41 protein-coding genes and 5 pseudogenes (1 of these 46 running past the window's edge) are annotated in these 57,671 nt (G+C 71.5%); 24 read left to right on the plus strand and 22 right to left on the minus strand.

The window, feature by feature from the left end; genetic code table 11:
• Positions 1 to 79: 79 nt before the first annotated feature.
• Positions 80 to 2,546 (minus strand): annotated as a pseudogene (gene uvrA, locus AB0L59_RS34435) (excinuclease ABC subunit UvrA).
• Between the two features lie 542 nt (positions 2,547 to 3,088).
• Between uvrA and AB0L59_RS34440 the strand changes: the two are divergent.
• The 3 genes from AB0L59_RS34440 (at position 3,089) to AB0L59_RS34450 (ending at position 8,172) form a co-directional block, all read left to right on the plus strand.
• Positions 3,089 to 4,207, plus strand: coding sequence for a hypothetical protein (locus AB0L59_RS34440; protein ID WP_365590598.1), 1,119 nt, complete (start codon positions 3,089 to 3,091; stop codon positions 4,205 to 4,207).
• A 296-nt stretch (positions 4,208 to 4,503) separates the two neighbouring features.
• Positions 4,504 to 5,679: a glutathione-independent formaldehyde dehydrogenase gene (locus AB0L59_RS34445; RefSeq protein WP_365590599.1), complete on the plus strand. Its 1,176-nt coding sequence runs from the start codon at positions 4,504 to 4,506 to the stop codon at positions 5,677 to 5,679.
• A 315-nt stretch (positions 5,680 to 5,994) separates the two neighbouring features.
• Entirely contained in the window at positions 5,995 to 8,172 is a 2,178-nt protein-coding gene (locus AB0L59_RS34450; protein WP_365590654.1) for an FUSC family protein, read from the plus strand.
• A gap of 117 nt (positions 8,173 to 8,289) precedes the next feature.
• On the opposite strand, the pseudogene AB0L59_RS34455 reads toward AB0L59_RS34450, so the two are convergent.
• Together AB0L59_RS34455 and AB0L59_RS34460 are read right to left on the minus strand one after the other, a co-directional pair.
• A pseudogene (locus tag AB0L59_RS34455) lies at positions 8,290 to 8,460 on the minus strand (phosphate-starvation-inducible PsiE family protein); the annotation flags it as partial.
• 767 nt (positions 8,461 to 9,227) lie between these two features.
• Positions 9,228 to 9,758, minus strand: a complete 531-nt coding sequence (locus AB0L59_RS34460; RefSeq protein WP_365590655.1) for a TerD family protein — start codon at positions 9,756 to 9,758, stop codon at positions 9,228 to 9,230.
• A 241-nt stretch (positions 9,759 to 9,999) separates the two neighbouring features.
• Between AB0L59_RS34460 and AB0L59_RS34465 the strand changes: the two genes are divergently transcribed.
• Positions 10,000 to 10,797: a DUF2993 domain-containing protein gene (locus AB0L59_RS34465; RefSeq protein ID WP_365590600.1), complete on the plus strand. Its 798-nt coding sequence runs from the start codon at positions 10,000 to 10,002 to the stop codon at positions 10,795 to 10,797.
• A gap of 289 nt (positions 10,798 to 11,086) precedes the next feature.
• Entirely contained in the window at positions 11,087 to 11,353 is a 267-nt protein-coding gene (locus AB0L59_RS34470; protein WP_365590601.1) for a hypothetical protein, read from the plus strand.
• Between the two features lie 930 nt (positions 11,354 to 12,283).
• On the opposite strand, the gene putP is transcribed toward AB0L59_RS34470, so the two are convergent.
• Positions 12,284 to 15,868: a sodium/proline symporter PutP gene (gene putP, locus AB0L59_RS34475; protein ID WP_365590602.1), complete on the minus strand. Its 3,585-nt coding sequence runs from the start codon at positions 15,866 to 15,868 to the stop codon at positions 12,284 to 12,286.
• Positions 15,869 to 17,224: 1,356 nt separating this feature from the next.
• Between putP and katG the strand changes: the two genes are divergently transcribed.
• Together katG and AB0L59_RS34485 are read left to right on the plus strand one after the other, a co-directional pair.
• Positions 17,225 to 19,417 (plus strand): catalase/peroxidase HPI, encoded by a 2,193-nt coding sequence (katG, locus tag AB0L59_RS34480; RefSeq protein ID WP_365590603.1) that lies wholly within the window; start codon positions 17,225 to 17,227, stop codon positions 19,415 to 19,417.
• A gap of 528 nt (positions 19,418 to 19,945) precedes the next feature.
• Positions 19,946 to 21,916, plus strand: a complete 1,971-nt coding sequence (locus AB0L59_RS34485; RefSeq protein WP_365590604.1) for a potassium transporter Kup — start codon at positions 19,946 to 19,948, stop codon at positions 21,914 to 21,916.
• Between the two features lie 462 nt (positions 21,917 to 22,378).
• On the opposite strand, the gene AB0L59_RS34490 is transcribed toward AB0L59_RS34485, so the two are convergent.
• The 3 genes from AB0L59_RS34490 to AB0L59_RS34500 all read right to left on the minus strand — a co-directional run bounded on the left by AB0L59_RS34490 (position 22,379) and on the right by AB0L59_RS34500 (position 26,688).
• Positions 22,379 to 22,621 carry a DUF5302 domain-containing protein gene (locus AB0L59_RS34490; RefSeq protein WP_365590605.1) on the minus strand — a complete coding sequence of 81 codons (243 nt, stop codon included), beginning with the start codon at positions 22,619 to 22,621 and terminating at the stop codon, positions 22,379 to 22,381.
• 210 nt (positions 22,622 to 22,831) lie between these two features.
• Positions 22,832 to 24,247, minus strand: coding sequence for a DEAD/DEAH box helicase (locus tag AB0L59_RS34495; protein ID WP_365590606.1), 1,416 nt, complete (start codon positions 24,245 to 24,247; stop codon positions 22,832 to 22,834).
• 371 nt (positions 24,248 to 24,618) lie between these two features.
• Positions 24,619 to 26,688, minus strand: coding sequence for a SpoIIE family protein phosphatase (locus AB0L59_RS34500; RefSeq protein ID WP_365590607.1), 2,070 nt, complete (start codon positions 26,686 to 26,688; stop codon positions 24,619 to 24,621).
• A gap of 268 nt (positions 26,689 to 26,956) precedes the next feature.
• Between AB0L59_RS34500 and AB0L59_RS34505 the strand changes: the two genes are divergently transcribed.
• The 4 genes from AB0L59_RS34505 to AB0L59_RS34520 all read left to right on the plus strand — a co-directional run bounded on the left by AB0L59_RS34505 (position 26,957) and on the right by AB0L59_RS34520 (position 29,794).
• Positions 26,957 to 27,313, plus strand: a complete 357-nt coding sequence (locus AB0L59_RS34505; protein WP_365590608.1) for a PRC-barrel domain-containing protein — start codon at positions 26,957 to 26,959, stop codon at positions 27,311 to 27,313.
• Between the two features lie 23 nt (positions 27,314 to 27,336).
• The gene (locus tag AB0L59_RS34510) at positions 27,337 to 27,507 is read left to right on the plus strand and encodes a hypothetical protein (protein ID WP_365590609.1); all 171 of its coding nucleotides are present in this window, start codon (positions 27,337 to 27,339) and stop codon (positions 27,505 to 27,507) included.
• Positions 27,508 to 27,706: 199 nt separating this feature from the next.
• A complete protein-coding gene (locus AB0L59_RS34515) occupies positions 27,707 to 28,819 on the plus strand; it encodes an aminotransferase class V-fold PLP-dependent enzyme (protein ID WP_365590610.1) in 1,113 nt (370 codons plus the stop codon).
• A gap of 129 nt (positions 28,820 to 28,948) precedes the next feature.
• Positions 28,949 to 29,794, plus strand: coding sequence for a DUF1206 domain-containing protein (locus tag AB0L59_RS34520; RefSeq protein WP_365590611.1), 846 nt, complete (start codon positions 28,949 to 28,951; stop codon positions 29,792 to 29,794).
• A gap of 163 nt (positions 29,795 to 29,957) precedes the next feature.
• On the opposite strand, the gene AB0L59_RS34525 is transcribed toward AB0L59_RS34520, so the two are convergent.
• The 3 genes and pseudogenes from AB0L59_RS34525 to AB0L59_RS34535 all read right to left on the minus strand — a co-directional run.
• The gene (locus AB0L59_RS34525) at positions 29,958 to 30,782 is read right to left on the minus strand and encodes a cytochrome c oxidase assembly protein (RefSeq protein WP_365590612.1); all 825 of its coding nucleotides are present in this window, start codon (positions 30,780 to 30,782) and stop codon (positions 29,958 to 29,960) included.
• Positions 30,783 to 30,790: 8 nt separating this feature from the next.
• Complete coding sequence (locus AB0L59_RS34530; protein ID WP_365590613.1) at positions 30,791 to 31,357, minus strand: DUF2243 domain-containing protein; 567 nt, start codon at positions 31,355 to 31,357, stop codon at positions 30,791 to 30,793.
• 385 nt (positions 31,358 to 31,742) lie between these two features.
• Positions 31,743 to 31,970 (minus strand): annotated as a pseudogene (locus AB0L59_RS34535) (FAD-binding domain-containing protein); the annotation flags it as partial.
• Between AB0L59_RS34535 and AB0L59_RS34540 the strand changes: the two are divergent.
• Positions 31,965 to 32,653: pseudogene (locus AB0L59_RS34540) on the plus strand (B12-binding domain-containing protein); the annotation flags it as partial. The pseudogenes AB0L59_RS34535 and AB0L59_RS34540 overlap by 6 nt on opposite strands.
• A gap of 305 nt (positions 32,654 to 32,958) precedes the next feature.
• Here the strand turns inward: AB0L59_RS34540 and AB0L59_RS34545 are convergent.
• Positions 32,959 to 33,324: a helix-turn-helix domain-containing protein gene (locus AB0L59_RS34545; protein WP_365590614.1), complete on the minus strand. Its 366-nt coding sequence runs from the start codon at positions 33,322 to 33,324 to the stop codon at positions 32,959 to 32,961.
• Between the two features lie 268 nt (positions 33,325 to 33,592).
• Here AB0L59_RS34545 and AB0L59_RS34550 point away from each other — a divergent pair, with 268 nt between their 5' ends.
• Positions 33,593 to 34,066 carry an STAS domain-containing protein gene (locus AB0L59_RS34550; RefSeq protein ID WP_365590615.1) on the plus strand — a complete coding sequence of 158 codons (474 nt, stop codon included), beginning with the start codon at positions 33,593 to 33,595 and terminating at the stop codon, positions 34,064 to 34,066.
• A 388-nt stretch (positions 34,067 to 34,454) separates the two neighbouring features.
• On the opposite strand, the gene AB0L59_RS34555 is transcribed toward AB0L59_RS34550, so the two are convergent.
• The gene (locus tag AB0L59_RS34555; RefSeq protein ID WP_365590616.1) at positions 34,455 to 35,627 is read right to left on the minus strand and encodes a PP2C family protein-serine/threonine phosphatase; all 1,173 of its coding nucleotides are present in this window, start codon (positions 35,625 to 35,627) and stop codon (positions 34,455 to 34,457) included.
• 154 nt (positions 35,628 to 35,781) lie between these two features.
• On the opposite strand from AB0L59_RS34555, the gene AB0L59_RS34560 reads away from it, so the two are divergent.
• Complete coding sequence (locus AB0L59_RS34560; RefSeq protein WP_365590617.1) at positions 35,782 to 36,267, plus strand: MarR family transcriptional regulator; 486 nt, start codon at positions 35,782 to 35,784, stop codon at positions 36,265 to 36,267.
• 307 nt (positions 36,268 to 36,574) lie between these two features.
• Here AB0L59_RS34560 and AB0L59_RS34565 read toward each other — a convergent pair whose 3' ends face one another.
• The 8 genes and pseudogenes from AB0L59_RS34565 to AB0L59_RS34600 all read right to left on the minus strand — a co-directional run bounded on the left by AB0L59_RS34565 (position 36,575) and on the right by AB0L59_RS34600 (position 43,668).
• A complete protein-coding gene (locus AB0L59_RS34565) occupies positions 36,575 to 36,907 on the minus strand; it encodes an STAS domain-containing protein (RefSeq protein WP_365590618.1) in 333 nt (110 codons plus the stop codon).
• 151 nt (positions 36,908 to 37,058) lie between these two features.
• Positions 37,059 to 37,911: pseudogene (locus AB0L59_RS34570) on the minus strand (B12-binding domain-containing protein); the annotation flags it as partial.
• Complete coding sequence (locus AB0L59_RS34575; protein WP_365590619.1) at positions 37,908 to 39,494, minus strand: PP2C family protein-serine/threonine phosphatase; 1,587 nt, start codon at positions 39,492 to 39,494, stop codon at positions 37,908 to 37,910. The gene AB0L59_RS34575 and the pseudogene AB0L59_RS34570, both read right to left, overlap by 4 nt.
• A gap of 377 nt (positions 39,495 to 39,871) precedes the next feature.
• On the minus strand, positions 39,872 to 40,333 hold the full coding sequence (locus AB0L59_RS34580; protein WP_365590620.1) for an ATP-binding protein: 462 nt from the start codon (positions 40,331 to 40,333) through the stop codon (positions 39,872 to 39,874).
• A gap of 50 nt (positions 40,334 to 40,383) precedes the next feature.
• A complete protein-coding gene (locus AB0L59_RS34585) occupies positions 40,384 to 41,226 on the minus strand; it encodes an RNA polymerase sigma factor SigF (protein WP_365590621.1) in 843 nt (280 codons plus the stop codon).
• A gap of 143 nt (positions 41,227 to 41,369) precedes the next feature.
• Entirely contained in the window at positions 41,370 to 41,732 is a 363-nt protein-coding gene (locus AB0L59_RS34590) for an STAS domain-containing protein (protein WP_365590622.1), read from the minus strand.
• 279 nt (positions 41,733 to 42,011) lie between these two features.
• Positions 42,012 to 42,833 carry a sterol desaturase family protein gene (locus tag AB0L59_RS34595; protein ID WP_365590623.1) on the minus strand — a complete coding sequence of 274 codons (822 nt, stop codon included), beginning with the start codon at positions 42,831 to 42,833 and terminating at the stop codon, positions 42,012 to 42,014.
• 13 nt (positions 42,834 to 42,846) lie between these two features.
• Positions 42,847 to 43,668, minus strand: coding sequence for a GntR family transcriptional regulator (locus AB0L59_RS34600; protein WP_365590624.1), 822 nt, complete (start codon positions 43,666 to 43,668; stop codon positions 42,847 to 42,849).
• Between the two features lie 144 nt (positions 43,669 to 43,812).
• On the opposite strand from AB0L59_RS34600, the gene AB0L59_RS34605 reads away from it, so the two are divergent.
• Positions 43,813 to 44,406 (plus strand): cation transporter, encoded by a 594-nt coding sequence (locus tag AB0L59_RS34605; RefSeq protein ID WP_365590625.1) that lies wholly within the window; start codon positions 43,813 to 43,815, stop codon positions 44,404 to 44,406.
• A gap of 140 nt (positions 44,407 to 44,546) precedes the next feature.
• Here AB0L59_RS34605 and AB0L59_RS34610 read toward each other — a convergent pair whose 3' ends face one another.
• A complete protein-coding gene (locus AB0L59_RS34610; protein WP_365590626.1) occupies positions 44,547 to 45,374 on the minus strand; it encodes a ZIP family metal transporter in 828 nt (275 codons plus the stop codon).
• 473 nt (positions 45,375 to 45,847) lie between these two features.
• Entirely contained in the window at positions 45,848 to 46,402 is a 555-nt protein-coding gene (locus tag AB0L59_RS34615) for a DoxX family protein (RefSeq protein ID WP_365590627.1), read from the minus strand.
• A 421-nt stretch (positions 46,403 to 46,823) separates the two neighbouring features.
• Here AB0L59_RS34615 and AB0L59_RS34620 point away from each other — a divergent pair, with 421 nt between their 5' ends.
• The 9 genes from AB0L59_RS34620 to AB0L59_RS34660 all read left to right on the plus strand — a co-directional run.
• Positions 46,824 to 49,490 (plus strand): SpoIIE family protein phosphatase, encoded by a 2,667-nt coding sequence (locus AB0L59_RS34620; RefSeq protein ID WP_365590656.1) that lies wholly within the window; start codon positions 46,824 to 46,826, stop codon positions 49,488 to 49,490.
• 125 nt (positions 49,491 to 49,615) lie between these two features.
• The gene (locus AB0L59_RS34625) at positions 49,616 to 50,755 is read left to right on the plus strand and encodes an extracellular solute-binding protein (protein WP_365590628.1); all 1,140 of its coding nucleotides are present in this window, start codon (positions 49,616 to 49,618) and stop codon (positions 50,753 to 50,755) included.
• A 283-nt stretch (positions 50,756 to 51,038) separates the two neighbouring features.
• Positions 51,039 to 51,248 (plus strand): ferredoxin, encoded by a 210-nt coding sequence (locus AB0L59_RS34630; RefSeq protein ID WP_365590657.1) that lies wholly within the window; start codon positions 51,039 to 51,041, stop codon positions 51,246 to 51,248.
• Complete coding sequence (locus AB0L59_RS34635) at positions 51,238 to 52,593, plus strand: FAD-dependent oxidoreductase (protein WP_365590629.1); 1,356 nt, start codon at positions 51,238 to 51,240, stop codon at positions 52,591 to 52,593. Before AB0L59_RS34630 ends, AB0L59_RS34635 begins: the two co-directional genes overlap by 11 nt.
• Before the next feature lie 31 nt (positions 52,594 to 52,624).
• Positions 52,625 to 53,821 (plus strand): cytochrome P450, encoded by a 1,197-nt coding sequence (locus AB0L59_RS34640; RefSeq protein WP_365590630.1) that lies wholly within the window; start codon positions 52,625 to 52,627, stop codon positions 53,819 to 53,821.
• Positions 53,822 to 54,791: 970 nt separating this feature from the next.
• Positions 54,792 to 55,100, plus strand: a complete 309-nt coding sequence (locus tag AB0L59_RS34645; RefSeq protein ID WP_365590631.1) for a helix-turn-helix transcriptional regulator — start codon at positions 54,792 to 54,794, stop codon at positions 55,098 to 55,100.
• A gap of 304 nt (positions 55,101 to 55,404) precedes the next feature.
• Positions 55,405 to 55,968: a winged helix-turn-helix domain-containing protein gene (locus tag AB0L59_RS34650; RefSeq protein WP_365590632.1), complete on the plus strand. Its 564-nt coding sequence runs from the start codon at positions 55,405 to 55,407 to the stop codon at positions 55,966 to 55,968.
• Between the two features lie 19 nt (positions 55,969 to 55,987).
• A complete protein-coding gene (locus tag AB0L59_RS34655; RefSeq protein WP_365590633.1) occupies positions 55,988 to 57,217 on the plus strand; it encodes an acyl-CoA dehydrogenase family protein in 1,230 nt (409 codons plus the stop codon).
• Between the two features lie 194 nt (positions 57,218 to 57,411).
• A protein-coding gene (locus tag AB0L59_RS34660; protein WP_365590634.1) for an Rrf2 family transcriptional regulator crosses the window boundary here: on the plus strand, positions 57,412 to 57,671 show its 5' portion. Its footprint extends 199 nt past the window's final position; 260 of the gene's 459 nt are visible here — the first part of the coding sequence; it begins with the start codon at positions 57,412 to 57,414; its stop codon lies off the right edge, out of view.

Below are 57,671 nucleotides of genomic sequence, written 5' to 3' on the forward strand. Positions count from 1 at the left end.
CAAGCCGGAACGCAGCACGGCGCCGCGCGCGACCCTGCGCCCCGAACACGGCTGACCGGTGGTCAACCTCTCGCCGGTGTCAGGAGCGCGCGAGCCGGGCCGCGAGATAGGGCGCGGTGGCGCTGCCGCGGGCCCTAGCCACCTTGGCCGGCGGGCCCGCCGCGACCACCCGCCCGCCCGCGTCGCCGCCGCCCGGGCCGAGATCGATGACCCAGTCGGCGGTGGCGATCGTGTCCAGGTCGTGCTCGACGAGGACGACCGTGTTGCCGGCGTCGACGAGCCGGTGCAGCTGTCGCAGCAGCAGCGCGATGTCCGAGGGGTGCAGCCCCGCCGTCGGCTCGTCGAGCAGGTAGAGCGCGTGTCCGCGACGGGCTCGCTGCAGTTCGGTGGCCAGTTTGATGCGTTGCGCCTCACCGCCGCTGAGTTCCGTCGCGGGCTGGCCCAGCCGCAGGTATCCCAGTCCCACCTCGCGCAGCGTCTCCAGACTGCGGGAGGCGGCCGGGACGGCGGAGAGGAACTCGGCGGCGGCGTCGACGGACAGCGCCAGCACTTCCGCGATGTTCTTGCCGCGGTAGGTGACCTCCAGCGTTTCGGCGTTGTACCGGGCGCCTTCGCAGGTCGGGCACGGCGCGTAGGTGCCGGGCAGGAACAGCAGTTCCACCGCGACGAATCCTTCGCCCTGGCAGGTCTCGCACCGGCCTTCGGGCACGTTGAAGGAGAACCGCCCGGCCGAGTAGCCGCGCGCCCTGGCTTCGTCCGTCGCCGCGTACAGCTTGCGCACCGTGTCGAACATCCCGGTGTACGTGGCCAGGTTGGACCGGGGAGTTCGGCCGATGGGCCGTTGGTCGACCCGGACCAGCCGGTCGAACGACTCGATCCCCGACGCGTCCTGGACGTCGACCTCCAGCTGCCTCGTCGGGCTCCTCGGGTACGAGTCCGAGGTGGCCGCGGACGACCTCGGCGAGCACCTGCGTCACCAGCGTCGACTTTCCGGAGCCGGACACGCCCGTCACCGCCGTCAGCACGCACAGCGGTACGTCGACGGAGACGTCGTGCAGATTGTGGCGGGAGACCCCGCGCAGGTGCAGCCAGCCGTGCGGGGTGCGCGGGCGGTGATCGAGCGGCTGGGCGCGCCCGAACAGGTACCGGCTCGTGGCCGACTCCCCGACCCGCTCAAGACCGGCGACCGGGCCGCTGTACAGCACGCGTCCGCCGCCCTCGCCCGCACCGGGGCCGATGTCGACGACCCAGTCCGCCCGCCGTACGACGTCCATGTCGTGCTCCACGACGAACAGCGAGTTGCCCGCCGCCTTGAGGCGGTCCAGCACGTCCAGCAGCGGTTCCGCGTCAGCCGGGTGCAGGCCCGCGGAGGGTTCGTCGAGGACGTAGACGACGCCGAACAGCCCCGAGCGCAGCTGGGTGGCGATCCGCAGGCGCTGCGCCTCGCCGGGCGACAGGGTCGTCGAGCGGCGCCCGAGGCTGAGGTATCCGAGGCCCAGGTCGAGCAGTACGTCGACCCGCGCGACCAGATCGCCGCAGATCCGGACCGCGACCTCGGTCGTCTCCCCGGATCGTGCGGTCGCCGTGGTGGCGTCGGCCTCGGACCGCCCCGCGACGGGCCGCAGCAGCGCCACGACCCCGTTGAGCGGCATCGCGTTGATCTCGGCGATGGAACGTCCGGCGAAGGTCACGGCGAGCGCCTCGGGTCGCAGTCCGCTGCCGCGACAGGCGGGGCAGGGCACACTCCTGACGAACCGGAGCGCCCGTTCGTGCATCTTCTCGCTCTTGGAGTCGGCGAGGACGTGCATGACGTGCTTGCGGGCGCTCCAGAACTTGCCCTGGTAGCCGTAGTCGACGCGGTCCTCCTCCGGCTCGATGTACACGGAGGGCTGCTCGTCCGTGTACAGCAGCCAGTCCCGGTCCTTCTTCCTGAGCCTGCGCCACTGCCGGTCGATGTCGATCCCCAGGCCGCTCACGACACTGCGCAGGTTGGCGCCCTGCCAGGCGCCCGGCCAGGCGGCGATCGCCCCCTCGCGGATGCTCAGCGAGGGGTCCGGGACGAGCAGGTCCTCGGCGACGTCGTGCACGACTCCCAGTCCGTGGCACTCCGGGCAGGCGCCGGCCGCGGTGTTGGGTGAGAACGACTCGGCGTCCAGCCGGGCGGCTCCGGGCGGATAGGTGCCGGCGCGGGAGTACAGCATGCGCAGCAGATTGGACAGCGTGGTGATGGTGCCGACCGTCGAGCGCGAGCTGGGCGACCCGCGTCGCTGCTGCAGGGCCACGGCCGGTGGCAGTCCGGTGATCTCCTGCACGTGCGGTGCGCCGACCTGTTGCAACAGCCTTCGGGCGTACGGTGCCACGGACTCGAAGTAGCGCCGCTGGGCCTCCGCGTAGAGCGTGCCGAACGCGAGCGAGGACTTGCCCGAACCGGAGACGCCTGTGAAGGCGACCATCGCGTCCCGCGGAACGTCGACATCGATGTTCCGCAGGTTGTTCTCACCGGCGCCCCGGACATGCACGAAGGGGTCGGTCGCGTCCCTGTTCACCGTTACTGATTACCTGATCACGCCGGGAACCGCGCGACAGGCGCCGTCACCGGGCCCCGCTCCCAGGGAACATTAAAGAGTGCTTCACCGTTGACTGGTACGTGGGCGTGAAGGGAACTGTGTCCCCGGGCCTCACCCTTTGCCCATGAGGACGATCGTTCGGCTGAAGCCTCATGGAGCCCCCGCCGCGAGGCGACCGCCCTTCGCGCCCACTCTCGATCGGCCCTGGCTGGGATCCCCCGAACCAGTCGGGGCCTTCGCCTGCCCCCTGCCTGCGCACTTCCGGGCAGGACACCGAAGCGGGGTGTCCGGTGGCGCGGCGTGCGGTGCCGACCGGGGTGGCGCGGAACTGGTGTTCACCGTGGCGCACGCAACCGTGTGGCCCGGTGGTGGGGCAGGTCCTGCACGGGAGAGCACGAGGAGAGCTGACCGTACCGCCTGCCACCTGCTGGCGGGGGCCAGCGTGTCACGCGGCGTCGGCGTTGCCTCGGGGGCACCCTGTGGGCACGGGCGATCACGGGGGCAGCCGACGAGAAGGAGTCATGCGGGTGTCGTCTCAGCGCGTTACGGTCGTGGCTCTCCTGGCGGATCCGGACGCGCCCACGGAGATCGCGCAGCGCATGGCCCGGATGCTTCCTGATCGGCTCGCCGACAGGTCAGGCCAGGGACGACGGTTCGACGTCGAGGTGGTCAGTGAGCCCTTCACTGCAGGGACCGAGGACCTGTCCACATTGACGCGCCGGATCATGGACCGCAGAAGCGAGGGGAACTGGGACATCGTCGTGGCCCTCACCGACCTTCCGCTGCACTCACATGGGCGCAAACTCGTGGTGGATCTGAGTCACGAACACGGCCTGGCGCTGCTGTCTCTCCCCACGCTGGGGGGCTTCCGGCTGCAGACCAGGGCCCGGCAGGCCGTGGAAGAAGCCGTGCTCAGCTTGGCGGGCCCGAAGGCCGCTGGGCCTGAGGGGCCTCCGGGAAGTCAGCCGCTGCGGGGGCCCTTCATCGGTCGTCTCGCGCCCATCCATCCGGGCCAGGTCGGTGAGGAGGAACTCGCCGATCTGCGGTACGTCGTCAGTGGGCCGCGCGGTTACCTGAGGGTGCTCCTCGGTATGGTCCGCGCCAACCGGCCGTGGCGCTTGGTGCCGGGCTTGTCGAAAGCCCTGGCGGCCGCGCTCGCCACGGGAGCGGTCGCCACTGTGAACTCCACCATCTGGAGCCTGGCCGCGTCCCTGAGCACGCCACGCCTGGTGATCGCCATGGTCGGGTCTGTCGCGCTCATGATCGGCTGGCTGATCGTGGACGCGAACCTGTGGCATCGAACCGATGAGGTTTCGCCGGAGGCGAGGCAGAGGGCGGCGCTCTACAACGCCTCGACGGTCGTGACCGTGGGTATCGGGGTGCTCGTCTGCTACGTGGGTTTGATGGTCATCAACTTCGTGTGGGCTCTGTTCATCCTCAACGACCGGGTGTTCGCCTCCATGGCACGAACCCCGCTGCATACCACGCAGTACTGGACGTTGTCATGGTTCGTTGCTTCGGTCGCCACGGTGGGCGGCGCGCTGGGATCGGGCTTGGAGAGCGACGAGGCGATCCGGGCAGCCGCCTACTCCAAGCGCGAACAGGAGCGTCGCAGCGTGCTGCAGGACGACACTGACTAGCCGGTGACCTCAGTCGGAGATGTGCCGTCGGTCGGTGGTCGTCCGGGTCCGGAGATTCCGCTGATCGGTCGGTGCGTAATTGTTTCGCCTCGGGGCCGACGGGGACCCGGACGCAACGCCGCCGGAGCGCCGAAGCTCCGCCTGGCGGGCCGGCGGCACATGACCGTTCCATCTGATCCAGGTGAACGGCCCGTAGAGGCGTACCGGAGCCCCGGACCCCGCCGCAGCACTTCCGAGAGTCAGGCTCTCTGCGCCTTCCCCATCACCGCCGTACCGCGACATCAAGGGAAGCCACCATGAAAGCAGCGGTATACGAAGGCCCGCGAACGGTCACAGTGAAGGACGTTCCGGACGCGAAGATCGAACACCCCTGCGACATCATCGTCAAGATCACCACCACCAACATCTGCGGTTCGGACCTGCACATGTACGAGGGCCGCACCTCGTTCGAGTCCGGCCGCACCCTGGGACACGAGAACATGGGCCAGGTCGTGGAGGTCGGCTCGGCCGTCCGCAAGGTCCAGGTCGGCGAGTACGTGGTCCTGCCCTTCAACATCGCCTGCGGCTTCTGCAAACAGTGCGAGCAGGGTCTGACCAACTACTGCCTGACCATGCAGCCGGAACCGGCCCTCGCCGGAGCCGCCTACGGATTCGCCGACATGGGCCCCTACCAGGGCGGCCAGGCGGAGCTGCTGCGCGTACCCTACGGCGACTTCAACGCGCTGCGTCTGGGCGAGGACGCCGCCGAGCGGCAGACCGACTACGTGATGCTCGCCGACATCTTCCCCACCGGCTATCACGCCACCGAGATGGCCGGCGTCAAACCGGGCGATCAGACGATCGTCTTCGGGGCCGGTCCCGTCGGGCTGATGGCGACCTACTCAGCCCTCCTCAAGGGCGCCGGGCGCGTCTGGACGGCCGACCACCAGCCCGACCGGCTGCGCAAGGCGGAGGAGATCGGGGCCATCCCGATCAACACCGCCGAGCAGAACCCGGCGGAGGTCGTCAAGGAGGCCACCCTCGGTCTGGGCGCCGACAACGGCTGCGAATGCGTCGGCTACCAGGCACACGACCCCGAGGGACACGAGGACGCCAGCCTCACGCTCAACGGTCTGATCGACTCGGTCAGGTTCACGGGCGACATCGGCGTGGTGGGCGTGTTCCTGCCCCAGGACCCCGGCGGCGCGGAGGCCCAGGGGGAGCTGGAAGCTCAGGGCAAGGTCCCGATCGACTTCGGCATGATGTGGTTCAAGGGCCAGCGCATGGGGACCGGGCAGGCGCCGGTGAAGAAGTACAACCGGGCGCTGCGGGATCTGATCGCCGGCGGGAAGGCCAAGCCGAGTTTCGTCGTCTCCCACGAGCTCAGCCTGGACGAGGCCCCCACCGCCTACGAGCACTTCGACGCCCGTGACGAGGGCTGGACCAAGGTGGTCCTGCATCCCAACGGACACGGCAACGGGCACAAGCGGTAAGAGGCTCGGGGCCGCCGTGCCAGCCGTTTGCCCCGGACCGGCCCGGGGGACGGGTGGCGATCTGCCCGTCCGCCGGACGGGGCTGGGGCGATCGCCGCGCTCCGGCCGGACCTGGACCAACAGCGCTTGCCCGCGCTCCGGCCCGGAGGACGGACGGCGGACGCTCAGCAGTGTCCGCAGTGGCAGCAACCCCGTCCAGCGGCTGCGGCCGCCGGCCAGTTCGCGGGCCGTGTGGGAGGCTTCCTTGCCCGACGGCTGCCGCACCTCGACCCGGCCGACGCGACCCGGCAGGGCGTTCCGGCCAGGCGGACCCCGGTGACGTGGCTGCGGGCCTTCGGGGAGGTCGTGCGATCCGGGCTCACGATCGAGGAGACGCGGCTGGAGCCCCTGCTCGCGCTGCGCACGGCCGCTGGGGTGGCGATCGTCATCGGGCCGACGCTGTGGCTGTTCTCCCCTGCGTATGCCGCGTCCGCCGCCCTCGGCGCCTACTCCGCGGGTGGGGCCACCTTCCAGCGCAGCTGGCGTCCACGCAAGGTGGTCGCGCTCGGCGCGGGCGCCGGTCTGGCGCTCAGCACCTTCGTGGGCTACCTTGCGGCGGGGCGACTCGTGACGTTCCTTCCGCTGCTGGCCGTATGGGCCTTCGCCGCGGGAACGGCGTGGGCCGTCGGATCGACCGCTGGGATCGTCGCAGCGACGACCGTGGGCAGCATGCTCGTGACCATCACCCTGCCCACGAGCGTCGGGCGAGCCCTGGAGCACGCCGGGGTCGTCGCACTCGGAGGCGTGACACAGGCCGTGCTGATCTTGCTGTTCCCGATCCGCCGTTGGGGAGCGCATCGTGACGCGCTCGCCGACGCCCTGGCCGCCGTGGCGGACTACGCCCGCCGGCTGCGGCACGACCCGACCGCCCCGTTCGACCCGGAGCCGTTGATGACGGCCCGGGACGCGGCCGCCGTGACGCCGTCACAGGCCCGCACCCGTCCCCCCGTCCTCCACGGCCCCCGGGGCCTGGCCGAGCGCATTCGGCCGGTCGTCGCCGCGCTCGCCGACCCCGACGTCGGCGCCCCGGCGGAAGGACCCGGGCGGGACCGCGCGCGGGAGTTGCTCGACGCGGCCGCCGACGTCCTGGACGCGGCCGCCCGTTCGATCCGCCGCGGCACTCCCGCCGAGGTGCGGCCCGAGAGCACGGACGTCCTGCGCGTCGACGAGGAGCACGAGGTGCTGGAGGGCCCCGCGCGGCAAGCCGCCGAGCGGCTTGTCGAACTGCTCGGTGAGGCGTTGGAGATCGCCGGGAGCGGCTGCGCGAGCGGGAGGACGCCCACGCCGCCCGGCCTCGCCGGCGCCCAGTTCCTGGTGCGCCCGACCATGTTCCGGCTGGTCCCGGTCGTCGTCCGGGCGGTGTGCCGTGAGCTCCGCCGGGACTCGCCCGTGTTCCGGCACGCCGTCCGCCTGGCGGCGGTGGCCACGCTCGGCTATCTGATCGCCGCCCGGCTACCCCTGGGCCACGGCTACTGGGCGCCCCTCGCCTCGGTGATGGTGATGCGGCCGGACTTCCACCGGACGTACGCGCGTGCGGTGGCCCGTCTCGCCGGGACCCTGGCGGGGGTCGCGCTCGCCACCGGGATGGTGCGGGCGCTGGGCCCGGACGCCCATGTGTCCGGCGCGCTGGCGGTGGTCTCGGCGGGCCTGTCGTACACGCTGAACCGTACCGGCTACGCCTACTCCCAGTGCTTCACCGCCGCATACGTCGTCTTCCTGCTCGGCATGGGCGGCCAGGCATGGGAGCAGACAGTCCCGGAGCGGGTGGTGCTCACCCTGCTCGGCGGGGCCCTGGCGATGCTGGCGTACGTGGTGTTCCCCGCATGGGAGACACCCCGACTGCCGGGCCGGCTCGCGGACTGGCTCGCCGCCAACGGCCGCTACGCGGCCGCGGTGCTCCGCAACTACGCCGAACCGAGCCGGGAGCATCACGCCGACATGCGCCGGGCACTGCTGGAGAGCAGGGAGGCACGTGCCGCCTGGCAGGAGGCTTTCGACCGGGCAAGGCGGGAACCGGTCCGCCCCAGGGGTCTGACGTCGCGCGAGGCGCAGGAGGCGCAGGAGGCGCTCAAGGGGTTCGGCCGGGCAGCGATGCTCATGGAGAGCCACGTCCCGCGGGCCGACAGTCCTTTCGTCCCCGAGGCGGAGCGGTTCGCCGAGGCCCTGGAAACGGACACCGCAAAAGCAGCAGTCGCCATGCGCGAGCACAGGAATCCGGACTGGGGACGCGTGGAGGAGGCGCTCCACGCGTGGGAGGACGCCGCCGCCGGCAATCGGAGCCCGGTCGTGCGGCGCGAAGCGGAACTGCAAAAACGGGCCTTGGAAGACCTCGCGACGGCCGTGAGCCGCACACCCCTGGAACGGGACCTCGGCTCTGCTCGCGAGGAGCAGCGGGTGCGGGCGACCCTGGCGGCGGAAGGTGACGGATCGGGGCCCGCGGACCGAGGTGGGTGACGGCGGCGGCGGAGGACGCCGCGCCTCCTGGAGCGGGAAACAGTCTCCCGGCCGCGTCGAGCGCCGCCACACGTACGCCGCTGTCGCCATCACGAGGATCAGACCCGCCAGGATCAGCAGTTCGATCCCCTCGACGTTCCTCCGGAAGGACTTCTCCGCCTCGGCCGTCACGATGAGCACCTTGCGGATGCCGGCAATCAGGCCGACGAGGAAAGGCTCCGCATCGAGGGTCTGGTTCCTGATGGTGAGGCGGACGGTGTGGAGCAGCTCGGACACGATGAACAGCACAAGGCTGTTGTCCAGGGCGGAGAGAACGACCCGTCTCCTCGCGGTACGGCCCCTGGACCGACCTGATGACGTCGTGGACGACCCCAACGCTCAGCTCTCGTGGGTGCCGCAGGGCGGCACTGCCCCGCGGATCCCTGCCCCTCAGGCGGAACGGGGTCGGGCCCGCGCACGGCTCGTGCGGAGCCCCAGACCGCGTCCCGCAGCCATGGCCGCGCCTGCGCCGACGAGAGAGGACCTCGGCACCGCGTCGGATCGGCCCAGGGGCTGGGAGGCCAGGGCCCCCTGGGAACTGGTCCAAAGCCGCACGCGTGTCCCCGCAGGGGTGTGCGGGGGTACGGCGGCCCGGCCGGTGCGCATCCGGCCGTCCGGCGTCGCCCATCGGACCGTCGCCCTGGGGTCGGTGCTCACATCCGCGTGCGCGGGCGCCGCTTCCCTCGCGCGCTCCAGGAGGACCGCCACGACCTGTCGGCGGCTGGAGCGGTCCTCTTGGAAGCCCTGGTCGGCGGCCACTGCGGTCACCGTGCCCGCGGTCGCGCCACCCAGCACGCCCACGACCCACGCGGGGAGCAGTAGCCACGCCTCGATCAGATCACTGGTCCGCCGCAGCGGACTGCGCCGCCACCGCCACATCCTCCTGTGGAGCGTCCCGCGCCGTCCCCGCCTCGTCGCCTTGCAAGGACACCCCCCTTACGAGCACCAGCACCCTTCGGTGGTGTTGTCCGGAACCGTAAGGAAGACGGCCGCTGATCGAAAGTGCTGGGCAGCGGTTATCGCTGCGGGCTGCCCATCTCCGCGGTGAAGAGCACCGGGTCGCTCTCGAATCCCCGGATCATCTCCCGCATCCCCCACACTCCGGAGGAGCTTCGGGTGAACTCGGCAACCGTCGCGGCCGTGGCATCGGCGACCTGTGAGAAGTCGTCCGCCAGCAGTTGCCGGTACCCCTGGACGACGACCACCCCGGCGTTGGAGATGTCCCCGAACGTGCGGGGTGTACCGTCCTGGTGGATGGCCACGCCGACCACCACACGCCCGTACACGGGTGCCAGCCGGTCGAACTCCAGGACCATCACCTCGACGAACCCGAAGCCCATGCCGGTCTGGCTGTGCCGGGTCATGTTGATGGTGCCGTCCGGCGACCGGCTGTCGTAGTGCACGACGTACACCGGCCGCCCATGGGGATCGTCCACCGAGTAGGTCGCGGCGATGATGTCGAGATGCCGGGGGGTTTCCCCGAGAGGGCTCGGGTCCCACTTGAGCCGTACCTCGACCTTGCCCAGCCCCTCGCCCGCACCACTCACCCTGCCGGTTCCCCTCAGGATCACCGCGAGACCTTCCCGCACGGTCAAGTATGTGTTCCCGACGGCTCTTTGACGCCTCCTTGGCGGTCCACATCCCACGCGAAACCTGGTCCGACCGGCCTGTCGTGGATGCCGTTCACGTCACCCTCTCTGCAAGGCTGGTGCCCGAACCGCCGACCGTGCATGATCGGTTCCCTGACTGATCATGTTCGGCCGTGGCCGGTACAACGGCGGGATTCGGATGAGGCGTCGCTGGGTCGAGGTCGTCGCGGTCACGGTGGCGGTGCTGGCCGTTCTCTTCACCGTCGCGGACCGGGTCGCCGCGCACTACGCCGACAAGGAGGCCACCCAACTCGCCGCAGAGAAGTACGGCTACCGGAACACCACCGACGGACACCTGGACGTGTCCATCGAGAGCTTTCCCTTCCTGACCCAGGCGTTCAGCCAGAACTTCGACCATGTCAGCCTGAGTGCGAGGCAGTTCACCATCGACACCACAAACAATGCCCAGGGTGGTTACCTGCCTGTCAAGCAGCTCCAGCTCGACCTGCACGGCGTGCAGGTGACCTCCCTGACCGCACACAGTGCCGGGGCGAACCTCGCCACGGGCACCTTGACGCTCTCGTACGAGGCGCTGTCGGGCGTGGTCACACGGCTGGCGGACAGCGGCGGCCCCATCCACATCTCGCAGGCCGCGGGTTCGGCGGGGAAGGCGGCTCGGGTCGAGGTCACGGGCACCGTCGACGGGCGCGGGCTGGACAGCACGGGCACGCTGCTCGCGCAGGGAGATGAAATCTCCCTCAGCCTCCCCGGGGGCGGACAGCCGACGGCCACCTGGCGGGTCCAGCTCCCCGAGAACGTCGGCTTCACCGCGGCACGCGCCACCTCGGACGGTGTGCAGATCAGCATGGTCGGTCACCTGGTGAACCTCGGCTCCTCACGCGCCGACCCTGCCCCTCGGCCATGTTCGGCCGGGAAGCCGGGGCGCCGGAGCTCGGACGGCGAAGGTGACCAGGGCTCAGACCCGGGCCACCGGTAGCTGAGCCATCCCGTGGTCCAAGCGCGAAGGTGTCGTAGAGAGGCGACGGCACGGGCGAACTCGGACTGGACGCTGACCACATGAATGCACCGAGCAACCCTGGCGGACGGTGCCCTGGTCGGCGTCCACCGGGCGACACCCCACCCCGCGTCCTCTGGTGTCAGAAAGCTCTGCCCGGGACGTACGCCCGGGCGTGCCGCTGAGAGCGCATCAGACCTCCAGCCCTACCCGGCGTGCACGCACGGCTTGAGTACCGTCAGGGACAGAAACCCCGACGACAGGAGACTCCGTGTCCAGACCGGCCCCGCGCTCCGCAACGGCCTTGTACGCGGCATCCGCGACCTTCGCGGCGATAGGCGCCCTGCTGTGGATCCGCGACCGGACCAGCGCGCCCCCCAGGGTTTACAGCGACTATCTGGCGGCCGACCGCTACACCCCGTCGGCCTGGCGAGTGTGGTCACAAGCGGTGCCCGAAGAACGTCTTGGCCTCTACCTCATCGCGGCCGGGCTGGTGCTGGCTGTGGCGGCGCGGCTGATCACCGTCCGGCGGAGCTGAGCAGCCCAGGGAGACCGAGTTCCTGCACTGACTTCGCTGGTAAAGGTCCTGCGTGATCCACGGGACCTACTCAGGAACCCGGCAGACCAGTGCCGTACGACCGCCCGGCAGCGTCTCTTTTCACGGCGGCCACCGTCCTGACCGCAGGCTGTGCGAACGGCACAGCCGGCACCGCCGTACGAGCCAGGCGGCTACCGGCTCAATCGGTGGCGGCGCGCTCACTCTGCTCAGGCGAGCGGCGGCGGAGGTAGCGCCGAGCGGCGGACTTGGCTGCATGTCGATTCCCTCCGGATCGCCGGGCTCCCCCCTGCACGAACTGTTCATGACCTGCGGGGTCTTGCACTGCTGCACACAGTGCCCACGCCGGGCTTCGCGCTCACCCAGGCCGGGACCACGCCGAATTGTCCCGAGGAGGGCTGTCGCCCACCGACAAGCGCGCCACCGGCGAGACGCCGCGCGCCTGGAAGCCCCCGAGCCGCAAGGCAGCCCGGCGGGCGCGCACCTGCCGCGAGGATCCGGGGACGAACCGGCGTTCGGCCCGGCGGGCGACGCGCTGCCTGTTCTTGCTGACGGCCATGGCGCGGCATCGCCACCCGCCACGAGAAGACCGCCACCATTTACCTGGCCGGACTACACACCGCGGGCATCATCATCTGGGTCCGACCCCTGAGCTGCTCCGGCGGAAGCGTCTGCATGGTCTCCGTTGCCGAACCACCACTCCACCTCATCGACGCCCGCGGCCCAGGCATCCACGACACGCTCAATCGCGGGTATGCCCACCGTGCGGGCGACAGTGACGACGATGAAGCGCAAGTTTGGCGGCGCCTCGGTCCTGACTCCGAGATGGCTGACCGCTTCTCTCAGCTCAGCGAACGACTCCGGACTCAGCGACCTTCGCCTCAGAGCCGTCCAAGATCCGAACGAGAGGCCCTAGCCGATCGCGTCAGCCGCAATGACCTGCTCGGTCCAGATGATCTTGCCGGTTCTCGTGTACCGAGTGCCCCACCGGCGGGCCATCTGGGCAACGATCAGCAGGCCCCGTCCACCCTCGTCGGTGGTCCGCGCGTGACGCAGGCGGGGCGCGGTGCTGCTGGCGTCGGAGACTTCGCAGATCAGGCCGCGGTCCCGGATCAGACGCAGGCAGACCGGTCCGGTCGCATGGCGGATGGCGTTGGTCACCAGTTCGCTGACGATGAGTTCCGTGGTGAACGTCAGATCGGGGATGCCCCACTCGGTCAGCTTCTGAGCCGCAAGGTTGCGGGCGTCGGCGACGGCAGCCGGGTCGGTGGGCAGGTCCCAGGAGGCGACGTGGCCCGGGGACAGGACGCGGGTCCGGGCCAGGAGCAGGGCCGCGTCGTCGGCAGGCGGGCCCGTCAGTAGGTTGTCGATCACTCGTTGGCCGGTCTCGGCCAGGGTCGGCAGGGGCGCCGCAAGGGCAGCGCCCAGCCGGGAGAGCCCGACGTCGATGTCCCGGTCGACGGACTCGATGAGGCCGTCGGTGTAGAGGGCGATGAGGCTGCCGTCTGCCAGCTCGGTCTCGATGGACTCGAACGGGAGGTAGCCGAGGCCGAGCGGTGGTCCGGCGGGCAGGTCCAGGATGTCGGCGGCGCCGTCGGGGGTGACGATCATCGGGGGGAGGTGACCGGCCCGGGCCATGGTGCACAGCCTGCTGACCGGGTCGTAGACGGCGTACAGGCAGGTGGCGCCCAGGAACGCGGTGCCCGTCGCCTCACCCGTGTCCGCCGACGGCGCATCAGTGGCGTGCGCCCCCATGAGGCCGATGACCAGGTCGTCCAGATGGGCCAGCAGTTCGTCCGGAGAGAGGTCGAGGTTGGCGAGCGTGCGTACCGCGACGCGCAGGCGCCCCATCGTCGCCGCCGCGTTGATGCCGTGGCCTGCAACGTCACCGACGACCAGGGCGACACGTGCTCCGGAGAGCGGAATCACGTCGAACCAGTCGCCGCCCACACCGCTGGGGGCATCCGCCGGGAGGTACCACGAGGCCACGGCGAGAGCGGACCCTCCCGTCAGGTCCTGCGGCAACAGGTAGCGCTGCATGGAGCGGGCCGCGGTGCGCTCGCGGGTGAAACGGCGTGCGTTGTCGATGCACACCGCCGCACGGGAGACGAGTTCCTCCGCGAGGCGGACGTCGTCGTCCTCGAAGGGGCCCAGCCGCCGGGACCGGGCGAACGTCGCCACCCCCAGGGTGACCCCACGCGCCCGCACGGGGACCACCATGACCGAGCGGAGGTCGTAGTCCAGGAACGAGGCGCCCAGCGTCTCGTCCACGGTCACCCACGGACTGTTGGTGCGGTCAAGGACCCGTTCGACCAGGGTCTTGCTCTCGAGCAGACAGCGGGTCACGGGCGTCGCGGGCGCACGTCGGACTGTCTCCCCCACGGCCAGTGACGCCTCGGGGCAGCCCTCGCGGACCGACTGCTGGGCCGCACGGCGGATGACGGGCGCCATGCCGACCGGCCCGGGTGTCGGCTCCTCGCCTCTCATGACCGAGTCCAGCAGGTCGACGGCGACGAAGTCGGCGACGGCCGGCACCGCGTCGTCGGCCAGTTCCTGCGCGGTCCGGGTGACGTCCAGGGTGCTGCCGATGCGCGCGGCGGCGTCGTTGAGCAGGGCCAGGCGTTCCTGGGCCCGCCATCGCTCGGTGACGTCGATGATCATGTACCAGATGCCGACGTTCCGGTCGTGGCGGTCCTTCATCGCGAAGAAGGAGGCGGAGATCGCGCGGCTCCGGTCGTGCACCGCGTAGCCGGCACCGCGGTACTCGTAGTCCATCACCGGCGCGCCGGTCCGGAGAACTTCGTGCATCTTCTCCTCGAAGGCGTCGGCCTCGGCCTGCGGCAGGATCTCCGCCATCCGCCGCCCCAGCCGTCGTTTGAGGGGGATCTGGCGGTCCAGCGGCTCGTTCACCCAGACATACCGCAGATCCGTGTCGAGGACGGCGATGCCGACCGGTGCGTGGCTGAGAAATGGGCTGAGCATCAGTTGGCTCACCCCGCCGCCCGGCATCCGCCAGAAGGCCCGTTTCGGAGGCCGTCCGACGAACCTGCCGAAGACCAGTGCCGCGAGCGTGGCGACCAGGACGCCCGGAATCATCTCGTAGATGCCCGACCAGAATGGGCCGTGCAGCGGCTTGACCACCCGCCACAGGAGCACCGTGACCGCGCCGGACACGATCCCGGCCATGGCCCCCGCCCAGGTCATGCGCGGCCAGTACAGCGAAAGCAGGACCACCGGGCCGAAAGCGGCCCCGAAGCCCGCCCAGGCGTACCCCACGATCGCCAGCAGCCCGCCGCCCCTCAGCGCTATCACGGAGGCCACGAGGGTCACGGCGACGACGGCGGCGCGACCCACCCACACCAGTGCCTCGTCCGAGGCGCGACGCTTGAGGAAGGCGTGGTAGAAGTCCTCCGTCAGTGCGACCGACGACACGAGGAGCTGGCTGTCGGCGGTCGAGATGATCGCGGCGAGTACGGCGATCAGCAGCATGCCGGCGCCCCACGGGCTGAACAGTGTCCGGCTCAGGGCGATGTATACCGTCTGCGGGTCATGGAGCGGTGTGCCGAACTGCGCGATGCCCAGCAGGCCCACGAACGTGGCACCGGCCAGTACCACGACCACCCACCCGGTCTGGATACGGCGGGCCGCGGGCACGGCCCCGGTACTGCGGATGCCCATGAAGCGGGCCAGGATGTGCGGCTGCCCGAAATAGCCGAGGCCCCAGGAGAGCAACGAGATGATCGCGACGGCGCCGAGCGATCCGCCGCCTCCCGACCACCGCCCGTTCACGAAGTCGACCTTGGCACCCATGTCCAACAGGCTGGGCGTCCTGCTGTTGAGGGCGTCACGAAGCGCACCGAAACCGCCGAGCGTCGCGATACCCACGACGGGGAGCACGAGCAGGGCGAGGAACATCAGCGTGGCCTGCATGACGTGCGTCAGGCTCACGGCCAGGAAGCCGCCCAGGCAGGAGTAGACGACGATCACCAGGGCGGTCAGGGCCACCCCTAGCCTGAACCCGGCACCGAAGATGTGCCCGAACAGCAGCCCGCCGGCCACCAGCCCACTGGCGACGTAAACGGTGAAGAACACAAGGGTCACCGCCGCGGAGACCATCCGGAGCATCCGGGTGCGGTCCTCGAACCGCTCCTCCAGGTAGGCCGACAGGCTCACCGCGTTCCCGGCGCGCTCGGTGTAGGTGCGCAGCCTCGGCGCGACGAACAACCAGTTGAGGTACGTACCGAGCACCAGGCCGACTGCGATCCAGCCGGCCCCGATACCGGCCGCGTACACCGCTCCGGGGAAGGCGAGGAACAGCCAGCCGGACATGTCGCTGGCCCCTGCGGACAGGGCGGCGACGAACGCGGGGAGCCTGCGGCCGCCCAGGGCGAAGTCGGCGAAGGTGTGCGTACGGCGGTAGGCCCAGACACCTGTTCCGATCATGACGGCCACGTACACGAGGAACGTGGCCACGATCGGCGCACTCAAGTCGGACATACTGCCTCGCCTGCGAGGTTCATGAGCACGGGCCTACAACCGCACGACCGACAGTCGTGATCCCTACTGTCACAAATGTACCGATACCGGCCACCGTCGGCGGCCGGTGCCGCCCGCGCCGGTGCCGACACGGGCACTCCGAGCCGTCGAGCCACGCATCGAGCCTTCCGGGCATGGCGCCGGGCGGCGCAGCAGGCCCCTGCCACGGGTGCAGGTCTGAACTGCGGTAACACCCCAACGCTGCCGGCGCACGAGGAGACGGGTCCCGCCAGCCGGTCGTGTTCGCCGCGGAGGGCGGCCATGGTCGGACTGGGCTGAGCACGAGGAGGGAGGGCCGGGCGACAGGGTGGTCGTGCGACCGGGCCCCACGGTAGGTCGCGGACAACCGTCCACGGGCTGAGGAACGACCGGATTCCCGAGCGCCGGCCAGCCGGCACGCCGCCGCCCTCTCCCTGCCTCGCCCTGTACTCCCATCCGGTGAGTACGCCGTTGACAAGGCAGGCCATCGACTTGGGGGCAGGGCATCCGTGCGTCCGGCTGCCCCCGGTCACACCATTCGCCTCCAGGTCGTCCAGGAACCGCTCCACCACGCTCGGCGGATGTCCAAAGGGCGGGTGTCGCAGGAGGCCGTGATCAGGCAGCCGGAAGCAGGCCGCTGGCCCGGGCGATCACCCGGTCAGGGCGAGATTGCGCATACGGGCGAGGGCCTGGACGGCGTAGGGGATGCGTCGCCGCGCTGCCAGCACCGGCCATGCCTACATCGGCTTGGGCACAGGACGGCGGCGTGCACACCGTTCAGGAAGGCGTTGCCGCTGCCCTCGACGACGGCCGCCTTCAGCTGCGCGGGCATACGCGGCCGCATGGCCGCGTAAGAGGAGTGCGTGTCCTGTGCTCTCCGTGAGCGTCCGCCGGGCCCGGCGGACGCCGATGTCGGCGGCGTCGGATGAGTCCCGAGGACGCACGGATCCAGGTCCGGTGGGCGTCCGACAGATGACGATCAAGATGGACGACTGCTCACTCACGCCATTCGTCATTCCTGATCGCTCGCCCACTGGTCAGGCCCCCTCCGGCGAGTCCGGGGGCTGTCGTATTCGATTCGGCTTGCGCCGGGAAATCGGCACGGGAGCAGAAAGGCCGCCTCTTCTCCCACGTCTGTCATGCGGGGTGCTCTGCGTGTTTCATAGAGGTGTGGTCTGCGGTGCGCGACCATACGGACGCGGCCCAGCACATTTTTCCAGCCGGTGGGCGCCACGGCGCGCCGATTGTGTGGGCCGTCGTGCTCGACACCTGCAAAGCCGACGACGTCAAGAGCGGCAGCCAGCAGAAGGAACACCGAGACAGGAAGAAGGACGGGCAATGTCCGGCAGTGAAAGCGAGAATCCTGCAATCCCTTCACCGACGCCCACGCCGACTCGGCGACCCAGGACGAACCGGGACTGGTGGCCGGATCAGCTGGACCTTCAGGTCCTCCACCAGCACTCGCCCCGGTCCAACCCGATGGACGAGGACTTCGACTACGCGGCGGAGTTCGCGACCCTCGACGTCGACGCGCTGAAGCGTGACGTCTTCGAGGTGATGACGACATCCCAGGAATGGTGGCCCGCCGACTACGGTCACTACGGGCCGCTCTTCATCCGAATGAGCTGGCACGCCGCGGGAACGTACCGCATCGAGGACGGCCGCGGCGGTGGCGGCAGCGGCGCACAGCGCTTCGCCCCTCTCAACAGCTGGCCGGACAACGCGAGCCTGGACAAGGCGCGCCGTCTGCTGTGGCCGGTCAAACAGAAGTACGGCCGGAAAATCTCCTGGGCCGATCTTCTGGTCTTCGCCGGGAACTGTGCCATGGAATCCATGGGGTTCAAGACATTCGGGTTCGGTTTCGGACGAGAGGACATCTGGGAACCCGAGGAGATCTTCTGGGGGCCCGAGGACACATGGCTCGGAGATGAGCGCTACAGCGGCGACAGGGAACTCACCGGTCCTTTCGCCGCCGTACAGATGGGACTGATCTACGTCAATCCGGAGGGGCCCAACGGAAACCCGGACCCGATGGCTGCCGCCCGGGACGTCCGGGAGACGTTCCGGCGCATGGCGATGAACGACGAGGAGACGGCCGCACTCATCATCGGGGGCCACACCTTCGGCAAGTGCCATGGCGCGGTCGACCCCAGTTATATCGGCCCGGAACCCGAGGCCGCCTCCATCGAGCAGCAGGGCCTCGGCTGGCGGAACACATACGGCAGCGGCACGGGCCCCTACGCGCTCACCAGCGGTCTGGAGGGCGCATGGACCACCGAGCCGACCCAGTGGGACAACGGCTACCTGGACAATCTCTACGGGTACGAGTGGGAACTGACGAGCAGCCCCGCCGGCGCCCACCAGTGGACTCCCAAGGATCCCGCGGCCAGGAACACCGTGCCCGACGCCCATGATCCGTCGAAGCGGCACGCCCCCATGATGCTGACGACGGACCTCGCGCTGAAGATGGATCCGGTCTACGGCCCGATCACCAAGAGGTTCCACGAGCACCCGGACGAGCTCGCGGTGGCGTTCGCCAAGGCGTGGTACAAACTGCTGCACCGCGACATGGGACCGCGCTCGCGTTACCTCGGCCCCTGGGTTCCCGAGCCGCAGCTGTGGCAGGACCCCGTTCCCGCCGTCGATCACGAACTGGTCGGGGACGAGGACATCGCCGCCCTCAAGGGCAGGATCCTGGCCTCGGGCCTTTCCATCTCCCAGTTGGTCACCACCGCCTGGGCGTCGGCGGCGAGCTTCCGCGGCACCGACAAGCGCGGCGGGGCGAACGGAGCACGAATCCGGCTCGCGCCGCAGAAGGACTGGGAGCTCAACGACCTCCCGGAGGTGACCGAGGTACTGCGCACGCTCGAGCGGATCCAGCAGGACTTCAACCTCTCGCAGACCGGCGGAACGCGGGTCTCCCTCGCCGACCTGATCGTCCTCGGCGGGTGCGCGGCCGTCGAGCAGGCCGCGAGGAACGCCGGGTACGACGTCACGGTTCCGTTCGCCCCGGGACGTACGGACGCCTCGCAGGAGCAGACCGACGCGGCGTCGTTCTCCGTGCTGGAGCCCAAGGCGGATGCCTTCCGCAACTACCTTCCGGCGGGCGAGAAGCTGTCGCCGGAGACCCTCATGCTGGACCGCGCCAACCTGCTGACGCTGACCGCCCCCGAGATGACGGTGCTGATCGGCGGCATGCGGGCCCTGAACACCGGCTTCAGGGGAACCCCCCACGGAGTCTTCACCCACCGGCCGGGAGCCTTGACCAACGACTTCTTCGTCAACCTGCTCGACATGGGCACGGAGTGGAAGGCGTCGGCTACGGAGGAGAACGTGTTCGAAGGCCGGGATCGCGCCACCGGCGAGCCCAAGTGGACCGCCACCGCCGTCGACCTGATCTTCGGTGCGCACTCCCAGCTCCGAGCCGTCTCGGAGGTCTACGCGTCCCAGGATGCGGGAGAGAAGTTCGTGCGTGACTTCGTGGCGGCGTGGAACAAGGTGATGAATCTCGACCGGTTCGACCTCGCCTGAGCCCGACGTCCCGGGTGGCCCTCGTCGGCCGCCTGGGACGCGGCGACGTGTGGCACTCTGCGGCGCTGCCAGGAGCCTGCGTGGGCGGGCCGGCTCCACATCGTTGTCCGCCCCTGGGTCCAGGGACCGGGAGTGGCCGCGAGCGCGAACCCGATGCCGGCGTCCAGGCCGCCGTCGGGGAGACGAGCGATGTGCGGGGTGCCCGAGTGCGCCCGCGTGACGGACCGGGCGACGGCCGCCGAAGCCGGCCTCCTCACCCTGCTCACCCAGCGCGCCCCTGCAACGGAGCGCGCAGGGGTGCCGTGACCGGGTCGACCCGGCGCAACCTCATCCCTTGGCGGCCGGCCCGTCAGGTGCTCACCGCCCAGCCCACTCTGAGAACCAGATGCAGCCCTCGCCGCATCCCGTGGGGATCAGATGCGGCGTGCGCTGCGAACGGCTGTGCAAGTGATCGGTATCGTCCGGCATGAGGCACCTGGTAGGACACACCTGGCCTGCAGCGCACTGGCCCGAGCGGAGGAGGATGCCATGGCCGATCCCCGGCACGGAGCCACGTCGGGCGGTGGATTGGGATCGGGAGCGCCGGAGGTCCATGGGCCGAGCTCGCACGACGCGGTGCGTCTCGCGCTGGTCATCGGTGCTCTCGGCGTCGTCTTCGGCGACATCGGGACCAGTCCGATCTACACCCTCCAGACCGTGTTCAACCCGAGCGACCCGCACCCCGTCCCGGTCAGCACCCAGAACGTGTACGGCGTGGTGTCGCTCGTGTTCTGGGCGGTGATGATCATTGTGACGGTCACCTACGTGCTGCTGGCGATGCGCGCCGACAACGACGGCGAAGGCGGCATCATGGCGCTGATCACCCTCGTACGGCGGTGGGGCTCACAGCGGAGCCGGCGGGCCACGGCCGTACTGGCGGCGCTGGGCGTCTTCGGCGCTTCGCTGTTCTTCGGCGACAGCATGATCACTCCGGCGATCTCGGTGCTGTCCGCGGTTGAAGGGCTCAAGGTCGTCCAGCCGTCGCTGGGGAGCGCGGTCGTACCGATCACCGGGGTGATCATCATCTTGCTGTTCATCGTGCAGCGCAGAGGAACCGCGGCGGTGGGCCGAATCTTCGGTCCGGTCATGGTCGCCTGGTTCGTGGCCATCGGCGCCTGCGGCGTGGCCGGAATCGTCGATCACCCGGCGATCCTCGGAGCGCTGTCGCCCAGTTATGCCCTGGGTTTCCTGTTCGGCCATTTCGGTACCGCCTTCTTCGCCCTGGCCGCGGTCGTGCTCGCGGTCACCGGCGCGGAAGCGCTGTATGCGGACATGGGGCACTTCGGGCGCCGGGCCATCACGCGCGGCTGGATGCTCCTCGTCTTCCCGGCGTGCGTTCTGAGCTACTTCGGCCAGGGCGCGCTGATCCTCGCCGACCCGCACAACATCAGCAGCCCCTTCTTCCTGCTCGTGCCCCACTGGGGCAGGTGGCCGATGGTCCTGCTGGCCACGGCGGCCACGGTGATCGCCTCGCAGGCCGTGATCACCGGCGCGTACTCGGTCACCTCCCAGGCCGCCCAGCTCGGCTATCTGCCGAGGCTGCGGATCGCGCACACCTCCGAATCCACGATCGGCCAGATCTACGTCCCCTGGATCAACTGGCTGCTCATGGTCTCGGTCCTCACCCTCGTCTTCGCCTTCCGCAGCTCGACGGCGCTGGCCTTCGCGTTCGGCATGGCGGTCACCGGCACCATCACCATCACCACCCTGCTGTTCTTCTACGTCGCCCGTGCCAAGTGGGGCACGCCCAAGTGGCTGATCGCCGTCGGCGCGACCGTGCTGCTCTTCGTGGACCTGCTCTTCGTGGCAGCCAACCTGACGAAACTCGTCCACGGCGCGTGGCTGCCGCTGCTGATCGGCGTCACCGTGTTCACCGTCATGACCACCTGGCAGCGCGGCCGCGAACTCGTCACCGCCGAACGAGTACGCCAGGAGGGTCCGTTGCCCGAGTTCATCGACCGCCTCCGCAGTGGCGAGGTGCCGACGCTGCGGATCCCCGGCACAGCCGTCTTCCTCAACCGCGGCAAGCAGACCACGCCACTGGCCATGCGGGCCAACGTCGAACACAACCACGTGCGTCACGACCAGGTCGTGATCCTTTCCCTCGAGACCGAGCCGGTGCCGCGCGTCCCGGCCGACCAGCGACTCGTCGTCGACGCTCTCGGCTACGCCGACGACGGGATCATTCACGTCACCGCCCGCTTCGGCTACATGGAGACACCGGACGTGCCCAGCACCCTGGCCATGCTCTCACCGGCCCAGGCCGAAGGGCCGTTGCAGCTCGACCAGGCGTCCTACTTCCTGTCGAAGATCGCTCTCCGGCGGGGCAAGGCACCGACGATGGCGCCCTGGCGCAAGCGACTGTTCATCGCCACCTCGTACATCACCGCGGACGCCGCCGAGTACTTCGGCCTCCCCCGCAACCGCACGGTCATCATGGGCTCGCACATCGAGGTATAGGCGCCGGTCGGGCCGGTCGGCGTCGATCAGCGGCAGCAGAACGGGGCAGCACGTGTCCTTGCCGCGCCGGAAGCCTGCTGTCAGGCCCGGACAACCGCCGTCGATTCTCGCTACGGCGAGCACGGCGGCCGCGCGCCCTCGGACGAGGCAGTGCCCTCGTCCCGGAATGATCAGTGATTCGGCCGGCTCCGGCGGTAACTCCGGTGGTAACTCCGGCCGGGGTGGCCGGACGCGCCGACGCCGCACCGGGCCGTCCGCGCTACGTCCTGGCCGGAACTCCAGCGCGGCGGCGCCACCGACCCGCGCCGACCGCAGCCGGGCCCTTCCCACGGGCGAGAGGGCCGGCCACGCCCCGCCCGCAACGCGACGCACGGGCATGCGCACGTTGCGGGCCACTGCACGGGGCGCGCGAGTGGTTGGCGCGAGTGCCGGTGAACCGGCCGGCTCGCGGGGCTGATCGACTCAGCCGCCGCTCTTACGCCTGAACGACCGCTGGCTCGCAGCCGGGCCGTGCGCGGCACGCACCTTCGACGCATTCGGGTTGGCGGCGACATCGGCGGCGTCCGCCTGCGCACCGCGCTTGCGCGCCAGGGCTTCGCGGAACTTGCGCTTGAGGTCGTAGTTGCCGTCGCTGTCCGGCGCCAGAGGGGACGTCTCGGAGGCAGGCGGCTCCGAACCTTCCGTAGGCACGGGCTCTGCGGTCATGGTGACCTCCTGGGTTCGGGGTGGGCAAGCACAGCTTGTCATGCCGGGCGCAGTACGGTGCGCCGGCGACATCATCCTGCTCCGTTTCGGCGGGTATCCCTCTCGCGGCCGAGGGCGTTCGCTTCGCAGACGGGCGAACAGGACGGCGTCGGGCCGGGCCGCGGGTTGTCGATCCCGCGGCCGGGAGACTCACCGCCGGGGCAGCGCCTCTCAGCCGTTGCGACGCACGAGGGCGGCCCTGCGGGCCTCGGCGAGCTTGCGGGCCTCGCCGGCTTTTCGGGACTTGCCGCCGGCGCCGCGGGAGGTGTCCTTGCTGGTGCCGAGGCCGCGGAAGGGAGCATTGGTGTTCTTGGGCCGGGGAACAGCGGGCCCTCCGTCGAGCGGGGTCCCGGAGGGAGCCCTGGCGCCGGTGATCCGGCTCAGCTCCGCCTCGCCCGAGCGCACCTTGGTGACGGTGGGCTCGATACCGGCCCCGGCCATCATTCGGCTCGTCTCGCGGCGCCGGCCCGCCGACACGAGCGTCACCACGCTGCCGGACTCACCAGCGCGGGCGGTGCGGCCCGCCCGGTGCACATAGTCCTTGGGGTCGGTGGGCGGGTCGACGTTGACCACGAGATCGAGGTCGTCGACGTGCAGGCCACGGGCCGCGACGTTGGTCGCCACCAGAACGGTGATCTGGCCGTTCTTGAACTGTGCCAGGGTCCGTGTGCGCTGTGGCTGGGACTTGCCGCTGTGCAGGGCCCCGGCGTGCACCCCGCTGGCCCGCAGGTGCCGGGTGAGCTGGTCGACGCCGTGCTTGGTGTCGAGGAACAGCAGTGCGCGGCCGTCGCGGGCGGCGATCTCCGTGGCGACGGCGTAGCGGTCAGGGCCGTGGACGACCAGAACGTGGTGCTCCATCGTCGTGACCGTGTCCGCGGCCGGATCGACCGAGTCGACGACGGGGCTGTGGAGGTAGCGGCGGACCAGCTCATCGACGTCGCGATCGAGAGTGGCCGAGAAGAGCATCCGCTGACCGTCGGGATGCACCTGGTCGAGCACGTCGGCAACCTGCGGCAGGAATCCCAAGTCGCACATCTGGTCGGCCTCGTCCAGCACGGTGATTCTCACCCGTCCCAAGCGGCAGGCGTTGCGCTCGATCAGGTCGTGCAGGCGTCCGGGGGTGGCGACGACCACCTCGGCTCCCTGGCGCAGCGCGGCGACCTGGCGGCCGATCGACATGCCGCCGACGACCGTGGCCATCCGCAGCCGCAGTACCTCGGCGTACGGCGCCAGCGCCTGGGTGACCTGCTGGGCCAGCTCCCGGGTGGGCACAAGGATCAGAGCGAGGGGCTGCTTCGGTTCGGCGCGCCGCCCGGCCGTACGCGTCAGCAGCGGCAGGCCGAAGGCGAGCGTCTTGCCCGATCCGGTGCGCCCGCGCCCCAGGACGTCGCGCCCCTCCAGGGCATCGGGCAGCGTGGCGGCCTGGATCGGAAAGGGTTCGCGCACTCCGTGTCCGGCCAGGGTCCGCAGCACCTCCACCGGCAGTTTCAGACCGGCGAAGGAGACGGCCCCGGGCAGCGCCGGGGTCGTGGCCTCGGGCCGGTCGGGACCGCCGTGAGCGGTGCCGGAGTCATCGGGATGCTTCATGAACAGCCTTCCGCAGAGGGGACGTACCGAGGAAGGCCCGGCAGATGGAACAGCCCACGCACAAGCGAACGAACAGGCAGAATCGCCCACCGCGACGACCACGCAAACGCATGAGGCTAACACAAGGCCGATCGCCCCCCCCCCGCGCCGGTGACCCGACGCAGCACCGCAGCCCTTCCGGCACACCTGGTCCGGGCCCCCCGGCTCACCGAGATACGCCGATGCGTCACCGGGCACGCCCCACGATCCGGGCCGTTCCCCCGCTCAGGACGCTGCACCCGCGGCCGTTGTGCTCACATGAGACCGCGACAGTGGAGCGCGATTCGGCCACTGCTGCCGGAACCTGTCCCCTGGGCGCCATGGTGGCGTGCTCAGGACCGGGCTCGGGCGATGAGCAGGGCCACGTCGTCCTCACCACCGGGCGAACGCAGGATCTCCAGGATGCGGTCGCATGTGGCTTCCAGGTCGCGGCCGCGTGTCTCGGTGAGGGCGTCGAGGAGGGTGTCCAGGCGGGCGTCGATGGCTTCGCTTCGGGTCTCGACCAGGCCGTCGGTGTACAGGACCAGTTCGTCGCCGGGGCGGAAGGTGATCGTGGCCGCCTCGAAGGGCACCCCGCCGACGCCCAGCGGCGCGCCGGTGGGCAGGTCGAGAAGCTGTGCCGCGTGGCCGAGTCGCGTCAGGGCCGGAGGGAGGTGGCCGGCGATGCAGATCTCGCAGGTGCCCTGGTGAGGGTCGTAGACGCAGTAGATGCAGGTGGTGATGGTCTGCTCGACACCTTCGGTCAGGTGATCCAGATGGTGAAGTGCGTCGGCGGGGGCGAGCGCGAGCTCGGCGAAGGCGCGGGCGGCACTGCGGAGTTGCCCCATGGTGGCGGCGGCACTGATGCCGCTGCCCATGACGTCCCCGACGACCAGGGCGGTCCTGTCGCCCTGGAGAGGTATGGCGTCGTACCAGTCGCCGCCGATCTCGCTCGTGGCACCGGCGGGTTGGTAGCGGCAGGCGACCTCCAGGCCGGGCAGGTGCGAGGGGGGCTCCGGAAGCAGACTGCGTTGGAGGGTGAGGGCCGCCTGGCGCTGGACCTGGTATCCGCGGGCGTTGTCGATGCAGACCGCGGCTCGGGCGGCCAGTTCCCCGGCGAGGAACGCGTCGTCGTCGTCGAATGGCGCGGGATTCCGGGTGCGGATGAGGTCGAGGGCGCCCAGGACCTCGCCCCGGGCCACGAGCGGTACAGCCAGGTAGGAGTGAACGCCGGCCGACGCGAGGAGGGAGGCGGCCTCACCGTGGCGGGCGATGCGCTCCAGATCCTGACGGGTGGTGTGGGGGACGAGTACCGACCGGCGGGTGCGCACGCACTGGGTGATCAGGCGGTCGCTGTCGTAGTGGGCGAGTCCCCCGGGCGGGTCGGCCGCGCGGACCGCCTCGGTGGGGTGGGCCGCGCTGACGGCGAGGGCGCGGAAGAGGGCCGGTCCTTCGTGGGGCGCCGTCCTGCCGTCGAGGGCGCTGTCGAGGACGTCCACGGCGGCCACATCGGCCAGGACCGGTACGACGACGTCGGCGAGCTCGCGGGCCGTCGCCTCCAGGTCGAGGGTGGAACCCACGCAGGCGGAGGCCTGGGCGATCAGTGCCAGCCGTTGCCGGGCCTGCGCCACCTCGGCAGCGGCTCGATGACGCTCGGTGACGTCGATGACGGAATAGGCCAGGCCCAGCACCCGCCCACCGGAGTCCTCCAGCCGGTAGTACGAGACGGACCAGGCGTGCTCGTGGTCCGGGTCGGCGGGGGGACGACACACGATGTGCCGGTCCACGACCGATTCGCCCGTCTCCAGGACACGGCGCAGACGTGCCTCGGGGTCCGTGTCCAGGAACGTCAGGATCTCGCTGACCGGCCGGCCCAGACGCTCGGCGGCGGACTGACCGGTGATGCGCTCGAGAGCGGGGTTCACCGCCAGGTACCGCAGGTCCGGGTCCAGAATGGCCAGCCCGATCGGGGACTGGGACACCAGACGCATGGCCAGGGCGGCGTCTCGTTCGATCCGCTCCACAGCGGCCTGGTCGGCGGCGAGGCCCAGGGCGTAGGCGTCACCGAGGTCGTCCAGCAGCCGCATGTTGCGGAAGTCCACCAGGCGGGTGCTGCCGTCCTTGTGCCGGATCGGGAACGTTCCTGACCAGTCGGTGCCGGTTTCCATGACCTCGGCGAACAGCTTGGCGACCGCGTCCCGGTGCTCCTCGTGGACCGTCAGCCGGGCCGCGTCCTGGCCCAGCGCCTCCGCGGCGGTGTAGCCGAACAGGTCCTCGGCCTTCGGGCTCCAGAAGACCACCTCGCCCTTCGCGTTGAGCACGACCGCGGCGACGCTGAGCAGATCGAGCAGGCCACTGGGCGGCGCGGCGGGGCCTGCGACCGACCGGCCGTGGCCTGCTCGGGAGGAGTGCGTCGTGCCCATGCCTCATTATCCTTGCCGCTCGGTGCCTCGGCTCTTGCCGTACCGGCGGGCGTTCTGCCTTCATCCATCGTCGACCCAGACCCCGGAGCACACACCCTGGACCGGCTGCCGACACACCGGCCTGCGATGTCGGCGGCGGTGCCGGGCGCCTGGGGGCTGCTTCCACGCCCAGCCGAGGGCGGTGCTCAGCCGCGCGCGGGTCTGGGCGCGCGCCTGGATGTGACATCAGGAGCGCCATCGGGGGTACTCCCGCTGTAGGAGGCTCAGGATGTTCGAGGCAGACGATATTCGTGCGTGGCGGGGGCACGATGTGCTGGACACCGGGGGTCACAAGATCGGCGTACTGGAGTCGATCTACGTAGACACCGCTACCGACCAGCCCTTCTTCGCCACCGTGACCGTAGGGCTGCCGACTCGTCGGCGCCTGGCGTTCGTACCCCTGCCCGGGGCGACGGTGGGGCCCGGTTACCTGAAGGTCGCCCACAGCAAGGACCTGGTGAAGAAGGCCCCGTCCATCGACACGGACGGCGAGCTTCCCTTCCAGGACGAAGCCGATGTCTTCGCCCACTACGACCTGCAGTACGCACCGGGTGCGGGCAACGAACGGCGCCTCGCCCGGCGTTGACGCCCTAGCCGCCGGGAGACGCCATGATTCTGTTCCTGCTGCTGGTCCTTGTGGCCGTGATCCTGGGAATCATCGGGTTCGCCGTCCATGGCCTCTTCTTCCTGCTGGTCATCGGCGCCGTCGTCCTCGTCGTCGATCTCGCTTACGCCGGGATTCGCTTGGGCCGAGGGGGCAGGAAGCGGATCGCCCGCTGACGAGGCGGTGCGGCCGCGGAACGCCCGGCGGGCCCCGCCGCGGTAGGCGTGGGGCGGAACGGGTACCGTGCGGGCGGGCAGAGGCGTGCTGCGGGGGTAGCCGACAGCCCGACCCCGCCGTGTCTCGCGCCTGGTCCGACGCATCGGGCGGTCACGCGCCTTCCGCCCGGCCGCGCCTTCCGCCGAAAGGACGACCTCCGTGCTCTCGTCGTACGCAGCCCACTTCGACGCGCCCCCGGGCTATCTCGACTTCGCACGGTTCGGTCCGCCGTCGCGAGAGGCCCTGGTGGCGACCGCGCGAGCCATGGAGGAGTCCGCCCGGTCCGACCACACCACGGTGGACGGCCTGATGCGCGCGGAGGGGGCGGCACGGGACGCGGCGGCCCGTCTCGCCGGCACCGACGCCACGCACACCGTGCTGCTCCCCAACGCGTCGACCGGCCTTTTCCACGCCGCGCTCGGCATCCCGGAAGGCGTGGTCCTCGCGCCGCGCACCGATTTCCCGGCCAACCACTATCCGTGGCGCCGGACCGCACGGCTCGGCCGCGCCACTCCGCGCTGGCTCGACCCCGCGCAGGGCGGAGGGGTCACCCCGGATCTGGTCCGTGCGGCGCTGACCGACGATGTCGTCGCGGTGTCCGTCAGCGCCGTGGACTTCCGTACCGGCTTCCGCACCGACCTGGCGGCGCTGCGCGAGGCGATCGGGCCGGACCGGCTGCTGATCGTGGACGCCATCCAGGCGTTCGGTATCGCCGAGATGCCCTGGGACACGGCCGACGTGCTGGTGGCCGGTGGGCAGAAATGGCTGCGCGCGGGGTGGGCCACCGGCTTCGCGACGCTGTCCGACCGGGCGCTGGAATCCCTGGAGCCGGTCCTCACCGGCTGGACGGGCGTCGAGGACCCCGGCCTCTTCGACGGAACGGAGCATCCGCCCGCCCCGGGGGCGGGACGCTGGTCGCTCACGAACCTCAGCCCCGTGACGGCTGCCGCGTTCGCGGCCGCGCTGGACCTCGTACGGCGCTACACGGTCGCGTCCATCGAGGCCTCGATCGCCACCCGGATCGCCGAACTCGCCGAGGTCGTCAGGGAGTGCGGCGGCCATGTCCTGTCTCCCACCGATCCGACGCGGAGCGCGGGCATCCTCGCTTTCCGGATGCCGGACCAGGACCCGGCCCTCGTCGCGAAGTCGCTGAACTCCGAGGGTGTCACCGCGACGGCGCGGGCCGACTCGCTCAGGCTCTCGCCGCACGCCTCGACCCCGCCGGAGGCGTCCGAACTGGTCGCCGCCGCGCTGTCGTCGCTGCGGGACTGAACCGGCCGGACCCTGGTAGCGCGTGGCCTCGCGGAAGACTCGGTGCGCGAGCGGCCTGTCGGCGGTCCGGCCCTGGAGGCCGGCCGGTCGCCGAGGTGTCGAACCAGGTCCCCGGGGCATCGGCGAAGTATGGATGCACAGTCATCGGCGCTGAGGGAGCGCGGCCAGGTTCGCCGTGCCGCGGACGGTACGGCGATGGCCGTGGCGGCCCGGGCCGGCTTCGCCGCCCGTGGACTGATCTACGTCCTCGTGGGCGTCGTCGCCCTGCGGATCGCCCTGGGCGACGACAGCGGCCGGCAGCAGGCCGACCGGGGCGGTGCCCTCGAGGAACTGGCCGGTCGGCCGTTCGGGGCGGTGATGCTCTGGATCGTCGGCGCCGGGTTGGCAGGGATGGGGCTGTGGCGGCTGTCGGAGGCGGTGTTCGGCGGGGCGGGCCCGGAGGGGGACAAGCCGTCGCGGCGTGCCGCGGCAGCGGGCCGGTGCGTTTTCTCCGCCTTCTTGTCCTTCTCGGTGCTGTCCTACGCGGCCGGAACCCGGGGCAGCGGCAGTGGGTCCTCCGACCGGGGCACGCAGGATGTCACCGCCATGGCCCTGCGGTGGCCGGGTGGACAGTGGCTCGTGGGCATCGCCGGCGCGGCTGTGGTCGTCGCGGGTCTGTGGATGTCGGTCCGGGCCGTGAGGAAGGAGTTCGAGGAGGAACTGCGGACCGGCGCGATGTCACCCAGGGCCAGGCGGATCACGGACTTCTTCGGCGTGGTCGGCGGCGCGGCGCGTGGTGTCGTCTTCGCCGTGGCGGGCGTGTTCGCCGTCGTGGCGGCCGCCCGGCACCGGCCTGGCGAGGCGAAGGGTATGGACGACACGCTGCGTTCCTTCCGTGATCTGCCGGCCGGCCCCTGGCTCCTGGGCCTCGTCGCGCTCGGCCTGGCCGCGTTCGGTGTCTTCTCGTGGTGCAGCGCCCGATGGCACCGACTGTGATCCCCGAAGCCGGGACGCCAGGGGAGAAGTGCGGGGCGTCGGTTCGGCTGTCTCCCGGCGCCGCGCAGCGCTTCCCCGGCCACCGGGACGACCGCGTCCGGCCCAGTGCCCGGGGCACGTCCCGCAGGCCTGCCGGTCGCGGTGGCCCGGCGCCGTGGGGTGTTCACCGCGGCGTCGGCCGGGCCACGCCCGGTCGGCCGCGCCACCTGGCGGCCCGGGTGCGGCGCTCGGGCCGCCAGGTGGCCACCAGGGCACCGGCCAGCAGGAGCTCCGCGACGTCCCCGCCGTAGTACATGATCTCCGCTCCCTGCTGCACCTGGTCGACGGGTGCGTGGACGTCGATCAGGAATCCGCCGTACAGGGCCTGTGCGATGAGGGCGTGAGCGGCGATCGCGATGCCCAGGTACACCAGCCGGGTCCGCACGCCGGGCCGGGTGGGCGCGGGATCGGGGCCCGCGATGACGTAGGCGAACAGGCAGCCCGACGCCAGGAAGTGCGCGTGCATGAGCCAGTGTCCCGCGGGGTGCGCCATGGCGGTGTCGTACAGCGGCGTGAAGTACAGCGCTCCGAGGGTTCCGGTGCTGAGCAGGAGTGCCACCGCGGGATGTGCTGCCAGCCGCGCCGGTGGGCTGTGCAGGGCCGAGGTCGTGCGGCGCGCCTGCTTCGGCGGCAGCGTGCGCAGCAGGAGGGTGACCGGCGCGGCCAGGACGAGAGCCAGTGGCGCGTACATGCCGATGAGCATGTGCTGGGCCATGTGGGCCCGGAAGTCGGAGTGGGCGGCGGAGGCCAGTGGCGGCAACAGCGCGACGGCGAGGAGGGTCAGCCCGGCGAGGAACGACACCGACCGCCAGGTGTGCCAGCCCTGGGCGGGGTTGCGGCGCCGGGCGCGGTGCGCGGCGAGCAGGTAGCCACCGGCCGCGGCGAGCAGGGCCAGCGCGGTCAGCACCGCCTCCGGCAGGCCGGCCGCGCCGTCGGCGTGCTGGTGCATGGGGCCCATCAGGCCTCGTCCCCGGCCGGTTCGGTGCCGAGGGCGCCCTCGGGGGCGAGGGGCCGGCCGCTGCGCTGCAGCAGGTGTCCGCCGATCAGCAACAGGCCGCCCAGGATCAGGAACCCGGCGTCCCACCAGGCTTGGTACGGGCCGCCGCGGACGTGGTGGATCCCCAGGATCTGGTGGTCCAGGATGCCCTCGACCAGGTTGAACAGGCCCCAGCCGGCCACGATCCAGCCCCACAGCACCCGCGACCCCCAGACCGATCGCCGGTTGTGCGTGACACGGGAGTACAGGATGGCCAGGCCCACCAGGACGGCGATCCAGCAGACCGCGTGGAAGATGCCGTCCCACAGGGTGTTCATCTCCAGCCCCGAGACCGTGTGGGGGTCGTAGTACTTCACTCCGATGCGGTCGTGGTTGGTGCTGGTGAGCATGTGGTGCCATTGCAGGAGCTGGTGCAGCAGGATGCCGTCGAGGAATCCACCGAGCCCGACCCCCAGCACGATCCCGGGCAGCCGCAGACTGTTCGGCGCCGCCGCGAGCGCGGGGGCTGTTCCCGCCGTGGTGGCCATCACCTGGTCTCCGTCCTGTCGACAGTGTGTGTCGGCGCTCGCGGAGACCGTTTCCATTCCGGCTCGCGTCAATCAATGGCGCGCACAGCTTCAGCCATGTCGCCCAACGCACGACCGGAGCCGCGGAACGGTGCTGGTCAAGCCCGCAGACCGGTACGCCGTCCGGCCGGGCAGGACCCGTGGCGAAGGTGCCGGTGACCCGGGCACGGCAGTCGGGCAGGCAGGACCAGCCGCCGTCGGCGGTGACGACTTCGGCGTGTTTCCGGCACCCGGCGCGGCCGCTCGGCTCGGAGACCCCGGGCGCATCGCGGCCGTCCGGGAGGGGGGCTCGGCCCGTGGAAGCGGCAGCGGCCCCTGGCCGGCGGTCGTCATGGCCGCCTGCCGCTCACGGCTGCCTTCCGCGGGCGCGGCGGAAGCGGTCGAGGCCGTCGGAAAGGTCGATGATCGGGTCCGGGTACGCGAGGCCGGTGCGGTCCGGGGCGGGAAGTCTCCACGGCTCGTGCACCAACGGGCCCCGCAGTTCGGAGAGTTCGGGCACCCAGCGGCGCACGTAGGCGCCCTCCGGGTCGTACTTCTTGCCCTGCGTGACCGGGTGGAGGACCCGGTTGTCCCGCTGGGTGACGTGCGGCTGGAGTGCAGGGGCCTCGCCCGTGCCGCGGTGCGGCTGGACGCCACGGAACTGTCGTCCAGGCTGTCGGCGGTGATCAGGGCATACGGAGTGATCGTGGCCTGGGAGGAAGTGATGGTGCCCACCCTGCGGGCCGTGGGCCGCACGTGGGAGTCCTCCGCCGACCGCTATGTGGAGGTGGAGCACCTGCTGTCCTGGCACGTCTCCACGGCCCTGCGCAGCACACCGCTGCCGCTGCCCGGCGCCGCTCCCCCGGCCGGCGCTCCGCCGGTCATCCTGGCCCGTGCTCCCGGTGAGCAGCACTCCCTGCCGATCGAGGCCCTCCACGCCGCCCTGGACGGGCAGGGAGTGACCACCCGGATGCTCGGGGCGGCGGTGCCGGTGGAAGCGCTTCTGGCCTGCGTACGGCGGACCGGCCCTGCCGCCGTGGTGCTCTGGTCCCACCCGGTCCACGGCGTCGTCGCCCCTCCCCCGGCACCTCGAGGGCCTGCGGTGGGGAGCCGCCGGGGCACGCGAGGGCCCGGCCGTGCCGCCGGGTCGGCCCGGGGTGGGACCGGCGGACGGTCCGCGGTTTCCCCCGCTGCGCGGGTCTCGGTGACGCCGTCGGACTGCTCCGCGCTCTGTGCGCACGGGACGGCGCGGTCGGGCACGCCCCACGGGTGCACTGAAACCGGCCGCGGCAGCGCACCTGACGACTCTCGCCCCCGTGCCGCCGCCTCAGGTCCCGCTGGACCTGGCCGCCTTCCCGGTCGGAGGCCGGCCCTCGGACGCGTGGTGCCGCGGACGGCGACCGGTGCGGCCGCGCAGCTGTCCTGGTGCCCGCGCTCGCGCCGGACCTGCAGGTCCGTGACGGACCAGGGCCTGCTCGTGGCCGCTCCGCATGCACGCCGCCGGTTGCCTGCGCCAGCTTGGGCCGGGACGGTGGTCCCGTTCACGACGGCGTCCCCGGGCGGCCCAGGCGTCCCCCGGGCACTCACCGCAGACCAGCGCGCTCGTCCGACGGTCGAGGCTGTTCGGGTGGGCCGAAGCGGTGGGCCTCGTCCTGGACGAGCAGCGACAGCAGCGAAGCGACCGTGAGACCGAGACCGGCTTCGGCAGGGTGCCGCAGGATCTTGGTGGGGTCGATCAGGTACGTGTTGCCACGCCCTTCTCGCGTGTGGGAGAGGTAGCCGTCCTCTTCCAGATCAACGATGATCTTCTGCACGGCGCGTTCGGTGAGCCGGCAGTGTGCGGCGATGTCACGAATGCGCGCGTTCTGGTTGTCCGCGATGGCTGCGAGTACGCGGGCGTGGTTCGTGAGGAACGTCCATCCGGTGTGGGACTCGGGCACTCCATCCATGCCGCGAGTTTACCGACTCGGCGTTCACGCACCCAAAAACACGTACTAGATTTCATGCATTGGTTGACGTATTTCAGGGTCGCCGGGGAAGGTGGGAACAGACCTCGGCACGCAGGTGAGGGAGTGAGTCATGCATGACCCCGTCCGCCGGTCCCGCCCCTTCGTCACGCCAGGCTTCCTCCGTCCGGGAAGTCAGGGGGACGAGGTGGGCCGGTCGGCCACCGGCTTGGCGTCCGTCTCGTCCACATCGAGCGGAGCCCGGATCCGTGTGGAAGTCTCGGGTGAGCTGGACCTCGACTCCGGCAATCGGCTCCGCGACGACCTGCTTGCAGCGCTTGCCAGGTCGGCCTGTGGCCTTGAGCTGGACCTGAGCAGGCTCGACTTCTGCGACTGCGCCGGCCTGGGCATCCTGATGGACCTGCGACAGCGTGCTGAACGGCAGGGCAAGACGGTGTTCATCGGTGCCGGCAGCCCGGCGGTCGACCGGCTGCTCTCCCTCATCGGAGCCCAGGAGTTCTTCGCGCCACCGGGCCCCCGGCATGCCGGACGGCAGCCCCCGGGGCCGGCCACCGCTCCCTCGCCGACGGCGGGTACGTCACCGGGCGCCACGTCCCCGCGGAGCCGAGCGGACCGCCACCGGCTCCGGCACGATGAGGACGACGAGGACGACGTCCACGGGGACGCGCGAGCCCCACGACGTCGTCAACCGCACCCCCTGGGTGCCGCGGCCCGGCCGCGGTGAGCCGTCCGGCGAGGCTCCGTGTGCCGCCGCCCGTCCCCCCGGGCACAGGTGCGTCCTGCGCGGCCGGACGCCGCCGGGACCGTCCCGCCGTCGACCCCCACGAGCCCACCGGGCGCAGCCGCGTCGTCCGGCGGCACTCGCCGGCGGCGCCTGCAGTCGGGCTCAGGCTGCCTCGCCGTCTCCCGGCCACCGTGCGAAGGCTCCGGCACACGCCGTCACTCGCGGGGGCGGGCATTCCCGCAGGCCCGGACAGGCGAGTCCGGGGGCCCGGCACTGCCTGGAACAACGGTTTCGCGGCACGCGACCGGCAGCGGGCGGCGAAGCCCCGCCGCATCGGCCGGGCCGGCGGCTCCGGCCGTCCGTGCGGGACCGTGGCGGCATCGGGCGGTCAGTGTCCGTCCGGCCTTCCACGCCAGTCCAGACAGACCACGAGCGCGTCGTCCTCCGGCTCGGCCCCGTCCCGATGGCTGGTCAGCTCGCGCAGGATGGAGCGCGGCACTTCGGCGGCGGGCAGCAGCCGGGTGGAGTGGATCGCCCGGGTCAGGGCGGCGTCTCCGTAGGGTTCCCCCAGGGGCGAGGCCACCGCGTGGACCCCGTCACTGACGAAGACGAGCCGGTCCCCGGGCTCGACCCGGAACTCCTGGGCCACGTAGTCGGTCTCCTCGAACATGCCGAGCGGGAGTTGGGCGTCGAACACGATCCGCTCCACGGACCCGCCGCGCAGGCGCAGCAGCTGCGGGGAGCCGGCGTCCACCACGCTCACGCGCCCGGTGACCAGGTCGAAGTCGAACAGCAGGGCGGACAGATGGCAGCGTCCGCGGTAGTGGCCGTAGACGGCCTGGTCCGCCAGGGCGGCCTGGTCGGCGATGGAGATACCGGCCCGCCGCGCGTTGCGCAGGGCGTTGACGGCCAGGCTGGTCAGCAGGGACGCCTCTATGCCCTCGTCCATGCCGTTGGTGACGTACAGCATCAGGCGGTCGGCGGTGGCCGACCAGTCGTAGGTGTCACCGAAGATGGCGTAGGCGGGCTCCAGTTGGGCGGCCAGGTCGTACTCGGGCCGCGAGCACGAACGGCCGGGCAGCAGTTGCCACTGCATCTCGGCGGCGAGCGTCAGCCGGTCCTTGCGCCGTGCCTGCACATACAGGTCCGTGTCGCGCTCGGCCACCAGCACCTCACGGCCCAGCACGTCGGCGATCTCGCACAGTTCGGCCTCGTCGCGGCGCGCATGGTCACGGTCCGGCAGCGTCACCGACAGCACACCGATCCGGTCGCCCCGCACGGTGACCGGCAGATGAAGACGCACCCGGCCGTCCAGGCCGTACTCGCTGTGGCACCGCTGCGAGCCGAAGGCACGGCCCGCCGGGCTGTTGTACACCGACACCGGCCGCGACAGCCGCGGCGGCGCGGAGACCGGCTGCAGCACGCTCAGGCTGTAGTCGGCCATCAAGAACTCGACGGCCTCCGCCGCGTACTGCTCTGTCAGTACGCGGCGGACGGCGTCGGGCAACTGGTGGGAGGCCGCCGTCCGCAGGGCGCGTTCAGCGGCGATGAATCTCTTCACGATGCGCAATGAACCAATCTTTGTCGCCGGACAACGTGTGAGCCTCGGGCGCGAGGCGAGCCTCACCCGGGGGGAGCGTGCCGATCGCTCGCGGACATCTGCCGCCGGCACCTGCACCTAGTACGCTGGCGGGCACCCCAGTGCCTGCGAGAGTGTGACTGTGACTGCCTTCCACCGCCGCCCGGAGCCCGACGAGATCGCAAGCGTGACCTCCACGGCGGCGGAGCTGCTGGAAGTGCTGTGGGGCCGGGCCTCCACCGCGCCCGCCTCCGCGTCCCAACTGCGCCTGCTGCACATCCTGGAGCACCACGACGGCATCAACATGCGCACGCTCGCCGAATCCCTCGCCTCGACCCCGCCGGCGACCAGCCGGCTGTTCGACAGACTGCAGGCGGCCGGCTTCGTGGAGCGCGAGAACAGTCCGGAGGACCGGCGCGAGGTCCGGCTGGGCCTGAGCGGCCGGGGCCGCGCCTTCCTCGCCGACCTGCGGGGACGCCGGGAGGCGGAGTTGCGGGCGGTGCTCGACCTGATGCCGGCGACGAAACGGAACGCCCTCGTGGAGGGACTGGAGGCGTTCTGTGCCGTGGCGGCCGCCCAGATACACGACGACACGGACGGGTCCGGCAGCAAGTCCGCCTGAAACACGCCGCCCTGCGCAGTCGTTCCCGAAGGACCGTGGCCTGCACACGGAGCGGCCTTCGCAGACCGGAGCATCCCTGTTCCTTCCCCGTGTACATGCGACACGGCTACTTTGTTGCCATTCGGCTATAGTTGTCAAACGACAACAGTAAGCGTGTGACGGTCATGTGGAGGCATCTCACAGCCTCCCCACGACTCCGCTTACCCCCAGAAGCGCCCGACCCGCGCCGGGTGTGGCACACCTCTCGGCGGCACCGGTGAGCCTCCCGGCGCACGCGCCGGTCACGGAGGGATCCGGGAACTCCGGATCAGGTGGCTCCGGCCCGGGTGGTGTCGCCGTCCGCCTCGCGACCGGGAGGCTCGGCGGGAATCACGGGGCCGGTGAGATGGCCGAGGACGTCGGTCAGGCGCAGCCGGTGATCCAGGAAGCCGGGCCGGTTGTCCAGACGCAGGACGGCACCGAGGGCGCTGGTGGTCCGGTGAATCATGAGCAAGGCGGCCACACCGGAGGAATCGATCCAGGTCAGGGCGGTGAAATCCAGCCGTACCTCACTGGTGTACGGCCGGTGCCGCAGGTGCCGGACGACCGTCTCCACCAGCTCGTCGCTCGTGTCGTAGTCCAGCTCACCCGCGATGTGCACGGTGCATCTCGCCCGCTCTTCCGTGATCCGCACGCTGAAGTCGGGGGGAACGTATCCGGTCATACGCGGGTGTCGGGGCCGGCGGTGAGGTCGCCGGGACGGGCGCCCAGCGCGCTGCTCCCCTCGTGCAGGAGACGCAACGTACGGGGAAGGCGGAGGCCAGGAAGTCGACGATGTGGGCGATGTCCTCGGCGGTCCGTTCCCGCTGGACGTCGGAGTAGGCACGCATGGCGGGGAAACGGTCCACCAGGCCGGTGAGGGTCTGTTTCACCAGCCGGCCACGGGAGTGGACGACCATCGTGTACTCCTGGTCGGCCAGGTGCGGCAGATCGTCGACCACCTGCCGGACCGCCGCCGGGACGGGCCGCGGGAGACCGTTCGCCGGCACGTCCGCCGCTCCGCGGGCGTCCGCGCCCAGCGCTCAGGCGTGTCTGCCGTCGCGACCGAAAGCGCCGCCTCCGGCCAGGACCGGCACGCCGACGGCCTGGCAGGCGGTGATGGCCGTGTGAGCGGCCGGCAGCCGGGTCGGGAGCGAGCCGGACAGCAGCACGGCCCGCGGATCGGTGTGGTGCAGATGGGCGACGAGGTGCGGGGTCGGCGTCTGGGCGCCGAGGCAGTCCACCTGCCGGCCGCGCAGGCGCAGCACCTCCGCCACCAGGCGGGCCGGGAAGGCGTGCCACTCACCGTCCACGCAACCGACGGTCACCCGGCCCCGGGACGTGCGGCCGGCTCCGCTCGCCCGCGGCCGGTGGGCCAGAGCGGCGACCACCCGTTCGCTGACGGCCGTGGTGGCGTGCTCCTGCGCGACTTCTGATGCGGTCGGCCGCCCATTCCGCGCCGGCCCTCTCCCGCACCGGGGCGATGACGTCGAGCAGCACCGTCTCCTCGTCGATCCCGTCGGCCAGTGCGTCCTGGACGACTGCCACGGCGGCGTACTCGTCACCGGCCGCGACGGCCTCCCACAGCCGCTCGCGGGGCGGGGCCGCCTGGGCGGAGTGGCTCACCTGCTTCTCCTGATCTTCGACTGCCGGGTGTCGCCACCCACGAGCGACAGCGGACCGGACTTGGGCGCGCTGATGGCGAGGACGGCCATGTCGTCGTGCCGGCCCGCGCCGAGCCACTGGGCCGCGAGCATCTGGACCCGTTCCACGACGGCTTCCGCCGGCATGCCCGCGCACTCCGCCAGCGCACGCCTGAGCCGGGCCTCTCCGAAGAACTCGTCACCGAGCGGCCCGCCGCGCGCCTCGGTGATCCCGTCGGTGTACAGCAGGCAGGTCTCCCCCGGCGCCAGCGTGCTCTCGACCGTATGAGCGGTCACCACGGGCAGGGCGCCGACCAGGGTGCCGCGGGTGGGGACCTGCTCCACCTCGCCGTTGTTGCGGACGATCAGCGGCGGCGGGTGTCCGGCGCTGGTCAGCCGTGCCTGCACGCGCCCGCCCCGCCGGCGGACCGAGGCCAGCACCAGCGTCGCGAACCGGGCGTGATGCGAGGTCAGCAGGGCGCCGTTGAGAAGACTCAGGACCTGCTGGTGGTCGGTGGCGAGGGGCAGCAGCGCATGCAGGGTGTTGCGGATCTTGCCGGTCAGCACGGCCGCGTCGAGGCCCTTGCCCGCGACGTCACCGAGGACCACGAGGGTCTCCTCGGCCGGGTCGGCGCCCGGGTGGAAGTCGTAGAAGTCGCCGCCCACTCGTTCGTGGTCCTTGGCCGGACGGTATCCGGCCGCGTACTCGACCCCGTGCGCACGCTCCAGGGTCGGGGGGAGCAGCTCTCGCATCAACGTGGCGGTGATGGCGGCCTGTTCGGTGTAGAGCCGGGCCGCGGACAGGGCGGCACCGGCCCGTGCCGCGAACAGCCGGGCGAAGGTCTCCTCTCCGTCGGAGAAGGATTTCCTGGTGCTGGAGCGCAGCAGGAACAGCGCCCCGGCCGGCACGCCGTGGCCGGGCAGCGGGGCCACGATGACGGAACCGGTCGGCTCGGTGAACCCGTCGGGAAGCAGCCAGTCCGGGATGTCGTCGGGACTGATCCAGCGCGCCGGAACGGGCGGGAACCCCTGCAGAGCCTCGCTGAGGCCGTGCACGCTGTACGGTTCGATCTTCCGGGTCAGCTGGCTGACCGGGCCGCCGCGATGTGCGTACGTCAGGGTGTGGCGCCGGCCGTGCGGGGGAGCCACGAGCACGGCCGCCTCGGCCAGATGCTCGGCGGCCATGGCGGCGACCACCTCCATGCAGCGCGGTACGTTCAGCGTCGACAGGAGCCTGCTCGAAGCCTCCGCGAGGACGCTGGTCCGCTCCCGGGCGCTGTGCAGGGCCTGTTCGGCCCGGCGGCGGTCGGTGTCGTCGATCAGCCACCACACCACGTCCCCGTCGGCCGACAGGGAGGGATACGCCTCGAAGACGCGCTCGTCGATGGCACCGGTGAGCGGGCCCGGCGCGGCACCGGGCCCGCCGTCGACCACGTGCCGATGGGCATCGGACAGCCAGGCCGGAGCGATGTCGTGCAGCCGGTCGCCCTCGCACGCCTGTGGCAGAAGGGCCCGGGCGGCCCGGTTGAGCTGCACGAGACCGCCGTGCCGGTCGACGAGCAGCACGGGGCAGGGAGCCTCGCCCCACGCCGCACCGACCCGGGCAGCGGCGTCGCGCGGGCTTGCCGGGGAGCCGCGATAAGCGCACACAAGCAGGGGCACGCGTGGTGCGCGCCGCACCACCTTCCTGCCCTCGGAAATAGATGCCTTGTGGCAACAGTTCCGCATCCTGGTCTCGGACGCAACCCGCTTCGCCCGGCGGGTGACAATTGGCGCGCCGCGTACCCCGTACGGGGGTCGCTCCTGCGCGAGGGAGCGGGACATGGGCAACTGGCGGTCCCGGCACGGTACGTGAGCCGGGTACCTCACCAAGCGCGAGGCGCGCTCGCCCGCGGGTACGCACCGGGTCCTCGGCCGGCCTCGTCTCCGGCGGGCCCGGTGTCCTACAGGGCGATACGGACGGTGATCCTCTTGCCGCGCGGCTCGCGCCGCGCCTCGAACGCGTCGGCGACGGCCAGGACGATCTCCAGGCCGTGCTGCCCCACCCGGCCCGGTTCGGCGGTGCGGGCCACCGGCAGCACGGGATCGGAGTCCCACACCGAGACCTCGATCCGGGCAGCGGCGATCCGCAGGTCCATGCGGATCGGTCCGGGGGCGTACTTGCAGGCGTTGGTGACGACTTCGCTGACGACGAGCTGCGTGAGGTCGAGGGCTCGGGCGGAGACCGCGACGCCGTGTTCGGCCTGTGCGCGGGTCAGGAACCCCGCGGCCTGGTGCCGTGCCGCGGCGATGCAGCCGGCGCTCCCGTCGAACTCCGCGGCGGCGACCAGCGGTTCGGCGGGCACGGAGCATCCGCCGTCGGCACGGTTCCCGGACACCGTGGACGTCGTCCGCGCCGAGTTCATCTGGCCCCCCTACTCTGCTTCCCGGACTCCATGCCTCGGGCCCCTGCGTGTCACGTCGTGGCCAGCATCCCTTCCCTGAGCCGCTTGAGCGTGCGGGAGAGCAGCCGGGAGACGTGCATCTGGGAGACTCCCAGCCGTTCGCCGATCTGGGCCTGGGTGCGTTCCTCCACGAAGCGCAGATGCAGGATCAGCCGGTCGCGCTCGTCCAGCTCGGCGACCATCGGCGCGAGGGCGTGGAAGTCCTCCACCAGTTCCAGCGCCGCGTCCTCGGTCCCGATGAAGTCCTGCAGCGCGGTCTCGCCGTCCTCACCCCCGCCGATCGCCGCGTCCAGGGAGGCCGAGTTGTAGCCGTTGGACGCCAGCCGGGCCTCGACCACCTCCTGCTCGGACAGGGACATCAGCTCCGACAGCTCCTTGACGGACGGGGTACGGCCCAGCCGGCTGCGCAGCTCCTCGGTGGCGCGCGCCAGTTGGACCCGGGCCTCCTGCAGCCGCCGCGGCACGTGCACCGCCCAGGAGGTGTCCCGGAAGAACCGCTTGATCTCGCCCACGATGTACGGCACGGCGAAGGAGGTGAACTCCACCTCGCGGGACAGCTCGAACCGGTCGATCGCCTTGATCAGCCCGATCATGCCGACCTGGACGATGTCCTCCATCTCCTCCGGCCCGCGGCTGCGGAACCGGCCGGCCGCGAAGCGGACCAGGGACATGTTCATCTCGATCAGCGTGTTGCGCGCGTACTGGTACTCCGGCGTGCCCTCCTCCAGCCGTGCCAGCTGTGCGAAGAACGCCTTCGACAACTCGCGGGCGTCCTCGGGGGCCACGGCGGCCGGGTCGGTGAGTTCCGGCACCTCCGCCGTCCCGTCCGCCGCACACACGTCCGTCTTCGCCATGCCCACCGCAGTCAAGGCGCTCCCCTTTCGTACGCGCGCCGCCCATGGCGACGATCTGCTGCCCACGCCCGTTTACCCGCGCCTGCGCCGCACATTCCTGCCGTACGGCGATCACGCCGGTCTTCGCGGCGCGCGGGCATCCCTCACCAGCCGCCGGTGGTTCGCACCGCCTGGTCGCGGGAGTCGGCGAGGGTGAAGTGCTCCAGGGTGCCGCTGATGCTGAGCAGCCTGGTGACACTCTCTTGCAGAGGGCCGAGGAGGACGAACGCGCGGCCGTTCGCCTGATGGCGCCGACGCGCGTCGAGCAGGGAACGGAGCAGTTGGCTGTCGCCGAAGGTCAGTCCGGTGAGATCCACGACAGTGGCCGGCAGATCGCACTCGTCCGCCTCGTCCCAGGCAGCGTTGAGCAGGTCGCTCTCGTCGTAGTCGATCTCGCCGCGCACCACGACCTCGAAGACTCGACGGTGCCGTCGGACCCGCACGACCGTCTCTGACTCCCACCGCATTCCGTCATCCTGCCATCCTCCGACGCGCGGAGGCGACCCCGCCCTCGCACCTGGCCACGCTCGTGACATGGGCGGATGCGCACCTCTCGCCGCGTCCCCGCCGGCCGGGTGAGCCCCGCCGGGCGGCCCGCGCCAAGAGCGGCGAGATCGCCCCGCGCACCCACCGGGCGGCGTTCCCGGCGGCGGCGCGACCGAGGCGGGCCGGGGCCGGAACGACGCGCGCCACCGGTGACGGCGAGAGCACCCGCCCGGCGGGGGACGACGCTCGGTGGCGGCACGTCACAGCTCGGCGCCGGGCACCCAGCCGGGCGGCCCGAACAGATACCCGGCACGGTCGCGCCAGCGCCGCGCCCCGCGGACGTCGCGCCAGGCGGCCGCGAACTCGTGGAAGGCCACCCGCACCGGGTTGTAGGTGTCGATGTTCTTCGTCAGGCCGTACACCACCCGCTCGCCCTCCGGTTCGAACGTGCCGAGGAGCCGGTCCCAGACGATGAGGATGCCCCCGTAATTGCGGTCCAGGTAGACGTTGTTGGAGCCGTGGTGGACGCGGTGGTGGGAGGGCGTGTTGAAGAACCACTCCACCGGCCGCCACAGCTTGTCCACCCGTTCGGTGTGCAGGAAGAACTGGTAGACGAGGCTGAAGGCCTGCTGCAACAGGATCATCCACGGCGGAATGCCGAGCAGTGCCAGCGGCAGCCAGAAGGGCAGGCCCGTCATCGGTGTCCAGCTCTGGCGCAGCGCGGTCGAGAGGTTGAAGCGGAGGCTGGAGTGGTGGACCACGTGGCTCGCCCACAGCACCCGCACCCGGTGATGGGCGCGGTGGAAGGCGTAGTACGCCAGGTCGTCACCGAAGAACAGCAGCACCCACGTCGACGCGGACGACGGCCGCAGATGCCAGGGGGCGAGGGTGTAGACACCCGCGTACAGCAGGATCGTCACCGCCTTCCACGGCACCGCGACGACCTGGCTGCCGGCACCCATGGACATGCTGGTGACGGTGTCCCGCAGCTCGTAGCCGCGTTCGTCGTCGTCCGGCAGGAAGCGGTAGGACAGTGCCTCGACGACGACCAGCAGCACGAACGCCGGTATCGCGTAGACCACGGCCGGGATCATGTCAGCGCACCGCCTTCCGCGGCGTCGCGGGCACGCTGCGGGACAGCAGTTCGCGTGCCAGTCGTTCGGCCGCCGCGGACTCGCGCGCCGTGATGTGCGCCGCCAGCCGCTGATGCGCTTCGACGTCGAGGAGTTCCGCGGTCCGCAGGTCGTCCGGCACGTCGGCGACCGGGAGCGTGCCGCCCACCAGGCTGTTGAAGGCCAGCAGATACGCGACGTTCCCGGAACCCTCCACGATCAGCCGCCACCAGGCGATGTCCGCTTCACCCAGTTCGGCCAGATCGGGCCCGGTGCGCGCGTACCGGCCCGCGGCCTCGACGATCTCCCCCGCGGTTGCCTCGGAGCACCGCAGCGCGCACAGCCGGGCGGCGTCGGCGCCGATGCACGCCCGCATCTCCAGGGCGTCGCGGGCGAGGTCCTCCACCGAGGGCCCGGCGTCGGCCGCGGCGATGCCCATGGCGAGGTCGAGGCCGGCGGTGTGCCGCCAGTCCAGGACGAGCGTGCGACCGCCGTGACTGACCTCGACGAGCCGTGCCTGCTGGAGCCGTTTGACGGCCTCGCGGACGGCGTGCCGGTTCACACCGAACTCGGCTGCCAGGTCCCGTTCGGCAGTGAGCGCGGCACCGGCCGGCAGGTACCCGCCGAGGATCCGGTCGCGCAGCACGGCGAAGAGCTGGTCGGAGACCGCCCCGCGCCGGATGAGTCCCTGAGTCATGGCGATCAGGGTGAGCGCGGCGGGCACACTGGTCAACTGGTTGGACCAGTTTTTTTCGCGGCGTTCCGCGCGCAGGGCCCGCCACCGGCGTACGGACCTGACACTCATGCGGTCACCAACTGCCTCATGCCGCATGGCGAACCACCCGGGACGAGGCTCGGCCGCGCGTCACGGAAGGTCGGCGAACGGGGACGTGGCCGCGAGGAAACAGGCGGTGCTCCCCGACGTCACGTCCGGTGTGAGAATCGGCTGGTGACCACCGCTCACGACACCGCCAGGCTCCTGCTCCGCCGGGGCTTCGCACTCGAATACATCACCCTGGGCTGGAACTTGATCGGCCTCGGGGTGCTGGCCCTCGCGGCCGTCACCGCGAAGTCGGTGGCCCTGGCCGGGTTCGGCCTGGACTCCCTGATCGAGATCGGCGCCTCCACCGTGGTGATCTGGGAACTCTCCGGCACGGGCGAAGACCGCCGACGCCGCGCGCTGCGCCTGATCGGCGTCGGCTTCGCCCTGCTCGCCGGCTACCTGGTCGTCCAGTCCACCGTCGTCCTGGCCACCGGCTTCCACCCGCGACACTCGCCTCTCGGCATCGCCTGGACCGCCGCCACCGCCGCGGTGATGTTCGCGCTCGCGGCAGGAAAGGTCCGCACCGGCGCCGCGCTGAACAATCCGGTTCTGCGGACCGAGGGCCGCGTCACCCTGATCGACGGGCTCCTCGCCGTGGCCGTCCTCCTCGGCCTCGCCCTGAACAGCGCCCTCGGCTGGTGGTGGGCGGACCCGGCTGCCGGATACGTCCTCGTCCACTACGCAGTGCGCGAGGTGCGGGAGATCCACGCAAACCGGTGAACCGCGGCCCTCGGACTGTCGGCGGGCCGGTCACTTCCGGGCAGCCGGAGGCCGGCGGTGACCCGTGCCCCCGGCACCACCGGGGCGGTCGGCGGCCGGTGCGGCGGCGGGCAGCCTCGCACCGGCCGACTCGCCTCGGCTCAGGCGCCCGCGGCCGTGACGACCGCGTCGGTGGCGAAGCCGAGCAGGAGGCCGAGGAGGATGCACCAGGTGGTGAGCGTCTTCAGGCCGGTCCTGCGGGCCACGGCCAGCAGCTCGATGACGACGTAGAGGATCGAGCCGGCGGCGAGGCCGAGAAAGGCGATCGACAGGGTGTCGTCGACCAGGTGCCGGCCGACGAGCGTGCCGAGGAAGGTGGGGCCGCCGCCGATCAGGCCGAGCCACAGCAGGCTGAGCCAGGACGGGCGTTCGCCCTCCGCGGCGAGCGGGGCGACGATGCCGAAGCCCTCGGTGGCGTTGTGCAGGCCGAATCCGATGACCAGCAGGAGGGCGAGGGAGAGTTCGCCCCGGGCGGCGGAGTTGCCGATGGCCAGGCCCTCCGCGAAGTTGTGCAGGCCGATGCCGGTGGCGATCATCAGGGCGAGCGAACTCGCCTGGCTGCGAGCCTTCGGGGCCAACTCGGCGGCGGCGGCCGCGCCGGGGCCCGCGGGCCGCGCGCCGGCCGTCCGGCGGCGGGCGATCCAGGCGTCGTAGTGCACGAGTCCGGCGAGCCCGACGGCCAGGCCCACGGCCAGGGTGCCGCCTCCGGAGGCGACCGTTCCCCAGGCGTGCTTGCCGAGTGCTTCGTCGACCGGTTCCCACGCGTGGGCCAACACGTCCCAGACGAGGAAGACCAGAATGCCGATGGCCACGGCGTTCAGACCGGCCCTGAGGCGAGGGGTGGGCCTGCGCAGGCGGCCGACGGGCAGGCCGAGGTAGATGGTGAAGCCTGCGATGGCGCCGAGCAGGACGATGTTGCCGCTGGACATGGTGACTCCGGTCTGACGTGCACAGAAAACGCACAGACCGTAGAACAGGCAAGGCTTACCTAACAAGCTGCCGGGGTCCCCTTCAGCAAAGTTTGGCCAAGCCATTGCCGGAGATACGGCGAGCCGCCGTGGATTCGCCCCCATTCGCCGGACTCACCTGAGTTCGGATGCGGGCGGGAGCGCACCGCGCCCATCCGCTGCGGCCGCGCGACCGCCCCCTTCAATCCCCTCGAGGCCCGAGGCCCCGGAGCTTGTCTGCGCCGCCGACCGGGCTTTCCCGGCCGACCGTCTGCACCATCTCGGAAGCGATTAGGACCTCGGCGGTGCTCGTCCCGCGGACCGACTCCCGCCGCGTCGAACTGCGCGGTGACGGCGCCTGCGGACCTGCCGCCGCGGCCGAGGGGACCACCTGCTGGCGGGGAGACGACGCCCCGGTCGGGGGATCGCACTCGATGGCGGGGCTCCTGACACCTTCACAGGTTCAGGGCGACCGCGGCAGCGAGACCTCCGAGCCCCAGGGCGAAGCCGGCCTCCGGCCAGCCACCGGCGCCCCAGCGGAAGAACCGGTCGAGGGCCAGCCGCCCTGGACCGATCGCGGCGACGGCCAGGGCCACGACCGCGATACAGACGCCGTACTCCACTCCCCCGCCCGTTTCCCACAGGCCGTGAGCCGCGGTGACGGTCGCCATGGCGTTGATCATCACGCCGATCAGCGCGGCGGCGGCGAGCGGTGTGAACAGCCCGACGGCCAGTCCGAGGCCGCCGAGGAACTCCGAGAGGCCGCAGATCACCGCGAAGACCTTCCCCGGGTGGTAACCCAGGGCGTCGAACCCCTTGCCGGTGGCCGTCACGCCGTGCCCCCCGAAGAGGCCGAAGAGCTTCTGCGAGCCGTGCCCCGCCATGAACAGGCCGAAGGCCAGACGGACGAGCAGAAGTCCGCAGTCGGCGGCGGACAGCGGCGGTCCGCCGGCTTGCCGTGCCGCCGGTGGCGTGGAAGCCGAAGGCGAACCCGTGTTGCGCTTCGTCATGAGAACGCTCCGGTACGGACGCCGGATCCCGCGCTTCGGCGCAGGCTGCATCCCGCCCGTACCGATACTTCCGCACGCGCGGCGACCTCGCACATCGGGCGACCGCAGGAACAGGCGGAGCCGCCTGATCGCGGCGGCCTCGCTCCGGCGGGTGACAGCCCTTGACCCCCTCCTGGGCGCTCGTCGTCGCCCGTGCGGGCACCGGTTCGCCGCCGTCGCTTCGTGGTGTGCCGCCCGGAAACGATAGAAAGGGAGCATGAGCGAAGTTCCGGATCAATTCGGGCACCCTGTGCCTGATGCGCCCATGCGGACTTCTCGACGCGGTCGGTCCCGTCAGGGGGGAAGGGCGAGGCGGCCCGGTTCGCTGCTGAGCGTGCACAGTCTCGCCGGCCAGGTCTTCCTGCTCCAGCTGGCGGTCGTGATGCTCCTCGTCGCCGCCGCACTGGTGGCGCTCGTCGTACAGGCCCAACGCGACGTCATGGCGGACGCCCGCCACCGGACGCTCACCACGGCGCAGACGTTCGCGAACTCTCCGGGCGTCGTGGCGGCGCTGACCAGCGCGCACCCGAGCGCGGTGCTGCAGCCGCACGCCGAGGCGGCCCGGAAGGCCGCGGGCGTCGACGCCATCATCGTGTACGGGCTGAACGGGATCACCCTCACCCACAGCGACCCGCATCAGATCGGCCAACGCGTCATCGGGCCGTACGCCGCGGCGGCCAGTGGCAAGTCGTTCACGAGTACGTTCAAGGGCTCGCTGGGGCTCTCCGTGATCTCGGCGGTTCCCGTCAGGGGTCCGAACGGCTCGGTCATCGCCATCGTCTCCGTGCCCGTCACGGTCGAGACGGTGCAGCACCGGGTGAACCAGCAGCTCCCGGTCCTCGTCGGCGGCGCCGCCATGGCCCTCGTCGTCGCCGCAGGCGGGTCGGGCCTGGTCAGCCGACGGCTGCGGCGGCAGACCCACGGCCTGGGGCCGACGGAGATGACCCGGATGTACGAGCACCACGACGCGGTGCTGCACGCCGTGCGGGAAGGAGTGCTGATCGTCGGCGGTGACAGCCGGCTGCTGCTGGCCAACGACGAGGCACGACGGCTCCTGGACCTGCCGGCGGACGCGGAGGGGCGGCACGTCACCGATCTGGGCCTGGACGACAACCTCACCGGGCTGCTGACCTCCGACCGCCCCGCCACCGACGAGGTGTACCTGGCGGCCGACCGGCTGCTCGCGGTCAGCAAGCGGCTCACCGCGCCTCACGGACCGGCCGGCAGCGTGGTGACGCTCCGGGACACCACCGAGCTGCGGGCCCTCTCCGGCCGGGCGGAGGTCGCACGCGAACGGCTGCAGTCGCTCTACGACGCCGGCATGCGGATCGGCACCACGCTCGACGTGAAGCGCACGGCCGAGGAACTGGCCGAGGTGGCGGTGACCCGGTTCGCCGACGTCGCCACCGTCGATCTGCTGGACGCGGTCCTGCGCGGCGAGGAGTCCTCCGGTGCCGCCGACGGGATCACCGAGCTGCGCCGCAGTGCCGTCGCCGGTCTCGACACGGACCATCCGCTGCACCGCGTCCGCGAGCTGATCCGGTTCGTCCCGGCCCACCCCGTCTCCTCGGCGCTGGCCGAGGGCCGACCGGTCATGGTCGAGGATCTGAGCGTCTCCGTCGACTGGCAGGCCCAGCAACCCGGACACGCCCGGCGGATCCTCGATCACGGCATCCACTCCCTGCTCGTGGTCCCCTTGCGATCACGCGGCGTGGTGCTGGGAGTGGTCGACTTCTGGCGCGCGAAGGGCTCCCCGCCGTTCGAGGACGAGGACGTGTCCTTCGCCGAGGAGCTGGCCGCCCGGGCGGCGGTGTGCATCGACAACGCCCGCCGCTACACCCGCGAACACGCCATGGCCGTCACCCTGCAGCACAGCCTGCTGCCACGCGCGCTCCCCGAGCAGTCGGCCCTGGACGTGGCCTACCGCTACCTGCCGGCCCGGGAGGGGGTGGGCGGGGACTGGTTCGACGTCATCCCGCTGTCCGGCACCCGGGTGGCACTGGTCGTGGGCGATGTCGTCGGCCACGGTCTGCACGCCGCGGCGACCATGGGCCGGTTGCGCACCGCCGTACACAACTTCGCCAGCCTGGACCTGCCCGTGGAGGAGCTGCTGGGCCGGCTGGACGAGTTGGTGGCACAGATCGATGCCGAGGAGGCCGCCACCGCGGCGGACGGGCAGGCGACGGTCACGGGGGCGACCTGCCAGTACGCCGTCTACGACCCCACTTCCGGGGGGCTGGCCATCGCTACCGCCGGCCATCCGGGACCGGCCGTGGTCCGTCCCGACGGGACCGTCGACTTCCCTCAGCTGCCGGTCTCCCCGCCTCTGGGCCTCGGCGCCGGCCTGCCCGTCGAGACCGCCGAGCTCACCGTGCCCGAGGGTGCCCGGCTGGTGCTCTTCACCGACGGACTGATCGAGGACCGCACCCGAGACCTGGACGCCGGTCTGGAGGCGCTGCGCGCCGCTCTGACGGGGCCCGGTCGCACACCGGAGGCCACCTGCGCCGCGGTGATGGAGGCCATGCTGTCCGACCGTCCCAGGGATGACATCGCGCTGCTGGTGGCCCGTACATGCCGGCTCGGACCGGAAGAGGTCGCAGAGTGGGACGTGCCCCGGGACCCGGCGGCGGTCGCCCCGGTGCGCGCCGCCTGCGCCCGCCGGCTGACGGAGTGGGGGCTGGAGGAGGCCGCCTTCACCGCCGAACTCATTCTCAGCGAGCTGATCACCAACGCCGTCCGCCACGGCGGCGAGCCCATCGCCGTCCGGCTGCTCCGCACGGTCCCGATCGGCAGTCCCGGCCCGGGCACCCTGATCATCGAGGTCTCGGACGGCAGCAGCACCTCGCCGCGGCTGCGGCGGGCGAAGGTCACCGACGAAGGCGGCCGCGGACTGTTCCTGGTCGCCCGCTTCGCCGAACGCTGGGGGACCCGCTACACGCCCACCGGCAAGGTCATCTGGGCCGAACAGTCCCTGCGCCGCGGCGCCACGCCGGACACGGAAGGGCTCGGCGAGACCCTGCTGGAGCAGTGGGACGACACGGCACTGTGAAATGCGCCGCCGTGGGCCGTCCGGGCGCGATTCCGGCATCGGGGCGGCCGGGTACGCTGGCCTCGAGGACCACTTCGTCCACGGGGTGGACGCAAGGAAGGTGGCCCCGCACCTCTGGAGCAGTCGTGACCACACCGTGTGCCCGAGCAGCGGCGGTCCTCGGCTGCTTCGCTCTCGCGGCACTGGGCCTGAGTGCCTGTGAGCACGCGCCACCCGCCGGACCCGCGAACCCGTCGGTGGCCACGTCCGCCGCGAACGTGGGCGGCATGCGCGCGCTGGTGGCCGCGGCGAAGCGGGAGGGCACGCTCCGAGCGATCGCTCTGCCGCGCGACTGGGCCAACTACGGCGGACTGATCAACGGATTCCAGAAGAAGTACGGGATCAGGGTCACGGTCGAGGATCCGCTGGGCCACAGCGAGAACGAGATCGACGCGCTGAGGAAGAGGGGGAACCGGCCGACGGCACCCGACGTGATCGACGTGGGCGACACGTTCGCGCGGAAGGCCGCGGCGGAGAACCTGCTGGCGCCGTACCGGGTCATCGCCTACGACTCGATCCCCGACAGTCAGAAGGATCCGAAGGCCCGCTGGTACAACAACTACGGGGGCTACATCTCCATCGGCTGTGACGCCAACCGGGTCAAGCCGTGTCCGGAGACGTTCGCCGATCTGCTCAAACCGGGATACCGGGGCAAGGTCGCGCTCGAAGGCGACCCGACCGGGTCCGCCACGGCCTTCGCCGGTGTCTACGCGGCCGCGCTGGCGAACAACGGGTCGTTCGACAACGTCCAGCCCGGCCTCGACTTCTTCGCCGAGCTCGCGAAGAGAGGCAATTTCAACCCTCTCGGTTCCAACTCGGCGACGGTCGCCAGCGGCCGGACCCCCATCAGCATCAACTGGGACTACGTCAACCTCCACTACGCCGACCAGCTGCGCGACAAGGGCGTGAACTGGCAGGTCGCGATCCCCTTCGACGGCAGCTTCGCCCAGTACTTCGCGCTGGCGATCAACAGGACCGCCCCGCACCCGGCGGTTGCCCGCCTGTGGCAGGAGTACCTCTTCAGCCCCGAGGGCCAGAACCTCCGGCTGCACGCCTATGCCCGCCCGGTGCTCATGGACGCCATGAGGCAGGACGGCACCCTCGACAAGGCCGCCGCCGCACGCCTGCCGGCGGTTGAGGGAACACCGCAGTTCCCGACGGACGCACAGCTGGAGAAGGCGCAGGAGACGGTCGCCAAGGGCTGGGCCAAGGCCGTCTCGGGCTAGGCCCTGTCGTCAAACTCCCGTCGCCCGCCCGGAGGGCGGGCCTCGGTCGCTCCCTGCGCCCCTCATCTCGGCCTGTGCGCGCGGGAGATGAGGCGCGCGGCGAACCATGAGCTGACGGCCGGGGGTTCACCCGCCCTGCCCTCGTCAGCGCCTCCCTCGGCATCGCAGGCGTCCGGGGGCTGACGGCTGACCGGCGGCGCCCTCGCAGCGGTCGCCGTGCGAGCGCCCGGGTATCCGGCCATGCTGGAGACGAGGGGGCGTGACGGCGGAGGAAGTGGTGAGCATGCGGACCGTTGTCGATCTCACACGCTGCCAGGGCTACGCACAGTGCGTGTTCCTCGCGCCGGACGTGTTCGAGCTGCACGGCGAGGAGGGGCTGCTGTACGCCACGGCCGTGCCCGAGGACCAGGTCGCGCGCGTGCGTCAGGCCGCCGCGGCTTGCCCGGTGCAGGCGATCCTCCTCGGAGAAGAGGTGAGCAGTGGTGCCCGGTGACCTCAAGGACGGCCGCATCGTCATCGTCGGTGCGTCGCTGGCGGGCCTCAGGGCCGCGGAGGCGCTGCGTGCCGAGGGCTTCACCGGCTCCTTGACCGTGGTCGGGGACGAGCCCCACCCGCCCTACGACCGGCCGCCGCTGTCCAAGCAGGTGCTGCTGGGGCGGGCGACGGCGGACACCACCGAGCTGCCGATGCGCCGGGACCCGGACGCCGAGTGGCGCCTCGGCGTCCGCGCCACGGGGCTGGACCTGCTGGCGAAACGCGTACTGCTGGAGGACGGGGAGGCGCTGTCGTACGACCGGCTGCTGATCACCACCGGGACGCGGGCGCGGCCCTGGCCCGATGCGGAGGAGGGCGCCCTGGACGGCGTGTTCACGCTGCGCACGCGCGAGGACGGCGGGGGCCTGGCCGACCGGCTGGCCGCGCGGCCGGAGCGGGTGCTGGTGATCGGCGCCGGCTTCACCGGCTCGGAGATCGCCTCGGCCTGCCGGGAACTGGGACTCGAGGTGACGGTCGCCGAACGCGGCCCGGCGCCCCTGGTGGGTGCGCTCGGCGGCACCTTGTCGAAGCTGGCGGCCGTCATGCAGCGCAACCACGGCGTGGACCTGCGTACCGGGGTGACGGTCACCGCGCTGAACGGCAACGGCGCCTTCACCGGTGCGGATCTGTCCGACGGCAGCCGCGTCGAGGCGGACGTGTGCGTCGTGGCGCTGGGCGCCGTCCGCAACGTCGAGTGGCTGGCGGACTCCGGGCTCGCGGCAGGCCCGCGCGGGATCGCCTGCGACGCCGGGTGCCGTGCCTTCGACATGTACGGGATCGTCACCGACGACGTCTTCGTGGCCGGCGACGTCTCCCGCTTCCCCCACCCGCTGTTCGGGTACCAGATGCTCTCCCTGGAACACTGGGGGAACGCGGTCGAGCAGGCCGAGGTGGCGGCCCACAACATGGTCAACCCCGGGCCGCTGCGGCGCCCGCACCTGTCGATCCCGACGTTCTGGTCGACCCAGTTCGGGCTCAACATCAAGTCGGTCGGCGTACCCACCTACTCCGACCACGTGGCCGTCGCCCAGGGTTCCCTGGAGGCGCGCCGGCTGGCCATGGTCTACGGCTACCGGGGACGGGTCACCGCCGCGGTCACCGTCGACATGGCCAAGTCGCTCGACTACTACCGGCACCTGATCGAGACGGCCGCTCCGTTCCCGCCCCCACCCGGTGCGGCGGACCGGGCGCTGACGGCCGACGTCGCGATCCCCTCCGATGTGCCCGATCCCTCGGTGCTGTCCCACGGTCCGACCGTGGCGCTCACCGGTCACCTGCCCGGCCGCCGGCTGACGGTGGTGTAGCCCACGTCCCGCCCCATCACGAGGAGCCACCATGGACTCCGCGACACTGCTGGCCCGGATCACCGACCACGCCAGCCGCCCCGACCCCTACCCGCTGTACGAGGAACTCCGCGAGGCGGGTCCCGTGGTGCGGCAGGCCGACGGCAGCTACCTGATCGGCACCTACCACCACATCGCCGCGCTGCTCCACGACCCACGGATGAGTGCCGACCCCCGCACCGGCACCCGTAGCCGCAGCGAAGTGCCCCACAAGCCGCCCTTCCTGCGGCTCGACGATCCCGAACACCACAGACTTCGCACGCTGGCGATGCGGCCCTTCGGCCCGCCGCACAGCCCCCGCCGCGTGGACGGCATGCGCGGCGAGATCGACCGGATCACCAAGGACCTGATGACCTGCTTCGAGGCGGGCCGGCAGGTCGACATCGTCGACGACTTCGCCTACCCGCTGCCCGTCACGGTGATCTGCCGCCTGCTGGGGGTGCCGCGCGAGGACGAGCCGCTCTTCCGGGCCTGGTCCGACGCGATCGTCGCGTCCGCCGACGTCAGGCCCGGGGACGACGCCACGGAGACCGACAAGGCCGGCGACCAGGCGCGGATGGAGATGGGCGGGTACCTGGTGAACCTCGCCGAGCAGCGCCGCGGCGATCCGAGCGACGACATGCTCTCCGCCTTCGCCAACGAGCCCGACCCGGCCCTGCGGCTCACCCGGGAGGAGCTCGCCGAAACCGCTGTACTGCTCCTCATCGCCGGACACGAGACCACGGTCAACCTCATCACCAACGGTGTACTCACCCTCCTGCGCCGGCCCGAGCAACTGGACCTGCTGCGGCGCGAACCCGAGCTGCTGCCGCACGCGGTCGAGGAGCTGCTGCGCTACGAGCCACCGGTCCACATGCGTGAACGCATCCCGCACGTCGACCTCGACGTCGCCGGCACCACCATCCCTCAGGGCGGTTCCGTCATCCTGGCTCTCGCCTCCGGCAACCGTGACCCCAAGCGGTTCCACGAGCCCGACCGGTTCGATCCCACCCGCCCGGACATCGAGCACTTCGGCTTCGGCAGCGGCATCCACCTCTGCTACGGCGCGCCCCTGGCCCGCCTCGAAGCCCAGGCAGCACTCGGCGCGCTGATCCCCCATCTCGGCTCGGCCGGCCTGGTCCAGGATCCGCCCCCCTACCGCGAGAACGCCATGCTGCGGGGCCCGCGTCATCTGACCGTCCAGCTGTGAGATCGCACAGCGGCCACGGGCACGCGGACGTGACGCCCGGTGCCCCGGCCCGACGTGGTGCGGACCGAGGCCGGGTGGGCGGAGGTCAGGTGGTGGCCCTGGCCGCGTCCTCGATGAGGCGGGCGGTCGCGCCCGGGTGGCTGATCATGGCGACGTGGGACGCCCCGGGCACCTCGACGACGCCGCGGGCGCCCGCACGCTGGTAGAAGAAGCGTTTCAGGGGGGCGGGATGGCCTTGTCGTCGCCCGCGACCAGGCCCGGGAGGGGATGGTGCGCCAGGCCGCCGCGGTGGTGACATCGGTGAAGGACGAGGCGCTGACGGCCGTTGGGTGGCCTGCATGAGGCGCGCGGTGGCGGCCGGCACGTCGGCGGCGAACACGGCCCGGAACCTGCCGGCCACGAGGTACAGGCCGCTGCCGGTCGTGCCGTCGGGGTCGGGGTAGGCCACCGCCCGCGTCGCGGCCTGGACGATGCTGCCGGCGTACTTGCCGATCAGGACGCCGAGCTGCTCGCCCTGGTCGGGGACGAACGCTGCGATGTAGACCAGTGCCGTGACGTGGGGGGCTGCGGCCGCGGCGTTGGTGATGACGGCGCCGCCGTAGGGAGCGGCCGACCAGGACGACCGGGCCCTCGACCGACTTCAGGACACTGGCGAGGCAGGGAACGTCGGTGGGCAGGCCGCGCAGCGGGTTGGCGCGGGCGATGGTCGGGTAGCCGGAGCGCTGAAGGCGTTCGATGACGCCGTTCCAGCAGGAGCCGTCGGCGAAGCCGCCGTGCACCGGCACGACGGTCGGTCTTGTTCCGGCCGCGGGCCGGTCTTCGGCAGAAGCGGTGGCGCCGAGCGGTCCCAGCAGCGCCGCCGTGCCCGCGGCGGCGGCACCGGTGGCGAGCACTCGGCGGCGGGTGATGTCAGGGCCCATGGGGCGAGCGGCTTCGCCGCGGCAGAGCACCGGCCCGGGGCCGCCGGCACTTGAGTGCCGCCGCGGCGGCCTTCCGGCGGCTCGGCGCCCATCCGTGGGCGGAGCGGGCCGACAAGGAGCTGCGCGCCTGCGGCATGCCGGTGCACACCCGCGCCCTGCCCGGTGGTCCCACTCTGACGCCGCAGCAGTGGGAGATCGCCCGCCTGGCGGCCACCGGCCTGACCAACAAGCAGATCGGGGAGAGGCTCCTGCTGTCCCCACGGACCGTCTCGACACATCTCTACCAGCTCTTCCCGAAGTTGGGCGTCACCTCCCGGGCGGCCCTGCGCGACGCGCCGGGGCGACTGTACCGGCCGTGAGCGCCGCGGTCCGGCCCACCCCCGGTGTGGCGTTCCCTACATTTCCCATCGATTTACTAGGGAAACATTGACGGTCCCCCGCGGGGTGCGCAGGATGAGGTGCATGCCCCACGCGCAGCAACGACTCGTTCGTCGTCGGCATGTCGACTTTGGTCACGTCGTCAGTGCCGCCTGCTGTCGCGTGTAGGCACGCAGTCACACCTTCGCGCGTGCCGCTCCGCTCCTTCTCCCTCCTCCCGGGTGATCAGGCGAATCCCTTCCCGCCGCGCCCGAGGGCCCGACGTACTTCCGAAGGACGACCGCCATGACCACGGCACTTCCGGCCCAGCCCACCCCCGCGGTTCCAGCGCTTCCCGACCCGCGCCGTCTCCACCTCGGCGCACCCGGCCCGCAGGGCAGCGGCGACGTGGACGGATCCGCTCCTCTGGCCGGCTACCTCGTGCTCGTCCCCGAGGGCACCGACCCCGCCGAGCTCTTCGCCAAGGACGTGACACGGCCGGAGATCCGGCCGGTCCCCCACACGAACCCGCCTCCCGTGGGGCAGCCGGCCAGCGGTACGGTCCGCATCGATCCCGCACGACGTGTCGCGGAGGTGGGCGGACGCGAACTCGACCTCACCTACCTGGAGTTCGGGCTGCTGGCGCATCTTGTTCGCCATCCCCACCGGGTGCACGCGCGCGAGCAGCTGATGGCCGGCATCTGGGGCTACGAGCACATCGGCGACGGCCGCACCGTCGATGTCCACATCGCGCGCCTGCGCCGCAAGCTGGGCGCGGCTCACCGGCACCGGATCGTCACCGTGCGGCGCGTGGGCTACAAGTACGTGCCCGACCTGCGAGAGAACACCACCACCACACCTTGCCGTTGACCTTGAGGAGACCCCCGCCATGGGTGTTGCCACGGTGCCGTCCGGCCCCCTTTCCGAGTCCGGGCGGACCGGGCCCGGCCGTGCGCACTGGCTGCGCGTGGCCCGCGAGACGGCGGACGACCTGGCCACGGACGCGGTGGCCCGGGAACAGGCGGGCAAGGCCCCGTTCGACGAGGTGTCCCGGCTGCGCGAGGCGGAACTGCTGACGCTCCTCGTACCGGCCGAGTCCGGGGGCGGCGGAGCGGACTGGCCCACGGCCTACTCCGTGGTCCGGGAGATCGCCGCGGCCGACGCCGCGATCGCTCAACTGCTCGGCTGTCACTACTTCCTGTCGTGGAGCGCGCGGTTCTTCACGGAGCCCGCTCGCGCCGCCCGGATCGAAGAACGGTCCACGGCGGAGCAGTGGTGCTGGGGTGGTGGGTTCGCCCACCAGGAACCCCCTCTGACCCTGACCAGGGCAGGCGGCGCCCATGTGCTCGACGGCCGGCAGGGCTACGTCACCGGGGTGCTCGTCGCCGACCGACTCGCGGTGCGTGCCGTGCGGGCCGACACCGGCGAACCCCTCGCCGTCGTCGTCGATCCCGCCCGGTACGGCGTGGTGGTCGACGGCGACACGGACACCTTCGGCCAGCGCCTCGCGGCCGGCGGGAGCGTGGAGTTCGACGCCGTACCGGTCGCCGCCGACGACATCCTCGGCTCCCTGTCCGCGGACGAGGAAGTGCTGTCGCCCCAGGTCGCCATGGTGTCGCCGGTCGGGCGGCTCGTGTCCGTCCAGCTCCGTCTCGGCATGGCCGAGGGAGTCCTCGCCGAAGCCCGGGAGTACAGCCGGGCGGGCCACTCGGCCTCGCATCCCGCCTGGCCGGTGGGCTCTCCGCAGGACCCGCAGGTGCTGGCCGCCTACGGAGAGCTCACCGTCCTCACCCGTGCCGCGTCCGCACTCACCGATCAGGCGCTGGCAGCCGTCCACGGGGGGCTGGCTCGCGGCGAAGACCTCGCCTACGACGAGTACGCGGACATCTCCGTCCTGGTGGCCATGGCCGAAGCCGCCGCGTCCCGGGCCGCGCAGGAGTCCACCGCCCGCGCCCTCGACATCGTCGGCACCCGCTCCGCGTCTTCGCGGCTGGGCTTCGACCGGTTCTGGCGCAACGCCCGGACCCATACCCTGTACGAGCCGGTCGCTCACCGGCTCCGCGATGTCGGGGACTACTTCCTCAACGGCGCGCACCCGCCGTTCGTCCTGCCCGTCTGACCACTGCCCGGCACCACACCCGCGGCGGCCTTCCGCGCCTGCCGCACCGGTGACCGTCACGGACGCCGCCCCGGCCGGTGTCGACGGCGCCCGTGGCCATGTGATCAAGGACGACGACGCCTCCCCCCGCACCCCGCCGTGGCCCCACCCGTGCGGGCCGGATGCCGGGCGAACCCGTACGGGATAATGGGCACATGCGGATCTCAGCAAGGGCGGACTACGCGGTACGTGCCGCACTGCAACTCGCCGCGTCAGGGGATGACGGGCCACTGAAGGCCGAGGCCATCGCCACCGCACAGGACATTCCGCACAAGTTCCTGGAAAGCATCCTGAACGACATGCGCCGGGGCGGTCTCGTGGTCAGCCAGCGCGGCGGCAGCGGCGGCTACCGGCTGGCCAGACCCGCCGAGTCCATCAGCATCGCCGACGTCATCCGCATCGTGGACGGACCACT

Source organism: Streptomyces sp. NPDC052109 (assembly GCF_040680195.1).
Taxonomy (GTDB): Bacteria; Actinomycetota; Actinomycetes; order Streptomycetales; family Streptomycetaceae; genus Streptomyces.

Bases quoted from the DNA above. Each gene is read 5' to 3' on its own strand.
- AB0L59_RS34440 (WP_365590598.1), top strand. From the start codon at position 3,089: ATGCGGGTGTCGTCTCAGCGCGTTACGGTCGTGGCTCTCCTGGCGGAT.
- AB0L59_RS34445 (WP_365590599.1), top strand. From the start codon at position 4,504: ATGAAAGCAGCGGTATACGAAGGCCCGCGAACGGTCACAGTGAAGGAC.
- AB0L59_RS34465 (WP_365590600.1), top strand. From the start codon at position 10,000: ATGAGGCGTCGCTGGGTCGAGGTCGTCGCGGTCACGGTGGCGGTGCTG.
- putP (WP_365590602.1), bottom strand. From the start codon at position 15,868: ATGTCCGACTTGAGTGCGCCGATCGTGGCCACGTTCCTCGTGTACGTG.
- katG (WP_365590603.1), top strand. From the start codon at position 17,225: ATGTCCGGCAGTGAAAGCGAGAATCCTGCAATCCCTTCACCGACGCCC.
- AB0L59_RS34485 (WP_365590604.1), top strand. From the start codon at position 19,946: ATGGCCGATCCCCGGCACGGAGCCACGTCGGGCGGTGGATTGGGATCG.
- AB0L59_RS34490 (WP_365590605.1), bottom strand. From the start codon at position 22,621: ATGACCGCAGAGCCCGTGCCTACGGAAGGTTCGGAGCCGCCTGCCTCC.
- AB0L59_RS34495 (WP_365590606.1), bottom strand. From the start codon at position 24,247: ATGAAGCATCCCGATGACTCCGGCACCGCTCACGGCGGTCCCGACCGG.
- AB0L59_RS34500 (WP_365590607.1), bottom strand. From the start codon at position 26,688: ATGGGCACGACGCACTCCTCCCGAGCAGGCCACGGCCGGTCGGTCGCA.
- AB0L59_RS34505 (WP_365590608.1), top strand. From the start codon at position 26,957: ATGTTCGAGGCAGACGATATTCGTGCGTGGCGGGGGCACGATGTGCTG.
- AB0L59_RS34510 (WP_365590609.1), top strand. From the start codon at position 27,337: ATGATTCTGTTCCTGCTGCTGGTCCTTGTGGCCGTGATCCTGGGAATC.
- AB0L59_RS34520 (WP_365590611.1), top strand. From the start codon at position 28,949: ATGGATGCACAGTCATCGGCGCTGAGGGAGCGCGGCCAGGTTCGCCGT.
- AB0L59_RS34525 (WP_365590612.1), bottom strand. From the start codon at position 30,782: ATGCACCAGCACGCCGACGGCGCGGCCGGCCTGCCGGAGGCGGTGCTG.
- AB0L59_RS34530 (WP_365590613.1), bottom strand. From the start codon at position 31,357: ATGGCCACCACGGCGGGAACAGCCCCCGCGCTCGCGGCGGCGCCGAAC.
- AB0L59_RS34545 (WP_365590614.1), bottom strand. From the start codon at position 33,324: ATGGATGGAGTGCCCGAGTCCCACACCGGATGGACGTTCCTCACGAAC.
- AB0L59_RS34580 (WP_365590620.1), bottom strand. From the start codon at position 40,333: ATGAACTCGGCGCGGACGACGTCCACGGTGTCCGGGAACCGTGCCGAC.
- AB0L59_RS34585 (WP_365590621.1), bottom strand. From the start codon at position 41,226: ATGGCGAAGACGGACGTGTGTGCGGCGGACGGGACGGCGGAGGTGCCG.
- AB0L59_RS34590 (WP_365590622.1), bottom strand. From the start codon at position 41,732: ATGCGGTGGGAGTCAGAGACGGTCGTGCGGGTCCGACGGCACCGTCGA.
- AB0L59_RS34600 (WP_365590624.1), bottom strand. From the start codon at position 43,668: ATGAGTGTCAGGTCCGTACGCCGGTGGCGGGCCCTGCGCGCGGAACGC.
- AB0L59_RS34610 (WP_365590626.1), bottom strand. From the start codon at position 45,374: ATGTCCAGCGGCAACATCGTCCTGCTCGGCGCCATCGCAGGCTTCACC.
- AB0L59_RS34615 (WP_365590627.1), bottom strand. From the start codon at position 46,402: ATGACGAAGCGCAACACGGGTTCGCCTTCGGCTTCCACGCCACCGGCG.
- AB0L59_RS34620 (WP_365590656.1), top strand. From the start codon at position 46,824: ATGCTCCTCGTCGCCGCCGCACTGGTGGCGCTCGTCGTACAGGCCCAA.
- AB0L59_RS34630 (WP_365590657.1), top strand. From the start codon at position 51,039: ATGCGGACCGTTGTCGATCTCACACGCTGCCAGGGCTACGCACAGTGC.
- AB0L59_RS34640 (WP_365590630.1), top strand. From the start codon at position 52,625: ATGGACTCCGCGACACTGCTGGCCCGGATCACCGACCACGCCAGCCGC.
- AB0L59_RS34650 (WP_365590632.1), top strand. From the start codon at position 55,405: ATGACCACGGCACTTCCGGCCCAGCCCACCCCCGCGGTTCCAGCGCTT.
- AB0L59_RS34655 (WP_365590633.1), top strand. From the start codon at position 55,988: ATGGGTGTTGCCACGGTGCCGTCCGGCCCCCTTTCCGAGTCCGGGCGG.